Genomic DNA, 57,671 nt, shown 5'->3' on the forward strand with positions numbered 1-57,671 from the left:
ATAAGTCTGCAGATGAAATTCATCATATTGAAAAGGAATTCTACAAACACCTTTGTGATATGTTTTTAGAAATGGTTAAGACCATGAACCTTAGTAAAGAGGCTGTCGCTAAAAAATACCATCTTGTAAATCCTGAAGTTTTACTGGAAATTGAAAAAGAACGTAGCATTATTATTTTATGCGCACATTATGCCAATTGGGAATGGAATGTAAGTATCAATAACTACGTAAACTCTAAAGGATATGCAGTTTACCAAAAAATAAACAACTCTTATTTTGACAATTTCATTAGAAAAACTAGAGCTAGATGGAATACTACATTAATAACCCAGGGACAGACCGCTAAAACGGTCATTCATAATTTTAGAAATAATGTTCGTGCTACCTACGGTATGGTAAGCGACCAGTCGCCACAAGCGCATAGAGCGCATTATTGGACAGATTTCATGGGTATTACTGTTCCTATTTTTAATGGTGGTGAAGCGTTAGCACGTAAAACGGGATTAGCAACGGTATTTTTAAAAGTTAGCAAAGCTAAGCGCGGACACTATAAAGCAGAATTTACCCCTATCGCTATAAACAGTAAAGAGACCGAAGAACATGAAATCACCGACAAATTCTTAAGGCTGACCGAAGAGCAAATTCGAGAAAAACCTGAATACTATCTATGGACCCACAAACGTTGGAAACATAGAGGTAAAAAACCTGCAGCATTTGCTGATGTAAGTTGAAATTATAGAAAATAAAAAACCGGAAACAGTTAAACTACTTCCGGTTTTTTTATCGACAAATATGATTTTTATATACCTGCTATAGATTTTATCTCACCAATAATTCTATCTGCTAAGCCGTCAGCCTCGGTCTGACTTTTAGCTTCTGTGTAAATTCTTATGATTGGCTCTGTATTAGATTTTCTTAAATGAACCCAGTTTTCTGCAAAATCAATCTTTACACCATCAATAGTAGACAGCTCTTCATTTGCATACTTTTCAGCCATAGATTTTAAAATTCCATCAACATCTAAACCAGGGGTCAATTCAATTTTCTTTTTGCTCATAAAGTAACTTGGGTAGCTAGCTCTTAATTCAGCCACAGTACCCCCTTTTTCAGCCATTAACATTAAAAACAAAGCAGTACCTACTAATGAATCTCTACCATAGTGACTTTCTGGATATATGATACCTCCATTACCTTCACCGCCAATAATAGCATTATTAGCTTTCATTTTAGTAACCACGTTTACTTCACCTACTGCTGCAGCCTCGTAAGCACCACCATGCTTTTGGGTAATATCGCGCAATGCACGAGAAGATGATAGGTTAGAAACCGTATTACCTTTTGTTTTACCTAAAACATAATCAGCACAAGCGACCAATGTATATTCTTCACCGAACATTTCGCCATCGTTACTAATGAATGCCAAACGATCTACATCTGGATCTACTACGATACCAAAATCGGCTTTTTCTTTAACCACTAAATCACAGATATCTTTTAAGTGCTCTTTTAATGGCTCTGGGTTATGTGGAAAATGACCAGTTGGTTTGCAATAAAGCTCAACTACTTCTACCCCAAATTCCTTTAAAAGCTTTGGTATAGCAATACCACCTGTAGAATTCACTCCGTCTACAACTACTTTGAATTTCGCTTTTTTTACTACTTCGGCATCTACCAAAGAAAGGTTTAAAACTTCATCTATATGTATATCTATATAACTATCATTCCTATTTATAACTCCCAAATCATCAACTTCAGAAAAATCGAAATCTTCCTTTTCTGCTATTTCAAGAATTTTAGCTCCTTGGGCAGCATCTAAAAATTCGCCTTTTTCATTCAACAACTTTAAGGCATTCCATTGTTTTGGATTATGACTTGCTGTTAATATAATTCCTCCATCGGCATTCTCCATTGGTACCGCTATCTCTACGGTTGGTGTTGTAGACAGGTCTAAATCGATAACATCTATACCCAAACCTACCAGAGTAGACACTACAAGATTCTGTATCATCTCGCCAGATAAACGGGCATCGCGACCAATAACAACTTTTAATTTATCCTTTTTAGAATAGTCTTTTAACCAGATTCCGTAAGAAGCAGCAAACTTTACTGCATCAATAGGTGTAAGATTGTCTCCTGGTCTACCTCCAATTGTTCCTCGTATTCCTGAAATAGATTTTATTAGTGTCATATAATCTTAATAAGTTTTTTGCAAATATAAACGTATCATACTTATCACTATTGCCCTTCTTTGTAAATTCGAACAACTAAGCATAATTTAGGCGAATGAATTTTTTAGCCCATATTTACCTGTCTTTTAATGATAAAGATATTACCATAGGCAACTTTATAGCCGATAGCATTCGTGCCAATAAATTTGACCACCTTCCTGTTAAAGTACAAAAAGGCATAAAACTTCACCGTCATATAGACACCTATACCGATAGCCATGCGATACCAAAAATTAGCAGTAAAAGACTTCATGCTAACTACAGTCATTATAGCCGAGTTATCGTTGATATCTACTATGACCACTTTTTAGCTAAAAATTGGTCAAAGTATTCTGATGTACCGTTGGATGTTTTTGTGGATAATTTCTATGACCTTTTAGAAGAAAATTACGAGATATTACCTATCGGTGTCAAAAAAATGATGCCCTATATGATTACCGATAATTGGATATTCAACTATTCTAAAATGGACGGAATCGCTCGTGTACTGAATGGTATGAACCGTAGAACAAACAATAAATCTAAAATGAATTTTGCCATTCTAGACCTTGAAGAACACTATGATGCCTTTGAGGCTGAATTTACCGAGTTCTTTGAAGAACTAATAACATTCTCAAAACAAAAATTCAAATCTCTTACCAAATAAACATGTTATGCTAAAGCCATTTTTAATATATGTTTTCTGTCCGCTATATATTCTTTGCGCAAGTATGTGCTGCGGAGATGATGACGAACCTTATTACGAAGAATATGACATAAAAACGTCTGATGCTATTTTTATACAAGATGATAAAAAGGTGTTTGCAGTTGGTGACACTTTATGGATAAATGTTCAAATCTCGAATATATTAAAAGATGTGGATGGTAAAGAATTAAATATCTACGAGCTTACAGCTGAAAATACTGCTCTAATAAACTTAACGCTGTTTTTAGAAACAGAATTCGACCAACCAGCAACTATTAATATTTCTGAACGCGAAATTATAAATGTAACAGGTACTCTTAGCCCCGATGAATATGACACAAGACTAGTTTCATCTGAAGCTACATTAATTGATGACTTCTATACTGCGAAGCATGGTATATTATTAAGTCAAGCAGGTCAATTCAAAATCAGATCATTATTTAATGATAATTTGGTTTATTTTTTTTCATCAGAAAATAATGATGGCTTGATTAATTTTATAAACCTTGAAACTAGTTTCAAGTCATCAACAAACCCAAATGAATATACTTTTGAAGTATTAGAATAATGACAAAATAGATTTTACTTTTAAAAAACCAATTGGACTTTGAAATGCCCAAAAAGAAATTTAATAATCTGTATAATCAATTAATTACATCATAAAAAACCTTAACAATCATCCAATAAATTAAAATTTAAACACTTTAAGATCATTATTTTAAAATAATCTACTTAAACTTATAATTTAATAACGTATGAATCAAATTAAAATAACACTTTTGCTGGTTGCCTTGATATCTTTTGGAAGCTGCAAAGAGAATCCTGCAGTACCAACGGGTACGGTTACAGAAAAAGCAATGGTAGTTTCGGCACGTGAAGAAGCTTCTAAAATAGGTAGCGATATTATGCAAAAAGGCGGTAATGCTTTTGATGCAATGGTGGCTACTGAAATGGCTTTAGTTGTCGCTTATCCCTTTGCAGGTAATTTAGGCGGTGGCGGATTCATGGTATACCGAAAAGCAAATGGAGAAGTAGGTTCCCTAGATTACCGAGAGAAAGCGCCATTGTCTGCGCATAAAGACATGTACCTAGATTCATTGGGTAATGTTATACCAGGTAAAAGCACATTAGGGGCTACCGCAGTTGGTGTTCCAGGTACTGTTGCTGGTATTATTGAGGTTCACAAAAAATTCGGTTCCCTACCCCTTGAAGAAATTATGGCTCCCGTTATTGCTTTAGCCGAACGAGGTGTCATTGTAACTGGCAATCAAGAAAAAAGACTGGCTAGCCAACGCGATAAGTTTATAGAGGTTAATGGCGATAGTACCAAATTCGCTACTGTTTATAAAATGAACGACACCATTAAATATCCTGCTTTGGCTAATACCTTTAGAAGCATTGCAAAGAATGGTAGAGACGGATTTTATAAAGGTGAAATAGCTCAAAAACTTGCCGCTTTCATTCAAGGGAAAGGTGGCTACGTTACAGAAGAAGATTTAGAAAAATACCAAGCAGTATGGAGAGACCCCATCACTTTTAACTACAAAGACCTGCATATAATTTCTATGAGTCCGCCGAGTAGTGGTGGCGTAACCATCAATCAAATTTTCAAGATGATGGAAAAATACGATGTTGCCAAACTAGGTCACAATTCCCCTAAAATGGTGCAATTATTTACCGAAGCATCTAGAAGAGCCTATGCAGACAGAAACTACTTTTTAGGCGATCCCGATTTTGTTGAAATACCTTATGATAAATTACTAAGTGACGAATACCTTGCCGAAAGAATGGCAAACTTCTCTTTTGATAAAGCTACCAAGTCTTCTGAAGTAGAACATGGCAATATTGAGATTGTTGAAAGCATGGAAACTACCCACTACTCTATTGTTGATCAAGAAGGTAATGCTATTTCGGTAACAACTACATTAAATGGCGCATATGGTTCTAAGTTGTATTCAGATGAGCTAGGTTTCTTTTTAAACAACGAAATGGACGACTTTAGCTCTAAGGCTGGTGTTCCCAATATGTTCGGACTTGTAGGTGCCGAGGCAAATAGCATTGCCGCTGAAAAAAGAATGTTGAGCAGTATGACCCCAACTATTGTTGAGCGTAATGGCAAACTATGGATGGTTGTTGGTACACCGGGAGGATCTACAATTATTACGGCCGTGGCACAAACTATTTTAAACGGATATGAATTTAAAATGAGCATGCAAGATGCTGTCAATGCTCCTCGTTTTCATCACCAATGGTTACCTGACATGGTGATTTTTGAACCGGACGGATTTTCTACTGAATTAAAAGAGGAAATGAAATCTAAAGGATATATAATTAATGAAGAAAGAACTCCAATTATTGGTAAAGTTGATGCTATTCGTATATTGGACAATGGCAAACTTGAAGGTGGTGCCGACAAACGTGGAGATGATGCCGCAGTAGGTTTTTAGTCTTCTTTGAACCATATTTTAATTGTAGTCAATAATTTATTAATGAAATATTTAAACATATTATGCTAAAGAAATTATTTAAGTTAATTGGTATCTTAATATTAATAGCTACAATAGGCTATGGTGTCTTATATTACTTATATAATGAACCCGTACCTACAGGGGAATCTGGACCAGAGGCAGATGCTTTAGCATATAGAATGTTTGACGCGCTTAATTATAAGAACTACAATAACACAAAGATTTTAGAATGGTCTTTTAGAGATGACCACCATTATAAATGGAACAGGGAAAAAGAAATAGTTACCGTTTCTTGGGACGATATTATTGTTCAATTAGATTTGATTACTCCTTCTTCTAGTACGGCAACCATCAATAATGAATCTGCCTCTTATGAAAAGACACAAGACCTCATTGAAAAAGCGCAAAGCTATTTTAATAATGATTCTTTTTGGTTAGTAGCACCGTTTAAAGCGTTTGATCGTGGTACCGAACGCTATTTAGTTCATTTGGAAGATGGTTCTGAAGCGCTGCTTGTTACGTACACACAAGGTGGCGATACTCCTGGTGATTCATATCTATGGATAATAGAACCTAGCGGAAAACCTAAGAGTTTTAAACTTTGGACAAAAATCATCCCAATTGGTGGTGTTGAAGCGACATGGCAAGATTGGATTGAAACAGAAAGCGGCGTTTTCTTACCTACGCAACATAAACTTGGTCCTCTCTCTATTTCTATGGGAGAAGTTATTGGGCGCTAACAGCTATTTTCTTTACTGAAAACATAATATAACATTGTCGACAGAGTTATTTGAAGACAACAGAAAATCAATTTCATGCAAGATTATAAATTCCCTTTAGATTTCACTTTCCATATTGGTACACTATCCAATGATTTTTCAGCCGTAGATGCCAATGGTAAAATGGTTGCCTATGTAAAACAAAAGCTTTTTAAATTCAAAGAGGCTGTTGGGGTTTATGAAAATGACAGTAAAACTAATTTGCTTTATAATATAAAAGCAGATAGATGGATCGACTTCTCGGCATGTTATTCTTTCTCTGACCCATCTGGTAAAGAATTTGGTAAAATTGGTCGTAAAGGGTGGGCTTCTTTATGGAAAGCACATTACGAAGTTTTTGACGAGAACAAACAACTAAAGTATACGATTAGAGAAGAGAATGCTTGGGTAAAAGTTATGGATGGTTTAGTGGGTCAAATACCTATTATCAACCTATTTACAGGATTATTTTTAAACCCAGCTTATTTGGTAATCAACGGTAACAATGAGACTGTAGTTCGATTGTCAAAAGAAAAATCATTAGTTGGTCGTCGCTTTAAGGTTAGTGAAGTAAAAAAACTGAACGGTAATGATGATGACATTATCATTTTAAGCTTGATGATGATGGTATTGCTTGAACGTCGAAAAGGCTAAAATTCTGCTAACCCATATTCATTTAAAACAATATCCCATTCTTCGGTTTCTATAATTTCAAGAATTCGCTGAGTAATGCGTTGCTCTAATTCTACATGTGTTTTTGGGAGTCCGAAGGCATAGAACTGTATATCAAACTTAACGGGTAACAGCTCTAGTTCACTCAATGTAGAATCTCTTTGAATGGCATATTTTAAAATGGGCTCATCATACATGAAGGCCTTAATATTTCCATGATCCAAATCTCGTAGTCCTGACGGTACGTTTTCATAGGTGTTGATATTTTTAAAAAAGTGTTCTGACAAGAAGTCTTCTGTTCCAGAATTATGGATTGTACCCACTGCCCTATCCTTAAACTCATTAAAACCATCTGGATTATTTGTCAACTGATTAACAGTTAAACTAGATGCTATACTTGCTGTTAATCCTGAAATAAACAGGAGTCCACCAAACATTAGAACCAAAGCGGTAACCTTACCTAATTTGGTCACCGGGGCTTTGTCTCCATAACCTACGGTGGTCAATGTTACTGCAGACCACCACATGCCATCCCACAACCCTCTGCTACCTGGTCTAAATACATTAGGATTCAATTTCCGTTCAAAGAGCCATCCTAAAACTCCAAAAAGAAATATGATAAATAATAAAATTAACAATCCACTTAAGAAGCCGAAATTAAAAAATCCGCCAACAAACAACTTAAACTTGTCAAACGAAGATACTTCGGCAATAGCTATTGTGGCATTTGATGCATAGAAAGAATGTGTAAACTCCATTTCTTTACTGCGCTGACTGGTAATGGTTAACGGATTAATACTTAAATCAATTCCGCCACTGCGAAGAGAATCTAACATTGGAGAAAATTCCATAGGTATCATCTCATATTCAATATTCAAATCACTAGCTACCCTTTTCCATAACCAGACATTAAGTCCCTCAACATGCTCTCCGCTTTTAACTATAAAAGGTGCTGCAGCAGTGTAACCAATACGTAATTTTTCATCATCGACTTGACTGCTTGCCGCGATTGAAATTAGTAATACGAAGACTAATAAAAGAACTCTCATAAAATGGTCGGGTTTACATTCTTTTAAATATAATCATTTTATAAAGTATCGACAGATTAAGCTATTCACCTAAAATGAAGTAATTTTAGGTTCTTAAAGCAACTTAGTCTATGAATATTAAACTAATCACTTTCAACGAAGTTACAGCAGACCTACAATCTCAACTTACTGAACTCTATAAGCAATTAAATGCTGAGTTAACACAATTAGATTTGGCAACCGCTCTTTCTGATTACAATACCACAGATGTTGTAATTTGTTTAGACGATGATAAATTAGTTGGTATCGCTATGATGGCAAAATACAAAGTGGTATCTGGACACAAAGGAATGATTGAAGATGTGGTCGTTTCTTCTGAATATAGAGGTCAAGGTATTGGCAGAAAGCTAATGGAAAAACTTTTAGAACAGGCAGAAAAATCTAAACTTGACGATGTACTATTATTCAGTGGTCACCACAGAACTGCAGCAATTTCACTTTATAAAAGCTTAGGTTTTAAATTAAAAGAGAGTGGTATGTATATTAAAAAATATTAAAGATATACTTTTAATTAACCTTCTTAACGTGTTGTAATTGATCTTTTAACTCTTTCATTGATTCTTGTAACTGACGTAAAAGACTATTATCGGTAGTTGCATCTACATTAAAAGTAATTTTACTACTCACCTCCCAAATTTCTTGTATCTGAAATGGTTTAATATCGTAAGGCGGATAAGTTTCATTTAAAGAGATTAGCGTAATATTATTAGAGTTCGGTCGCTTTTCTACCTTCTTGACCATTATGGAATCTTGAAGCACAACAACGTACATTTTATTTGCACTCACATAATCTATATGTTCAATAGCCCTTGCCAAAACCCATTCACCCGGATGTAAATTAGGCAACATACTATCACCTTCTACTTGAAATCCTCGATAGGTTGCATTTCTAAATTCTGGAATAGGTAGATCAAATGCAGGTAATTGTTGATACCAACTAGTATCTGAAATATTCTGAGGATAACCAGCTGCCGCTTTTGCATTCACTAACACCATGTTATCGCGATTTGCAGAATCAACAGTAACCACTTTAGGTATAACACTTGTTCTTGAAGTCTCTAAATATTGTTCTTCACTTTCTCCAAACAACCAAAGCGGATTAATTTTAAATTGCTTCAACAACTCTAAAACAACTTTACCAGAAAGCTTGGTTCTACCTCGCTCTATATCTGCTGTTGTATTAGAAACGCCAATTAGTGCAGCAAAGTCTGCTTGAGTATAACCCAGTTCTCTTCTTAAATCGGTAAATCGCTTTAATGTCAGTTCGTTTTCCATATTCTTTTCCGCTTCAATAAAGATTTTTATACCTCTTTATATTTCAAATATAGTGATTATGGATTATATCCAAAATATTATTTGGATTATTTCCATAATTAGGTATATTTCCATAATTTTGGACTAATTACCAATTACTATGGATTTTAATAGGATAAAAGAAAAATTAAATATACTGGCAGATGCAGCTAAATACGATGTGTCTTGCTCAAGTAGTGGTAGTAACCGCAAAAACAAGGATAATGGTTTAGGTGATACGGGTAATGGTATTTGCCATACCTACACAGAAGATGGTCGTTGTGTTTCTCTATTAAAAATTCTATTGACCAATCATTGCATTTTTGATTGCGCCTATTGTGTTACGCGTAAAAGCAATGATATTCAACGAGCTGCTTTTAAAATTCAAGAGGTAGTCGATTTGACCATCAATTTTTATAGAAGAAACTATATAGAAGGGTTGTTCTTAAGTTCTGGCATCTTTAAAAGTGCCGATCATACTATGGAACGTTTGATAGCCGTTGCCAAAAAACTTCGTGAAGAAGAAAACTTCAACGGGTACATTCACCTTAAATCTATACCTGGCGCAAGTGATGAATTAATGTATGAGGCCGGTTTATATGCTGATCGTTTATCGGTCAATATTGAAATCCCCACTATCTCCGGCCTTAAACTTTTAGCTCCTGATAAAAAACATGAAGATTTCATTAAACCGATGCTGAAGGTGAAGAATGAAATTATACGCTATAAAGAAGAAAGTAAAATCATTAAAAGCACTGCAAAATATGCTCCTGCAGGGCAAAGTACCCAAATGATTGTCGGTGCTACTGGCGAAAGCGACAAAGATATCATGTACTCTGCAACTCACTTTTACAAAAACTATAAGATGAAGCGTGTATACTATTCTGGTTACGTACCCATCTCCACAGACAGTAGATTACCTTCTTTGGGTTCTGAAGTACCAATGCTCAGAGAAAATAGATTATATCAGACAGATTGGTTACTTCGATTTTACGGCTTTAGTGTCAATGAAATTTTAGATGCCGATAATCCGAATTTAGATATGGATATTGATCCCAAATTGATGTGGGCACTTCGAAATCTAAATCATTTTCCTATAGATATTAATAAGGCAGAACCACGAATGTTAGCAAGAATTCCGGGTATAGGAATGGGCTCAGTTCATAAAATTATAAGCGGAAGAAAATACCGTCGTTTAAATTGGGAGCATCTAAAAAAAATGGGAATTGCACTCAATCGAGCAAAGTATTTTATCATCTGTAACTCCTCTGATTGGGAACAAAGAGATTTAGACGCAGCTACCATAAAAGGAATGATTCTTCAATCTCAAAATAGCAAATTCAAAAATCAGTACAACAATCAATTATCCTTATTTAACTAAACTAATAATTTAATCAAACCAAATGACTATGGAAAATATTAATAACACATTGAATTCAACAAATATTTCAATTTCAAATACTGTTATTGACCGTAGTCAAAGTCAAATATTAGCAATAGGATACCAAATGGTATTATTAAAAACTAAGATTAAAAAAAGGCTAAAAATTGTATCACGAATCTTTTTCTTTCACTTTTAAAACTTGTTATATGAATGCTTCAAAAACTTTAGTTTACGATGGTAGTTTTAATGGTTTTTTAACTGCTGTATTTATAGGCTTTGAACAAAAGCTTACGCATGCCGATATTCAGAAACAAGGGCAATTACAAAGCGGACTTTTTGCTGAAACGGAAACTATATTTACCAACATTGAAAAAGCACAACGTGTTTGGAACGGTGTACGTAATAAGAGTAACAGCGCTATCAAAAATATATATTTTGCTTTCTTAAGCGAACAGAATAATATGGAAGCGCTAATCTACCGCTATATTCAAAAACTAATGGGAAGTAAATATAACGGCGCAACCGATTTTAGTGATGATGGAGTTTTAAAAATAAATCAGCTTGCCCATAAGGTGGGAAGAGAAAAGCATCGTATGGAAGCATTTGTACGGTTTCAATTAACAAAAGATGATGTATATTTTGCGAACATAGAACCAGATTTTGATGTATTGCCGTTAATCTCTAAGCATTTTAGAAATAGATATGCCGACCAACAATGGATCATTTATGATGTAAAACGTAAATATGGACTATTCTATGATTTGAATACTGTTGAAATCATTTCATTAGATTTATCTGATATTCATACAAATAGCACGGAGAAAAGTGCTGCCTTCACAGATGCTGAACATGAATATCAAGACCTTTGGAATAACTACTTTAAAAGTACAACTATAAAATCTCGTATTAATAACAAACTACATGTTCAACATGTACCAAAGCGTTATTGGAAATACCTGTCTGAGAAAAAAGCTGTATAATACCTTACGGGTTAATACTATGAACTTGGTATTATATAATTTTCAATGAAGCGTACCAGCCTCTTTGAATTTATTACAGCAAATTGTAAGCTAAAACTTTATTCTCATGTTTTGCTTATCTCAATTTAAAAATGAGATTTAATACAACTTAAATCACAGGTGCCTTAAACCTATCTTTTATTATCTATTGGTATACATGATAATTTAATATCAGAGTCATTACTTGTTCTAGAATGATTCACTTTACCAATTGAACTCGCCTTAAATTCTGGAGTATGACCTTGGTCATTTTTCATGAAAATCACTAACCTTACTTTTACCTTTGAAATTAATACATGAAACTTAGCCCATATGCTATTTTACGGTGATGGATTCATGAATATAATTGACTGTTTTGTTCGTTTTTAATTTCAATACCATAACCCAAGATATTTTTAAATTGAAAAATAGTATACATGATGAATTATCAAATAAAGGCTTCTTCGACGTACAATAATGATGCTGAAATTCATATTAAGCAATCTGATATTGACTTTGGCACTACGGCTAAAACATCTGAGGTGTTACCTAATCCGGCGGAACTGTTTTTAGGTTCCTTTGCCGCTTGCATGCTTAAAAATGTGGAGCGATTTTCTGAGATGATGAAGTTTACTTATAACCGAACAACTTTAGAGGTTAAAGCAGAACGACTTGATAATCCTCCTAGAATGGATAATATAGTATACAACTTAACGATTTTTAGCGATGATATTAAATTAAACACATTGCTCTTAAAAAAAAATATTGAAAAATATGGCACTATTTATAATACCGTAAAACTATCATGTACAGTATCTGGCTCAATTAAAACCAATACTATTATTTAATTAATTTTCAACAATGCTTATTAACTTATAAATATATTATTAAAATTAAGTAGCAGTATAAAATTTCTACCTCACTAGCCTACCCGTTATATTACCTGCAATAATATTGTTGACCTCATTAACGGTAGCAAAGTTTACATCACCTTCATAAGTATGTTTCAAAGCACATGCAGCACTTGCAAACTCCATTGCTTTATAATCATCATATTGCTGCAATCCATAAATTAAACCAGCCGCAAAAGCATCACCTGTACCAATGCGGTCAACAACATGGGTAATATCAATATCTTCAGTTTCTCTAAATTCAATACCATTCCACATTCTAGCTCTAATTTTATGCCATGAAGAATTTAAAGAAGTTCTTATTTTATCGAATACTTTTTCGATGGATGGAAACTCTACTATTAGCTGTTTACTAGCTTTTATAAAATCTTCATTACTGTAGCTAAAATCTGTGCCTAACACCTCATTAATCTCATTTACACCGCCTATAAAAATCGTTGAATAATGCATCAGTTCAGTTAATGCCGCTTTTGGATCTTGACCATACTGCCAAAGTCCGCTTCGGTACGTTGGGTCTGCAGAAACAGCCATTCCCTTTTCTCTGGCAAGCTTCAATCCGCTTTTAAGTACGTCGAAAGCTCCTTGAGATAAAGCAGGTGTAATACCTGTCCAATGTATCCATTCGCCATCCGCCAGGGCATTTTCCCAATCAACTTTAGAAGGTTCAATTTCTGAAAATGCAGAGTGTGATCGATTATACGAAATCATACTTGGTCTAATAACTGCACCTACTTCAAGAAAATAAACACCTAAAGGTCTCTTCGACTTTATAACGGATGATGTATCAACCCCAAATTTTCGAATATAAGTCAATGCCGTATCACCAATAAAATCATCTGATACAGCACTAATATGCTTCACATTACCACCAAAATTTGAAATTGAGATTCCCACATTTAATTCTGTACCCCCAAAATAAAACTCGACAATATTAGACTGCACAAACTTTTTATTTCCTCTTGGTGAAATACGCATTAGCACTTCCCCAAATGTTATAATCTGACCCATTTTGATATTTTATTCTAAAATAGCTAATACAAAATAAAAAATCTTTTGTTATTTAAATTATATCAAAACAGTAAATATTTGATTTTTTTCTAGCCTGAAATAAACCAATGCAATAGCTATTGTTATAATTTATTTTAAGTACAACTTTCTTGTATAATTGTTTGGTTTTTATATGTATAACAGCGCCAACAAAGGCAAAAACAAAAACACCTAAATTTACTATATGTCGAATCTTATTCAGTTTTAAAGCTACAAATTATCTCAAGGCAAGCCCTTCAATTATTTATAGAGAATCAACTACATATGTTAAGATTTTTACGAGCGTTTAGGTCGAGAAAGCCTAATAGCATTAAGTTAAAGTGTTAAATAAGTGTTCACATACTATTGCATTGAAAAATAATCCGTCAACATAGATATCTTCGTATATTAATTAAGCATCGATTTTTAACTATGAAAATAACCTCAATTCTTGTTCTATTATTATCATGTAATACGTTCATATCTTTTAGCCAAAATAAAATAGCTGAAGAGAAATTTGTTACTATTGGTGGTATAGATCAATGGATTACCATAAAAGGTGATCATAAAAACAACCCTGTAGTACTCATGATTCATGGCGGACCTGGTAGTACAATGAGTCAATTTGAAGACCATATATACAGTAATTGGAAAAAAGAATTTACAATTGTACATTGGGATCAGCGCGGTGCTGGAAAAACATTTGGCAAAAATAGTCCCGGTGAAATCAACGAAGAATTTTACGTAAACAACCCCTTAACCCTTGCCGATATGACAAATGACGGTATTTTGGTTACGGAGTACCTTTTGCAGTATTTAAACAAAAGAAAAGTCATACTAATAGGTTCTTCTTGGGGCTCTATATTAGCTACACAAATGGTACAACAAAATCCAAATCTATACCACGCTTATATTGGTCATGCGCAATTTGTGAATTTTTCTAGTAACATCTCTAATGCATTCTCAGAGGTATTTAAATTAGCTGAATCTAATGACGACCAAATAGCTATTGAAAAACTAGAAACCTTAGGTGCCCCACCTTATAAACAAGCTAAAAACTACGGACAATTACTACGAATCGTAAAAAAATATGAAAAAATAAATGCTAGTCCAGCACCACTAGAATGGTCTAAAATAGCTGGTAGTTATGAAAATAATGAAGATAGCAGAGCTCGATACAATGGCGATGACTACTCGTTTTTAAACCTGGTAGGTGATGATAGTATGGGGATAAAATCTATGGTAAGTAATATAAATTTTGAAAAACACGGACTTAACTTTCGCCTACCTGTTTATATGATACAAGGTGAACATGATATATTGTGTTCTAAAGATTTAAGCAATCCATATTTTGAAAAAATTAGGGCTCCTAGAAAAGAATATTTTATCGTTTCAAAAGCAGCCCACGGTTTTAACGAAGCTATTATTGCAAAACAATATGATATTGTAAAAAATCTTAGAGTTCAAAATTGAAATTCAATCAAGAATTACTTCCCTCCTTTTTCACCAATAAAATGATCACTTTTTACTTTAAAAAGTACATTGAATGAGGTAAGACTGCCATAAATACGTGTAATATACTGCTGTAAGTCAACTTTCTCTTGATCATCTAAATTCTTGCTAGAATTTATCTTTTGTTCCATTACCCGAATACGATCACGGACCATAACAATTTTATGGAAAAATGTATTAATTGGAATTTCTTTAGTACTCATGCCCGCTTCACCAGGTGCTAAAATTAGGTTACCACCTTTCCATTTATCTGCAATGGCAACGCGTTGGGTGGCGTCACTCCATTTTTGAAGAATAGCCACTAATGAGCTTTCAACATCAAAAAAGCTAACTGCATCTACTTCATTTTCAATCGCGTCTATCACTTCATATTCAGATTCTATATCAATCGTTTCAAGTCCGCTATCCATAAATGTAACCCAGTACATGGTACTTGAAACATTTGTTATTACCCCTTTACCTAATTCTTTATGTCGAATTCTAGACCCTATTCCTAATAATTTCATTGTATGCTATCTTTTAATTCATGCTAATTTAAGATCAGTTTCCATCATCAGCAAACAGAAATCTATTTTTTGCGCTTTAGTTATTACCCTCTGTTTTTTGTCACCTAAACTTCTTCATGTACTTTTAAAGCCAACATTATAATTAGCGAAAATCCATCAACATGAAAAATTTAATGGCAATTGTTTTATTAAGCTTACTACTTACAGCTTGTGGAGAAAAAAAGAAAGAAATAGCAGAGCAAGTTCAACCACAAGCCAAACTAAAAGCTTTAATTATTGACGGACAGAACAATCACTACGTTTGGCCAAAAACAACCATGATGATGAAAGATTATTTAGAACAAACCAAATTATTTACGGTAGATATTCAAAGAATGGATTCTATGTGGTTGGGTATTAAATACAATAAGGATAGACCAGAAGCCTATCATTCATTTATAGAAACTTATCCATTAACAGATAAGACCTATCATACATCTGAGAGTGTGGTACAGACATCAGAATTTACATTTAATTTCAATGATTACGATGTTATTATATCGAACCTTGGCGCTGATTCTCCTTTATGGCCTGAGAAAACCAGAAATGATTTTGAAACTTATATGAACAGTGGTGGTGGTTTAGTAGTGGTACATGCAGCTAACAATGCTTGGGGTGAATGGGATGAGTTTAATAAAATGATAGGTTTGGGTGCTTGGGGAGGTCGAAATGAAAAATCTGGACCTTACGTATATTACAATGATGCAGGAGAATTAGTAAAAGACCCTGCGGAGGGGGTATGTGGTTCTCACGGACCTGAATATGAATTTGAATTAACTACAAGAGCACCTGAACACCCCATAATGAAAGGTATTCCCGAGAAATGGTTACACACACCAGATGAAATGTACGAGCGCATGAGAGGACCGTTTGAAAATGCTACAATCTTGACAACTGCTTTTGCCGATATAGAAAAAAACGCTCCACCATGGGACCCTACTATTACTGGTCTAGGTCAACATGTACCGCAACTAATGGCTATAAATTATGGAAAAGGTCGTGTATTTCATTCAACACTAGGTCATTTCGATTACTCGATGGAATGTGTAGGTTTTATCACTACACTACAACGAGGTGCAGAATGGGCGGCTTCAGGCAAAGTAACTCAAGAAGTGCCAAAAGATTTCCCGACAGCGGATGCCTCAATTTCAAGATCTTGGAAATAGAATAGTTATTTATTCAGAAACCGGACTACAATCTTCTTTTCTTCTAGAATCAACTAAGTAAATGATTTTCCAAGCATCTTTATCTTTAAATAACTGAAAAGAATTAACGCCGCAATGACTGAATTCACCATTGTACCAAAATTCATATGGCGCCCAAACGTGCGCCATACCGCCATCTATTTGTATTTTATAATCCAATATCTTTTCATAAAAAGGTATAGAATCTGGTGTAGTAATCATGAAGTTTACTAAATCATTAAAATTCGTATTTCGTACGATCATATTACCTAGTGCATTTAAACTTATCGTCTGCATTTTAACATCGGCATCTACAACTCCTTTGATTGCAAATTCATTTTTTCCATTAAAGGCGTAAAAAAAAGTCTCTACTGCGTACTTAACTTTCACTTCTTCATCTACTTGCCCATTAACTAAACTACACGCAAATAGTGTAATTAGCACATAGATATATTTCATATTTCAACTTCTTTAAAGTTCTAAACCTAAAAATAGATAAATTTTAATTGTTCACTTTTAAATGGATTATATAGTGAACGCTTAATCTCATTAAAACTCCTTACTTTTATGGCAATAAATCAAAAATAGACAATGTCAGTAGCTAAAAAAGAATATAAGAGAGTCACGGTAAAATCTTTAGTTGATATGAAAAAGAATGGAGAAAAAATTTCCATGCTTACCGCATACGACTATTCAATGGCTAAAATTGTTGATGCCGCAAAAGTTGATGTTATTTTAGTTGGTGATTCTGCAAGTAATGTTATGGCGGGTCATGAAACTACGTTACCCATTACATTAGATCAAATGATTTACCATGCATCTTCTGTAATTAGAGCTATAGACAGAGCATTAGTTGTTGTTGACTTACCTTTCGGAAGCTACCAAAGTGACCCCAAAGAGGCTTTGCGTTCTGCTATTAGAATTATGAAAGAAAGTGGCGCACATGCTGTAAAACTTGAAGGTGGTGCTGAAATTAAAGAATCGGTGAAAAGAATTCTTGCTGCAGGTATTCCTGTAATGGGGCATTTAGGTCTTACACCGCAGTCAATATATAAATTTGGAACATATACCGTTCGTGCTAAAGAAGATGAAGAAGCAGAACAATTAATGGAAGATGCCAAATTATTAGAGAAACTAGGGTGCTTCGGAGTAGTTTTAGAGAAAATACCTGCCGAACTCACCAAAAAAGTTTCAGAAAGTCTTACGATACCAACCATTGGTATTGGTGGTGGAAAATATGCTGATGGCCAAGTTTTAGTCGTTCATGATCTATTAGGCATGACGCATGAATTTAATCCTCGATTTTTACGTAGATACATGAACTTATATGAAGAAATGGGTAATGCGATATCTAACTATGTTAGTGATGTAAAAAGTCAAGATTTCCCTAATGACGAGGAGCAATACTAAATAATTCATACATGTCGAAACCTTCTAGATACTTTTCTAAAATTTGGATTATTATCATTGTTTTAATAACTGTTGGCTGTGATCAAGCATCTAAAGAATTAACTCGACAAAAAGTAGTACCACAATCTTTTATACCCGTAATAGAAAATCATTTAATCCTAACCAATGTAGAGAATACCGGGGCAATGCTCGGGTTTGGACAAGACTTCCATCCTATTGTTAAAAAAATAATATTTCAAGGTTTACCATTACTTGTATTGGTCCTTATGCTTTTTAGAATAATGACTAAACCAAATTTAAACACACTTTTACTAGTTGCATTTGCACTTGTAATCGGTGGTGGAATAGGTAATTTGATTGACCGAATTGCTTATGGCTCGGTTACCGATTTTTTTCAATTACGCTTAGGGTTTCTAAGAACAGGAATTTTTAATATTGCCGATGTAGCTGTAACCACGGGAGTTTTACTACTACTATTTTTGATATTCAGAGGAAAAAAATTAGCTATTTAGGTAATTGAATATTCAATTAATCCAATTAAATTTTGTCAAAAAAAGAACATTCTACTATAGGTAATCTTCAAGTTTTATTTGAAGATAACCACTTAATTGTAATCAATAAACGCCCTGGCGATATTGTTCAAGGAGATAAAACAGGTGATTTACCTTTAAGCGAGACCGTAAAAGGCTATATAAAGAAGAAGTACGATAAGCCCGGCAATGTCTATTTAGGGGTTGTACATCGATTAGATAGACCTACATCTGGTATTGTAGTTTTTGCTAAAACGTCTAAAGCGCTACCTAGATTAAATAAAATGTTTGCTGAAAAGGATGCTAAAAAAACCTATTGGGCAATAGTAAAAAACAGTCCTGAAGAGCCAGAAAAAAGATTAGTACATTATATGAAGCGCAATACCAAACAAAATAAATCGTACGCTCATAGCAATGAAGTTTCTGAAAGTAAAAAAGCTATTTTATCTTATAGAATAATAAAAAAACTAGACCGATATTATCTTTTAGAAGTTGACTTAGAAACAGGTCGTCACCATCAAATTAGGTCGCAACTAACTGCAATAGGAAGCCCTATCAAAGGGGATTTAAAATACGGGTTTGACAGAAGTAATGCTGACGGAAGTATACATTTACATGCACGAAAACTACGTTTAATGCATCCGGTAAAAAAAGAACCTTTAGAAATTATTGCCCCTCCACCAAATGACCCTATTTGGAATGCGTGTCTTTAATTTCACTACTTTTAAAGAAACACTATAATCATGTTAAAGAAAATTTACGCACTAAGCGTATTACTACTAATTACTTCTTGCGGCAGCTACAACTCTATTGACACCTTTTATAATGCCCATAAAAATGACAACCAAGTAACCGCTGTTCGAGTTCCGAAATTTATGCTGTCAATGATCAGTGAAATTTCACCTGAAATGAAAGCTATGGTGGGTAATGCCAAAGATCTAAGATATATGCAATTTCCTAGTGAAACAGCCAGCAGAACTCAATTCTTAAATCAACAAATGAACGGCATTACCGGTAATTCATTTATTGAAGTTTTTCGAAAGAACGATGATTTAAAACGTAATGTTGTTTCGGTAAGAGAGAAGAAAAATTTAGTCAAAGAAATTCTGATTTACAATAACAACAGTCAAACAGGTTCTTTTTTATATTTCAATGGTGATTTTGACCCTGCAAAAGTTAGAGAGATGGCTAAAAACGAACAGTTTACTAAATTCGGAGATAATATAATTAGTCAGTTTGGAGCTAGTACACCAGGAATCAATTCTCAAAATTAAAACGAATCTTTAAGTTGGTTTTTTAGAACGAATGCTTTCTATTACAACGGAACTTAAAATTAGTATTCCTCCTAAAATAGTAGTTCCCTTTGGTATTTCGGACAAAAAAATCGCTCCGATTATAATACCATAAACCGGCTGTATACTGCTTAATATACTTACTGTCGTAATATTAAAATGCTTGAAGGTCATTAAAAACATCGTGTGACCAATGGCTGTCGTTAAAACGGCAAGTGCAACAAGAACTTCCCATTGACTAATGATTGTATTTGCTGAAACAGTAAATAAAAATGGGAACAAAATAACCCCGACAATTGCCGTTTGGTAAGTCATTAGCATAGACCCATTATATTTCGCCACTTTCTTTTTTAATAAAATATTTCTTAAAGCATATGCAAGTGCCGAGAACACCCCAAAGCCAATGGCTATCGTATATTCGTTTTCAAAATCTAAAGACGGACTCAGAAAAAACATACCTGTAAGTACCAAGAAAGCGAGTAATAAATGTATTAGTTCAAACTTTGTTTTTAAAAGTAGTGGTTCTAAAAATGCCGTTATTACCGGGTAAGTAAATATCGAAAGCATGCCAATGGCTACATTAGACAACTTTAAAGCATAGAAATAACTGACCCAATGCACACCCATTAACATCCCACTGAGCAATATCACCGGAATGTCTTTTTTATCAACTTTTAAATTGAAACCCTTCCATTTACAATACAAAAACAACGCTACAAAAGCTAATAGCGCCCTTGAACCGATAGCAACTGGCACTGGAAGCTGAACATAACGCCCTAATGCCCCAGAAGTAGCTACAAAGAGCATAGCAAGGTTAATTTCTAATAAATGCTGAACGTGATTACTTTTCATCTACACAAATTACGCCTAGCGTATTTTAGCCAAAGCTTTTTCTCTCATAATCTGAGATACTGGTTTATTCTGCAAATGACTTTCTAACCATGATAGAATATCTAAATATAAAAATGCCCTTTTTTCATACGGATGGTCTTCATATTTTTTTAACTCGGTATATAATTTCTGAAACTCCGCTTTTAACTGACTCGGATAAATACCACCAAGACTTCTTAAGAACTTGATCATCTCTTTTTGCACTGCGTGCATGTCGTTCATTTTTAAGAGAAACTTATAGGTGCTTTTTAATTGAATTTCTAAATGATAATCCATACCAGCCTCATAATGAGCAACTAAACTTAAAACACGAGCAAAACACATTAGGTCTTCCCGCATTTTTAAATTCTTATTATCTATAATTTTTTTCAGATATTGAATACAGGTCTTATTGTCACCTATACCGAAATACAAGCATGCAATTTTATAATAAAGCACCATTACATGATGAACGTCTATTCTATCTCTATGCTTATTAATACCATATTCTATAATTTTCACTAAATACAGCCCTTTTTCGAAAGTACCTTCTAGAAAATGTAGGTTGAGCTTATTGGCATTTAAGTACATAAAAACCAGTGAGGTGATATTATCGTTATCTGGAAAATCTTTTTCCTTAATGGTATTCTCTAAACGTTCTAAAACTTCTTTAAACTGAGAGCTATATTGCACATAAAACAGAGATTCTAATAGATAATGATTCCCCTTTAAAAAGAAAACAGGGTTCAAATAAATCATGTCTTTATGATCATAAAATAAATCTACCCATTTGCTCGAATATTTATAACATGATAAAAAATCTTGAGTAAGAAAACTATACCACAGATAGGCTTTATACAACCATAACTTTTCTCGAAAACCTAAATCTTCAATATTATATAAAGGCAAGTGATTGTTAAAATAAGTTTTTACTTTTTGGTAATCTTCATCACTACGTACATAACCGACCTTCAACATCATTCCGTACAGCTGTAAAGAAAGATTTGAAAGTTTACTGGTCATTACATTATGCCCCGATAATTCTTTTGCCTGTATGGCAAGTTCATCTGCCCTATCTGGTATACTTCTGGTAATATATTGGGTTTCAATAATTTTCTCAAGCTCAACTATTTCGTACGCAATATTCTTTTCTTCGTTTTCAATAGCAACACTCTTAACCTTATCAAGAATTTTTAGACTTTGTTTATAAAGTCCTTTTTGATATAAGATGGTGGCAAAATCTAATTGCTCTCTAATTTGAACCCTAATATTTTGATTGACAGGGTTCAATCTTAAACTGACTAAAATTTGCTTATATAAGTGCGCTTTAAGGTTTGAGAGCTGTGCTTTTTTTACAATGCCACTTTCTAAAATAATTTTCTCATCATAATTCTTAATTTTATCCAATAGGTTGAACAGTGCCAAGAACTTGGCATCGGTATTCACTCCTAATCTGCCAACATAAAGCTTAAATTGGCGCTTCTCAGATTTAGATAGTGATTTAACCAAAACGAATAAAGCATCTTTATGCGCATTTGTCATCGTAAAAATAAGAGTTTAAAGTATTGTAATTCAATGTTTTATATGCCTAAAAAACGGACTTAACGTTGTAAACATGTTAACAAAATTTGAGTATTTTGTGTTTTAGGTTATATATTCGTTTGACGAGTAAAACTACGTAAATATAATGAGTAAAGATATAGTACAAATATTTGACACTACTTTAAGAGATGGAGAACAAGTTCCTGGCTGTAAATTAGACCGTGAACAAAAATTAGTTATCGCCGAACGTCTAGATACCATGGGTGTTAACGTGATTGAAGCTGGTTTTCCTGTTTCAAGTCCGGGAGATTTTAAATCTGTAGAAGCCATTGCCAAGCTCGTTAAAAACGCTACTGTTTGTGGTTTAACTCGTGCGGTTAAAAAAGATATAGAAGTTGCAGCAGAAGCTCTAAAACATGCTAAAACACCAAGAATTCATACAGGTATAGGCACATCTGACTCACATATTAAATTTAAATTCAACTCTAATAGAGACGCTATTATAGAACGTGCAGTTGATGCGGTTAAATACGCAAAGACTTTTGTAGAAGATATTGAATTTTATGCGGAAGATGCAGGTCGTACAGATAATGAGTTCTTAGCTCGTGTTTGTGAAGCTGTCATTAAAGCCGGTGCCACAGTGTTGAATATACCAGATACTACCGGATATTGCTTACCTGATGAATACGGTGCCAAAATAAAGTATTTACGAGAAAATGTAAAAGGTATTGAAAAAGCCATTCTTTCATGTCACTGCCACAATGATTTAGGGTTAGCTACTGCAAATTCTATTGCAGGCGTTGTAAACGGAGCTAGGCAAATTGAATGTACTATTAACGGCATTGGTGAACGTGCAGGTAATACTTCTTTAGAGGAAGTAGTTATGATTTTACGCCAGCACCCAAATTTGAATTTAGACACGAGCATAAACAGTAAATTATTGTATGATACCAGTTTAATGGTATCTAGTAAAATGGGTATGTTGGTACAGCCTAACAAAGCTATTGTAGGCGCGAACGCATTTGCCCATAGTTCTGGTATACACCAAGATGGTGTTATTAAGAATAGAGAAACATACGAAATTATAGACCCAGCAGATGTTGGTGTTACCGAATCTTCTATAATTCTAACCGCTAGAAGTGGCAGAGCCGCACTGGCGTATAGAGCTAAAATTGTAGGATACGAATTAACCAAAGTACAATTAGACGAGGTATACGAAGAGTTTTTAAAGTATGCCGACACTAGAAAAGAAGTAAAAGATGATGATATTCATCAAATTATCGAAACTTCACATATAGATTTACAAAGTATTAGCTAAGTATGCATTTAGAAATTGCGATTTTAGGAGGAGACGGAATTGGACCTGAGGTCGTTGCACAATCAATAAAGTGCCTGCGTTCTGTTGAAGAAACATTCGGGCACAGTTTTACATTTAAAAAAGGACTAATTGGAGCTTCTGCAATTAAGAAAACAGGAAGTCCGCTACCTGAAGAAACATTAAAGCTTTGTAAAAATACCGATGCAACATTATTCGGTGCTTTAGGTCTACCTGAGTTTGATGATAATCCTAGAGCAAAAGTTTGGCCAGAACAAGGTCTTTTAAAATTGCGTAAAGAATTAGGTCTTTTCGCAAATATTAGGCCTGTAAAAGTATTTCCGTCTTTGGTAAAACAATCTCCATTGAACAAATCTCATGTTCAAAACACTGACTTAGTTATTTTTAGAGAATTGGCCGGCGGTATTTATTATGGCCAAAAAACGAACGATGAAGATAAGAACTCTGCTACAGATACCTGTACCTATACCGAATCTGAAATTAGCCGAATAACTCACTTGGCCTTTAAATCTGCTCGTTCTAGAAAAAAGAAAGTAACCTTAGTAGATAAAGCAAATGTTTTAGAGACTTCTCGTTTATGGAGACGCGTAGTTCGTTCTATAGCCGAAAGCTACCCAGATGTAGAATTAAATTGTCTATTTATAGATAATGCCGCGGTTCAGATGATTTTAAACCCTTCTCAGTTCGATGTTATTTTGACCGATAATATGTTTGGTGATATTCTTTCTGATCAAGGTAGCGTTATTGCCGGCTCGATAGGTCTTTTACCATCTGCCTCTGTTGGTCTTGAACATGCCATGTTCGAACCAATACATGGTTCTTACCCAGATGCTGCCGGTAAAAATATTGCAAATCCAGTCGCTTCAATTCTGAGCATGGCAATGTTATTACAACATTTTAAAATGAATGAAGAATCTGATGCTGTCGTGGCCGCCGTCTTAAAATCATTTTCTAAGAAAATAGTAACTCCAGATATCTTAGGAAGCTCTAAATACGGCACCAATTATGTTGGTGATTTTATTGCTGATAATATTATGGAATTAGATGGTAACTTTAGTATTAACGATGAAAACATCGGTTTAGGAAAATCGACCATTATCTAAATTACTCACTATCTAACTCAGAGATTAATTCGTTAAAATTCTTTTTGAATTCTAGGAATTTCTCACCTGTTGCAGGACCATTAAATCCCGTATGAATTTTTCGTACATTTCCTTTTTTATCTATGATTATGGTAGTAGGGTATGATAGTACATGGTTTAGCATTGGTAATTTTTCTTGCGCTTTTTGTTTATCATATGTACCATACTGAGCCAATAAAATAGGATACTCTACCCCTATTCTATCTTTTAATCTTTTAATACCTTCAAAGGCTTTAGCTTCGGTTTTTGCTGATTCAAAAGCAAGACCAATAACTTCTACGTTTGCGTTATCTTTTAAATAATCTACCAAAAATATAGTCTCATCTAAGCAATTTGGGCACCAGGTACCCATCAGCTGAACTATGATCACTTTATTTTGATAAGTGTCATCTGCAAGCGATATCATATTGCCATTTCCGTCAGGGAAAGTGAAAGCTAGCTTATCATACCCTTCATTCATAAATGTAAGCGAGTCTGGATCTGGTAATTCAAATGTGTCATTTCTAGTAGCTTTAAAAGGCTCTTTAAAATGATTGCCAGAATAAAAAATACCGTTCATACTCGAATCGGTAACTTTTGCATTAAATAGAAATGCATGGGCACCATCAAAAGCAGATAACTTAAGCGAATCGCCATCTAGTATACCTTCAAGAAATCTATAATCACCAGTGGTAGTTCTGAACGTTCCGGTTACCTTATGATCTTCCTGTAAAAAGATTCCCTTACCCACGTATTCTTCTGCTAAATCTGGACTAAAATAAGTCTCCCAGATTCCAGAAACATTTTTATCGTTACTTTTATTATTAGCCTTAAATCTTTCTTCTGTACCATATACTGCCGTAAATGGCACTATTCTATCTAAGCTTTCTTTTATAAAAAGACCTTCCATTTTATTCTCGGTAAACGTTCCTGTTAAATATCCCTCAAAAACAGGTGTTTGCAAACGGATAGAATCTCCTTTAATTTCTACTTCATCGACATCTATAACTTCTTCTGCATTAAATATTTGCATGGCGTAGCTACCGTCCATTTTCTTATCGACCTTTAGATTAAAAGGTAATGATTGCCCATCCATTACATCAAGCTCAACTAGCCAAATTCCTTCAGATAAATTTACCGATGGTTTTTCTTCTTTACACCCAACCAATATTAGTAAAATTGACAGTACTGCAATACCTAATTTCATGTTTAATCTATTTTAATCTGTAATAAACAATTAAAATAGCAGAATTAAAAATTAAAATAAACACTTCATAGCTTATTGAATGTATACGGGCATTGTTTTATCTTTGCGCCCTATAAAAGTTTTGAATGAAAATATCATATAACTGGCTTAAACAGTTCATACAAATAGATTGGGAATCACAGAAAACTGGCGAACTTTTAACCGATTTAGGTCTAGAGGTAGAAGGAGTAGAAAAATTTGAATCTGTTAAAGGCGGATTAAAAGGTATCGTTGTTGGGCACGTACTAAGTTGCGAAAAACATAGTAATGCCGATAAGCTAAATGTTACCATGGTAGATATTGGCTTAGATGCACCGGTGCAAATTGTATGTGGCGCAAAAAATGTTGCAGTTGGTCAAAAAGTACCTGTTGCAACTATTGGCACTACACTTTACACTGCTGAAGGAGAAGCCTGGACTATTAAAAAAGGTAAAATCAGAGGTGAAGAAAGCTACGGAATGATCTGCGCCGAAGATGAACTTGGCCTTGGCGATAGCCATGATGGCATTATGGTTTTAGATAAACATTTAAAACCGGGAACCCCATGTGCCGAAATTTTCAATATTGAAGAAGATGAAGTTTTTGAAATAGGTTTGACCCCTAACCGTGCAGATGCCATGAGTCATTTTGGTGTCGCTAGAGATTTAAAAGCGGGATTAAAGCAAAAAGAAATTAGTAAGGAGTTGATTACACCGTCAACAAGTCATTTTAACGTTAATGATCGATCTTTAAAAATTGATGTTGACGTTTTACAGCCCGATTTAGCACCTCGTTATTGTGGGGTTACGCTGAGTAATCTTATTGTACAGCCATCTCCAACTTGGCTTCAAAACAGACTTAAAGCAATCGGTCTTACGCCTAAAAATAATGTCGTAGATGCAACTAATTATGTACTACATGAACTTGGGCAGCCTTTACATGCATTCGACGCTTCTAAAATAAAAGGACATAAGATTCTGGTTAAAACTTTAGCAAAAGGAACCAAATTTGTAACATTAGATGGTGTAGAAAGAACATTACATGAAGATGATCTAATGATCTGTGATGCTGAAAAACCTTTATGTATCGCGGGTGTTTTTGGCGGTTTAGGATCTGGGGTTACCGAAGAAACAACTTCAATATTTTTAGAAAGTGCTTATTTTAATCCCGTATCTATACGTAAATCGGCAAAAAGGCATGCTTTGAATACAGATGCTTCTTTTAGATTTGAACGTGGTATTGATATTGAAAATGTGGAGTATAGTTTAAAACGTGCCGCATTATTAATTAAAGAGATTGCAGGTGGTGAAATAACTTCTGATGTTTATGACCTGTACCCTAAAAAGCAGCCTAACTTTGAGGTTTTCCTTGCTTTCGAGAAAATTAACAAGTTAATAGGTCAAGAAATACCGCAAGACACTATTAAATCTATTTTGGCATCACTTGATATTAAAGTGAAAAATGTAACCGAAACAGGCATGGGGCTTGAAGTGCCATCCTATCGCGTAGATGTGCAAAGACAAGTGGATGTAATTGAAGAAATATTGAGAGTTTACGGTTATAACAATATAGCATTTGGTCAAAAATTAAATGCCTCAGTTGCTACTACAGAATCAACTGCAGACCACACAATACAATCAATAATTGGTAACTCTCTTGCTGCAAAGGGATATTTTGAAATTTTGACCAATAGCTTAACAAATCCTGATTACACAGCACTATTAGGTGCAGAACAAGATGAATTTAAGTCTGTTGAGATTATTAATCCTTTAAGTGGCGATTTATCGGTATTACGAAGAGCATCAATATTTTCTGCACTAGAAGCCGCTAGTTATAATATTAACCGAAAAAGGGGCAATCTTAAATTGTTCGAATTTGGGAAAACATATTACGCTAAAGGCGACAAGAGAATTGAACCAAAGTATTTAAGCATACTGCTATCTGGAAATTCATTTCAAGATAGTTGGACGAATAAAGCATCTACGACTACCTTTTTTGAACTAAAATCTACCGTTAGAGCGGTATTAGTAAGACTTGGTATAAATGATTTAAAGAGTGAACCAACTACTTCTTCAATTTTTTCTGAGGGACTAACTTTTACCTATAATAAAAAAGAATTGGTTTCTTTCGGATTGATAAAAAAGTCGCTTCTTAAACATTTTGATATAAAACAAGATGTACTATATGCGGATTTCGACTGGGGAGCAGTTCTAAACCAAATTAAAACAACACCTGTTATTTTTAAAGAAATACCAAAGCACCCTGAAGTTAAAAGAGATTTTGCTTTATTACTAGACAACAAAGCGACCTACAGAGAACTTTACGAGCTTGCATTTGGCACTGAGCGAAAGTACCTTAAAGACATGACTCTTTTTGATGTGTATGAGGGTAAAAATCTACCTGAAGGCAAAAAATCTTACGCAGTAAGCTTTACGCTTCAAGATGATAAAAGTACCTTGACAGAGAAACAGATAGAGAAAATTATGTCGAAATTACAAAACACCTATGAGCAGAAATTAGGTGCGTCGCTTCGATAATTAAAGCATTTTCTCAGGAACAAAAACGGTGTCAATCTCATGAATGATGCCGTTACTTTGATTAGAATCTGCAGTAACAATAATTGCACTATTACCAGATTTATCAGTTAAAACTATATCAATACCTCTCATTGTTGCCGTAATTTTTTCTCCTTGAATGGTGGTAAATTTAGCAATACCATTACCTCGGCACATCGCCTTTAAAATTGTTGAAGCAGAAAGTTTATCAGCAATAATATGATAAGAAAGCATAGCCTTTAATAACTTCTTATTTTCAGGATTATATAATTTGTCAATAGTCGCTTTTGATAATTTTTCAAAAGCCAGATTAGATGGAGCAAAAACGGTAAATTCTCCACTATAATTTAGCACTTTGTCAAGATTTGTTACTCTTAAAGCATTTAATAATGTTGAATGATTTTCATTAGTAGCCGTGCTTTCAATAATGGACTTTTCTGGTTGTATATTTGTGATTAAACGTTCAAATTGTAATTCAATCACATTGTCCTGTGCAAAGGTGTTAAGCCCTATAAACAGGGCACACAGGGACACGAGGGATGTCCATTTTTTCATAATAGGTGGTTCTTAAGGGGCAATTGTTCTAGCAATCGATAAACGGTTCGATTTCGTCGTCAAGATACAATTAGAAGTCTTTTACACCTAGTAATATTTTCAAATTATACTTTTTTAACATTTTATTAACTTTTAATTAAGTTAAACAAGATTTTAGTCAATTTACTAATTGATTAACTTTGAGTGTATTGCTAAAAAAAAGAACATGTTAGTATCTAAAACGAATATAGAAGAGAAACTTTCGAAGGTTAGAAAAAAGCATATTTTATCTGAAGAAATGAGGATGAAAGAGGTTTATAAAATCTTTTCACAGGTTGATGATGAGTTAGATAGGATCAAACAAAATGTTACAACCAGTAAGGGTGAAATAAATAACCAATTTATAATTGATAAGCTTGATAGCGCAAATATTTATCATATAGAAGAAATAAAACAAATCTGTATTGATTACCGTTTACGTTTTTTAGATACAAAATTTTTTAAAGGACAAATACCATCTGAAGCTTTATCAAAAATTAAGGCGATTGAAAAAGTACATAATCTCGAGATTAAAGGATTTAAAATAATAGCGCCTTCTAAACTTTTTAAATTGGAAGACAAAGATGATCCTTTATTATTTGCACCTATTGGTAATGGATATCATTATTTAATTCACCAATGGGGAAATGACCTTCATCCTTTACGCAAGTTATTGATGTGGCCATTTAAAAGTATTGTCAATCTCGCTATTCTTGTTCTTTTTATGAGTTTCGCTTTAACATTAATGATACCTGACGGACTTTTCTCTAAATCAAATTCTAACGCCCAATTTTGGATATTGTTTTTCTTTATGTTTAAATGTATTGCCTCTGTGGTTATTTTCTATGGGTTTGCACTTGGTAAGAATTTCAACCCTGCTATTTGGAATAGTAAATATTTCAACAGCTAGTCGAATTTTACTTTGTAAATATGGTTTTAGGAACACCTTCTAAATCAATATTATCAATTAATTTAAAATCTGGAGCGGGGGTAATTCTTAGGATACCGCCTTTGTCTATTTGCCCTTTTTTCTGATATCCGATTAAAACATAATTGTTTTCTTCATCGTAGGCAATCGAAGTTGCTGCTGCAATATTGTACTTAACATTCAATTCGGTTTCAGTCAAGAAATTCTCAAATAAATAAACTACCGTACTATTTTTATCAAAATCATAAATTGCAGGCACCTCCACTACTTCTGCTGTTGGCACACTTTTTTGAAAATAAAACCTACCTAATCTATCTACAAAAAAATCAGTCGTAGTTATAAAGCCTGGCTCGGTATTTTCACCATATGTCGTATAAGACTTTTCTAAGGTAATAGGATCTATAGTTGTATGTAGTTCTGGATAACTAACAATTATTTTACCGGTATTATTCGTAAACAATCTAAAAGCATTGTATCCTAAATCTAATTCCAATATAACAGCTTCTTCAGCTAAATCAATAACTGATAAATGAAATTCATCCGTAACGTATTCATTCAAGGTCAAGACAAACAACCTATTTGAAGATGACACAATTGCAATAGGTTTTTTATCTAAAGAAATTTCAGTCTTATTTTCTACTTCAGCATTCAACGTATTTAATCGAACCATGAACTCTTTATCTTTTCCTAATAACTCTCTTTCATAAGCGACAGCCACAATTTCATCAGTATGTGCCATTGCAAGAATTTCTATTGAACAAGGATCAATATCGGTAAAAAGAGAAATTGATTTAGATATAGAATTTTTAGCAGTATACCATTGCAATGAAGCTTCACAATTACTAATTGAATAATAACTAATATTTGTAGAAGTGCGATATTTTAATGCGTTTGCCGGTATCGTATTAAATGAAGTCAATGTATTTTTAACAACTAACCCATCATCTGAAGAAGCAATAACTACGCCACTTAACTGATTATTTCGCTGTAAAAAAACAGTATAATCAGCATCTATAGTAATAGGAATTTCTTCTTCAACTTGTTCAGAAGATTTGTCGCATGCGAAGAAACTTAAGGCTAGCACAAAGCAAGCCACATATTTGTAGATTTTCATAAAACATCGATTTGGGTTAATCTATTTTATGCTTATTCTGCGTACATTTTATTACGCTGATCTTTCAATGCCTTATCAGACATATATTCATCAAACGTTGAATACCTGTCAATGTTGCCTTTAGGCGTCAATTCAATAATTCTATTGGCAACTGTCTGAGCAAATTCATGATCATGTGTGGTCAACATTACGGTACCTTTAAAATTCTTAAGAGAATTATTAAAAGCTGTAATACTTTCCAAGTCTAAGTGATTTGTTGGTTCGTCTAACATTAATACATTAGCACGCAATAACATCATTCTACTTAACATACAACGTACTTTTTCTCCTCCAGAGAGCACTGTACATTTTTTTAGTGCTTCTTCGCCACTAAATAACATCTTTCCTAAGAAACCTCGTATATATACTTCTTCGCGCTCTTCTTCTGTTTTTGCATATTGACGTAGCCAGTCTACCAAATTAATATTATCGGTAAAGAAGCCTGAGTTATCTGCTGGCAAATAAGATTGGTTAGTAGTTACTCCCCATTGAAAAGTACCTTTATCTGCTTTTTTATTTCCGTTTATAATTTCGTAAAAAGCTGTTGTAGCTCTTGAATCTCTGGAAATAATAGCAATTTTATCACCTTTAGCTAGGTTGATGTTTACATTATGGAATAACAGTTCTCCTTCATCGGTAGATGCAGAAAGTCCTTCCACTTGTAATATTTGATCACCAGCTTCGCGTTCCCTATCAAAAATAATAGCAGGATACCTACGACTTGACGGCTTAATATCATCAATTTTCAATTTTGAAAGCATTTTTTTACGAGAAGTTGCTTGTTTACTTTTTGCAACGTTTGCACTGAATCGAGCAATAAATTCTTGCAACTCTTTAGCTTTCTCTTCTGCCTTCTTGTTTTGTTGTGCACGTTGGCGGGCAGCTAATTGGCTACTCTCGTACCAAAATGTATAGTTACCAGAATATAAATTTAGTTTTCCAAAATCTATATCACCTATATCTGTACATACAGTATCTAAAAAGTGACGGTCATGACTTACAACTATTACTGTATTTTCATAATCAGCTAAGAAATTCTCTAACCAACTAATTGTTTCATAATCCAAATCGTTGGTAGGCTCATCCATAATCAATACATCAGGATTACCAAATAAAGCTTGTGCCAATAGCACACGTACTTTTAACTTAGAATCTAGTTCTGACATCAAGGTATAATGCATATCTGCATTAATTCCAAGATTTGATAATAGTGCAGCTGCATTACTATCGGCGTTCCACCCATTCATTTCTTCAAATTTCACCTGCAACTCCCCTATTCTATCCGCATTTTTATCATCGTAATCGGCATAAAGCGCGTCGATTTCTTTTTTGATTTCATAAAGCGGCTTGTTGCCCATAACCACTGCCTCTAAGACTGTAAAATCATCTGCAGAGTTGTGGTTTTGCTCTAATATTGACATTCTTTTACCCGGCTCTAAATGAACGTGACCAGAGGTTGGATCCATTTGCCCGGCTAGGATTTTTAAAAAAGTAGATTTACCGGCACCGTTGGCACCAATAATACCATAGCAATTACCTTGAGTAAAAGCAACGTTTACTTCATCAAACAAAATTCGTTTGCCAAATTGAACAGATAAATTAGAAACAGATAACATAGAAACAAAATTTTAAAAATCCGTGCAAAAATACTGAATTTCTAGCCTTACAGTACCTAGTTTACCATCAAATTCGACAAAAGATTCTTAAGTTAGCGGCTGACAACATTTAACTAGCCATTAACAGCAACTGGTAATTAGGTTTGTTATTTTTGACTAATACCAGACTCATATACTATATGATAAGAATTTTACTCTCTACGTGCGTAGCTTTATTAATGGGATGTTCCTCTACCAATAAAGATTCAGAAACGGTACTATTCGCTGGTGAAATAGTCAACCCTACAAGTAATCAAGTTATTTTAATGAAAGGTGGACTCAAAATTGATTCTGCTAAGCTTGATGATAAAAATCGGTTTAAATTTAAACTTGCATCTCTTGAAAATGGACTCTACCATTTTAATCTAGCCCCTGAATTCCAATACGTATACCTTGAAAAAGGCGATAGTTTAATGGTGAGGCTAAATACTATTTACTTTGATGAATCGCTGGTTTTTTCTGGAAGCAATGAAGAAACAAATAATTTTCTTTTAGATCTTTTCCTTACCGCTGAAGATGAAGATTCTGCCATGTATACAGACTACTACGAACTTGAGCCAGCAGACTTTTTAGAAAAAATAGAATCATTAAAGCAAGAAAAAGTTTCTAATCTTAATGAAATAAATTCAGAAAATCTTCTTTCTGAAGAGGCTGTAAAATTATTGACAGGTAGTATCGAATATACTTACAATAGGTATAAAGAGATTTACCCCTTTCAGCATAAGCGCAAAACAGCCGAACAAAATTTTCACGATTTACCAAAAGATTATTTTAGCTATCGAACTCAAATCAACTACGGCGACAATACACTTACTTATCTAAGACCCTATTATGATTTCATGAAAGCACATTTCGGAAATTTAGCGTACATGAGCTGTGTAAAAAATTGCAAAGATTCTGCTAATGATGATAGTAAACAGTTACATTATAAAAAGCACAAATTACATTTAATAGACAGTCTTGTTGTCGAAAAAGAGTTAAGAGATAATTTGTTTAGAAATGTGGCATTAGATTATTTGCTTAAGAAGAAAGATGCCCCTGAAAACACTGAAATATTCTTGAATGAATTTAAGAATGTATCTAAAAACAATATGCACATCGAAGAAATTGAAAACCTATATCAAGGTATTACAAATCTTCAACCGTCTAAGATAATTCCGAATTTAGAAGTTTTAAATTTTGAAAATCAAAGCAAAACTTTAACTGAAATATCAGCTAATAGAAAAGTCTTATTTTATTTCTGGTCCGGCACTAATAAAAAACAATATCTAGATATTTTTAATCGAATCGCTGTACTTAAAGAGAAAAAACCTGAATACGAATTAATTGGTATTAACATTAAAACGGACTTTGATCAGTGGAAGTCTATCATTGCAACACTTGGCGTAGATTCTACCCTACAATACCATAGCACCGATTTTAAAGAGTTAACAGAGAAACTGGTTTTATACCCCATGAACAAGGCTATTCTTACAGACAATACGGTAATTGTAGATGGTTTTTCAAACATCTACAAGAATTAAACCATACGTTTAACTGTATATTTCTTAATGAGAGCTGTGACCTTCTAATAGTTTCTCGAACCATCTGCCTGGTAGAATACCTTTAAGCGTTAATGAGAATTTTTGAATAAAAGAACCTACCCTATAATGTGGCTTAGGATTTTTGGTTTCAATAATTTTAGCAATTTTCTCACCTACTTCAGCCGGATTACCGCCGCTATCAACATCTGCATCTATAGATTCTAATGTGCTCTTATAAGCTTGTTTATAAGGCGAATCGTCATGAACAGGGGTATGATATCTACCAGAAGCAATATTGGTAGCAAAATCTCCTGGTGCCAATGTGGTTAACTTTATACCGAAGGCTTTGGTTTCCATTCTATAACTTTCAGTAACAATCTCTAATGCACCTTTTGAAGCAGAATAAATACCTCTATAGGGTAAACCCATATAACCTGCTATCGAAGTAATATTAATAATAAGCCCTTCTTTTTGCTCACGCATAGCAGGCAAAACATTGTTCATCACATTTAATGGTCCGTTGAAATTGGTAGCAAAGGCTCGTAAAACTTCTTCATGCGGAGTTTCTTCCATTGGCCCTGTTATACCAACGCCTGCGTTATTAATTAGTACATCAATTCTACTTTCAAGTGCTAATAATGATGCAATACAACTTCTAATGGTTTCTACATTTCTAACATCCATCTCTAACAGAGGGAAATCAGAAAATGCCGGATATTTTCTTTTATTACGTGTTGTACCGTAAACTTTATATCCTTTCTCCTTTAAATGTATACCTATTGCTTTTCCAATACCTGAAGATCCACCTGTAATTAGTACTACTTTTGTTTTCATTTTATAGAAAATAAGCGATGCTAAACGTTATATAGAATTGGTTTTGAATATGTTACCTTAAATTTAAAAATTTCATTTTAAGGCACAAAAAAAGGCAAGCTACCTACATCGCACCGCTACGACCGTATACCCTTGCTGCGTTCCCACCCTGGGGGATTCTACAGGAGCTGGTCGTGTAGGACTTGCCGGATGCAAATATACAATCTTTTAAAACTTTGACAATCCTTTTAGTTTCTAATTTTTATGAATTAAATTGCCTGTTTATATCGTGAAACCCATTTTACACTCCTTTATCACATAAATCTAAACACCAATTTCTTAATGAATTTCGTAAAAATTTTTTCTATCATTCTTATTACCAGCTTATTTACATCTTGTGGCAGTGGCAATCAAAAACCATCATCTCTATTCGAAATCAACTTAGAAAAAAATGCAAGTCAAGTTAATTTGAACCAAGAAATCGGTGTTAGTATAAAAAATAAAATGGAAAAACAGATAGAAAGTGTTGAATTTAGCATTGATGGCACCAAAATTCCGGTCAATAATGATAAAATCAAAATAAATTTACCCACATTAGGAAACAAAATTCTTACAGCAAAAATTACTTTTGATGGGAAAACAGTCGATATTAATAAAAACCTGAAAGTACTTTCTGATAAAGCTCCTGAAATTTACACATATACCATTCTTAATGAATACCCGCACGATACTAAGGCATATACTCAGGGCTTAGAATTTCATAATGATACCCTCTATGAGTCTACAGGAAAAAAGGGACAATCTTTCTTAAGAAAATTAGATTTTAAAACTGGAAGAGTTTTTGAACAAATAGATTTAGACGAAACTTATTTTGGAGAAGGCATCACTATATTAAACAATAAAATTTATCAGCTTACATGGCAAAGTGGGCTTGGTTTTATATATGATTTAAACTCATTTAAAAAATTAGACAATTTTCAATACGGAAAAAGTAGCGAAGGCTGGGGATTAACGAACGACGGCTCTAAAATTTTCAAAAGTGATGGCACCGAAAAAATATGGTTTTTAAATCCGGATACGATGACGGAGGAAGGCTATATTGAAACAGTAACCAATTCTTCCATATTTAATTCAGCTAACGAATTAGAATATGTTAATGGTAAAATTTATGCCAACGTTTATCAAAAACCTAGTGTCATGATTATTGACAGCAAAACAGGTGCTATAGAAGGTGTTATCAATTTTAGCGGATTGAGTGATATCATTACTAAGACTGAAAATTGGGATAAAACAAATTACGTGCTTAACGGTATTGCTTATCACCCTGAACGAAAGACATTTTTTGTTACCGGTAAGTTCTGGGACAAAATGTTTGAAGTGCAAATAGAGAAAAAATAGAAATATGGCATTTCAAAAAGAAATTGTTGTTTCCCATGAAGATTTAGACGATTTAAACCATGTTAACAATGTACGTTATGTACAATGGATACAAGATATTTCTAAAGAACACTGGCAAACAGTGGCAACTGCGAAAATGCAGCAAGATGTCATATGGGTAGTATTAACTCATCACATAGAATATAAACGGGCAGCGGTACTAGATGACCCAATTGTTATATCAACACACATAGAATCTAGCTCTGGTGCCAAATGCGTTAGAATTGTAGAGATGAAACACAGCACATCCAAAAAGTTATTGGTTAGATCAAGCACTGAATGGTGTCTTCTTGATAGTACATCTTACAGACCTACACGAATACCTGAAGAAATTAAAGAAATATTTCTTTAATTTAGTAAAAAACCTCGGGGTAAGCCTTTGAGGCATTCGTAGGAATATGACCTTTAATTTTCGAGGGAAGCCTCAGAGTATTTAAATCTCGATTATCGAGTAAAACTTTATTAACGTGCGCCTTAGATTCTTAACAGTACTCACTATTTTATTTATTATTCTTTGGAGCACCTCTTGTAGAAAAGATTTTGAATATGCCCCAAGTAACGGTCATCTTTCATTTTCTAAAGACACCGTTTACCTAGATACCGTTTTCTCAAATATTGGTAGCAGCACGTATACATTAAAAGTTTATAATGATACCAAAGATGATATCATCATACCTACTATTACCCTTAAAAAGGGTGATAAAAGTTTTTACAGATTGAATGTTGACGGTGTTGCGGGCAAAGAATTTGAAAATATTCCCCTTTACGCCAAAGACAGCCTTTTTATTTTAGTCGAAACAACCATAGAGATTAATGACAATACATTAAACGAACTCTTATACACCGATGCTATTCAATTTGATAGTGAACCCTACCAACAATTGGTAGAACTTGTTACCCTTGCAAAAGATGCTATTTTCCTTTTTCCTGATGTGGCTTCAGAAAATAGCAACCAACCTGTTGTACTCTATAATAATGAATCTGGAACCCCTATCGAAGTAAAAGGTTTTAAATTAAAGGAAGAGGAATTAAATTTTACAAATGCAAAATCTTATGTTATTTACGGTTATGCCATTGTTCCCCAAGAAAAAGAACTTGTTATAGATGCAGGTGCGAGGATTCACTTTCATCAAAACTCTGGGATTTTAGTACAAGACGGAGCTCAAATTTCCATTAACGGACAACTTAGCGAAAATGGAGATCTTTTGGAAGGTGAGGTAATTTTTGAAGGTGATAGACTTGAACCAGAGTTTGCTGAGATACCTGGCCAATGGGGCGCCATTTGGATCAGTGCAGGCAGCCAAAATAATACCATAAATCATTTAACTTTAAAAAATGCCGAGCTGGGTATTTTCGTTGAAGGCAAACCAAACACCACCGAGAAATCACTTACTATTTCTAACAGTCGAGTTTTTAATAGTTCTAGATATAACCTTTGGGCACGTAATGCTAGTATAGACGCTACAAACTTAATTTTAGGTGCATCTGGCAATTCATCTCTACTTATTGAAAATGGAGGCAGCTATTCATTTACACATGCAACGATAGCCAATTACTGGAATAAAGGATTTAGATTCAATGCTGCACTAGAAATTTACAATTCCAGAAAAAATGCTAGCGAAGACGGATTCGATTTAACCAAAGCCGAGTTTAAAAATTGTATTATTGATGGCAATAGCTCAACTGAGATTTTACTGCAATCGAATAATCAGAATTCATTTAATTTTAGTTTTCAAAATTCTTTTATCAAATTCAACGAAGCTACTATCAACGACAATTTGCTTTACAACTTTGATAATGAAATGCTTTTCTCAACTATTATTCTTGATGGTAATATTGATTATTATCTACCATTCGAAAATGATTTTAGAATTGGGCTAGAATCCGAAGTCATCAATAAAGGTGATGTCAATACAGCAAATTCAGTGCCTTTTGATATTTTAGGCGAACCACGATTACCTAACCCGGACTTAGGGGCTTTTCAAGCAAAAGAGAAAGAAATGTAATTGTATCAGCAAATTTTTTGACAGATTTTTCTCTCACAAGCCCCGTCAATGCTGATTTTATCAATATGTCCTCGGTTTTTATAAGGATATTCTAGGTCTTCTTTTTCTTACCTATGTTTAATTTCGTAGAATACACTATTTATTTTGAGTTATACATACACCATAATAGATTCTGATGCTGTATCTAATTTGCAATTGCATGCATTTTTAGATGAGTATGGTGATTTTGAATGTATTAATACCACTAGCAACCCTTCAGACGGTCTAAATGATATTCTAAAATTTTCGCCAGATATTGTTTTTATCAATCTTAATAAAGACTATTCATCTGTTTTTATGATGGTTACCGAGATTCACCAATACATGAATCAATTGCCAATATTAATAGGCATAGCATCAACTAAAAATTACGCTTACGATGCAATTAAAAATGGATTCTTTGATTATTGGCTACAACCATTTAATGAATTCGATATTCGAAAATCGCTATTAAAACTTCAAAAGCGTATGCCAAAAGAAAAGGCTCCTGCTACTTTATGCTTAAAATCATACAACGATTTTCAATATCTGAATACCAATGACATTCTTTACTTAAAAGCAGATAACAACACCACCGAATTTTTCATGAAAGATGGTACAATTATAAATGCCTTTAAAACGTTAAAGACTTTTGAAAACACGCTACCAGAAAACTTTATGCGTATTCATCAAAGTTATATTGTTAATACCAGTTACGTTTCTCGTATTAATTTTGGTAAATCTGTTTGTGCTTTAAAACAGGTAAACGAACAACTACCGTTTTCAAAAACATACAGAGAGAATATGAATAACCTTAAGAATATTCTTTCAAAAACCACCTTTTCTTCTTTAAATTAAAGAATTCTCTCACAATTGGTTCGTTTACTAACAGAATCAGGTCATCTACTTAAGACTTAAAATACGCTCTTCATTGCTCAACGAATGGTAGTACTTTGGCTGTATCATAAACCAAAAACCCCTAATAAACAGAAACATTATGAAAAAAGTTACAAGTATTTTAGCAGTTGCGATAATGACTATAGGCATGGCAACATCGATTATTCAAAACACAGCTAGTGAATTTGAGTTCATGAACGACATTTCAAAAGCTTTAACTTGTAATGATTGCGCAACTTTCCCTGATGATAGAAAACCGCCAAAAGGTATTGCATAAATAAGCTCTATAAAACAAAAATAGCCTTTAACAATCATGTTAAAGGCTATTTTTTTATACCTTGGTTTTTAATCCTTATAAAATCATTTTTTTTGAACAAGTCTTATTTTTACATAATAATACTCTTTCTACTTTGCCTCAGTTGTTCAAAAACAAAACCTGAAAAGGCAATTCAAGAAACACCCACAGCTATAGACAGTATCTCTGTCTGGGCATCTGAAAGCAATAAACCTGAAATAAAACAAGAAGATAAGTTAGCCTTACAATTAAAAGCATTTAATCTTGCTAAAAATACAGGCAATGACTCTCTAAAAGCGCTATACTTCTCAAACCTTTCTTACAACACCAATTTTATAACTGACAGTTTATTATTCCGGAAAATAAATAAACAAGCTATTTTGCTTAATCAGCGGATTAAAGATTCATCTGCTATTGGCAATGCCTATTGGGATTTGGCATTTTTTTTTGAAAGATATAACGTTAAGGATAGTGCCTTTTACAACTATTCAGAAGCACTAGATATTTTTAATTACAATGATGATAAATCTAGCATTGGTCAATTGCATTTGAATATAGCCACTATTCAAATGAAAATAAAAGATTACACTGTTAGCGAAGCAAATGCCGTAAAAGCTATAGAAAAATTTAAATTTATTAAGGACGACAAAAAACTGTCTAGAGGTTACAACCTTTTAGGCATTCTTTTGAACGATTTAGAAGAATATGACAAATCACTATCCTATTACAAAGAATCATTATTTTACCTAAAAAAGACTCCTAGTTCTAATATTGAAGAAGCCACTCTCATTAATAATATCGGAGTAACCTACAGGAACAACGAACAGTACCTAAAAGCGATTGAAAATTTTGAAGACGTTTTAAGAACCAATAACTTATTCGTAAAAAATCCCTCACTGTACGCCAAGGCGTTAAGCAATCTTGCCACTTCTAAATTATATAATAAAGATACCGTTGATGTTGAAAACCTTTTCATCAAAGCAATTGAAATTAAGCGGAAAGAAAATGACCTAGGTAGTTTATCATCAAGTTATTATAATTACGCAGAATACAAAGCATTCGCTAAAGACACTTTAAATGCTGTAATCAAAGCCAAAGAATCTGAAAGATTAGCCTATGCTGTAAATTCAAATGAGCAGCTTTTAAAAACATGGCAATATTTAGCCATTTTAGAAAAGGAAAATGCTACAGAATATTTTATAAAATTTACTGCACTTAACGATAGCCTTCAACGTGAAGACCGTAAACAGCAGAATAAATTTGCTAGAATACGTTTTGAAACCGATGAATTCATCGCAGAAAATTTAGAGCTTGAAAGCGAGAAAGAAGTACTCTCAAAACAAAAGCAGATGTGGATCGGTATTGCTACAGGTTTCTTCTTACTTGGACTTTCAATCTATATCATAATCAACCAACGCGCAAAAAATCAAAAACTTCGATTTGACCAGCAACAACAGGCGAACAATCAAGAGATATTTAACCTTATGTTAACCCAAAAACAAAAAGTAGATGAGGTAAAGCGTTTAGAACAAAAACGAATATCAGAAGAACTTCATGATGGTGTTCTTGGTAAAATGCTTGGGGCCCGTATGATATTAACCGGATTGAATAAACGCTCTACTGACGAAGCTATTCAAGAAAAATCAAAAGCTATTGGCTCTTTACAAGAAATTGAAAATGAAATTCGCTCAATTTCACATGAGCTAAGCCATAGTGCCTATCAAAAAATAAATAATTTTACAGATTCTGTTGAAACCCTTCTTGCCAACAACAAAAATGCAAATATTAAAACTATCTTTCATTTCAACGAAGACGAAAATTGGGATAGTTTGGCCGGTGATATTAAAATTAACGTATACCGAATAATTCAAGAAACTTTTCAAAACGCGATCAAGCATGCTAATTGCACCTATTTTGAAGTAACATTTTATAGAAATGATGCCATTTTTAATGTAATTATGAGTGATAATGGTATTGGTTATAATGTCAATAAAGGCAAAAAAGGAATCGGAATAAGAAATATAACTTCTAGAATAGATAAATTAAACGGAACTTTTCATATAGATTCCTCTGCTGGACAAGGAACTACCATATCTTTAAATATTCCTGTTAAAATTGAATCTAAAAAATAATGCTATAATAATACCACTTATAAAAACGTTTAGTAAATTACATTAGAATCGTAATTTATGAACACTGTACGAATTTTAGCGGTAGATGATCACGAAATGACCGCATTAGGATATAAATATATTCTTGAGGATGCTGATTTTACAGATTTCAATGTAAAAGTTGAAATTGCTACCAGTTTCGAAAAAGGTAAATCCAATATTGAAAACTCGAAACGAGCAATACCTTATGATGTCATTTTATTAGATATACAATTATTCTCTCCAGAATCGAAAGACCCAAGAACAGGAATTGACTTAGGAATTGTTGCGCGAGCTGAGGTACCTAATTCAAAAGTTGTGTTCATGTCTTCTTATAGTGACAATTATAGAATCAATAATATTTTTAAGACTGTGAACCCAGATGGGTACATGGTTAAATCGGAAATTGATGAATTGTCACTTAAAACCATGGTAGAAACCATCGTGAAAAATTCTCCTTACTATACTGCTAGTGCACTATCTGCTATACGTCGTAGAATGTCTACGGATATCGTAATCGATGAACAAGATCAAAAAATTCTATATCACCTTTCTCAAGGTATACACACAAGAGACATTGCGCCATTGATTGGGTCTGCAAATACTACCGTAGAAGCTAGAAAAAGGCAACTTAAGGCACTCTTTGACGTCAAGAACGGAAATGATCTCGCCCTAATCAATGAAGCCAAAACACGAGGATTTCTTTAAACAGCTAAATTATATTGTACTGAATATCAATTGTTTAAAAATTTAATAGTGATTTTATAATAATATCCTCCGAAATTCTAAGGATTTCCTAAGTCAAATTGCGACGTGAGAAAGGTATCTTTATAATAAAGAATGCTATAAATTTCAAACGATATGCCATTTAACTACGAAAACTTTATCAATAATTCAAAGTTAGAATATACCAAAGAGATTGCTGGTTTAGATGAATTTCTAAGCGCTATCGGCTTTCATTATTTCTCTAATGTTAAGCTTAATAACAAGCATATTACGTTTAATTCTATAAGCTTAGTATTAGAAGTATCTTGCAATTTAGACCTTCTAGAACTACTTGCACATTTTAATACCGGTAGATGGGGCAACAACGGTAAAGAGGATTCTCCTTTACATAACGAGCTAGAAATTCTTGATTTAAAAAATAAACATACTATTGATATTGAAGAACTTACGTTATTTTTAAATGACACAAGTATTGTTATAAAAAGAATTTACGACAAAAGTATATCCACCCAATTAAATGACATTTTAAAGCAAATTGCCTTCAACTATGTTTTTTTAACAAGAGGTCTTTCTCAAAAACCATATGAGATTTTCGTACCTATATTTGAAGATGTATTTGAGAATATAGATGCCAATGAAGAGCAATCGAATATGACACCAAAATCTTATTCTGAATTTTGGGGTATCTATTTAGATAAAGACGATGAGGCTTCTATTTACGATGTAAATAAAAATACTTATGTAAATGGTGATTTAGAGTTTTTATCAGAATAAAAACTCTAAATCAATTTACTATTTAAATTATGCTTTAAAAATTGGTCTTGTATTCATCATTGCATTGACTTTACCTTTAACCTCATTAATGATGGTTTCGTTTTCAGGATTCATTATAACCTGATCAATAAAATCAACAACTATTTCCATATCACTTTCTACCAAACCTCTAGTAGTAATAGCCGCAGTACCAAAACGAATACCTGAAGTTACAAATGGTGATTTATCATCAAATGGCACCATATTCTTATTCGCAGTTATATCTGCTAAAACCAAAGCTTTCTCGGCATCTTTACCTGAAATATCTTTATTTCTAAGATCTATAAGCATCATGTGGTTATCAGTTCCGTCAGAAATGATATTGTAACCGCGTTTTACAAAAGATTTAGCCATTGCATCAGCGTTTTTCTTTACTTGCGATATGTATGTGGCATATGATTCTGTCAAAGCTTCACCAAAAGCGATTGCCTTACCAGCAATTACATGCTCTAACGGACCGCCTTGATTTCCTGGAAAAACTGCTAGATCTAATAAAGCCGACATTTTTCTTAGGTTACCATTTTTTAACTTTATACCAAATGGATTTTCAAAATCTTCACCCATCAATATTAATCCTCCTCTTGGGCCTCTTAATGTTTTATGTGTTGTTGTAGTTACAATATGACAATGAGGGATCGGATTGTTCAAAAGTCCTTTAGCAATCAATCCTGCAGGGTGAGAAATATCAGCCAATAAGATAGCATTTACACTATCTGCAATCTTACGAAAACGCTCAAAATCCATATCTCTTGAATATGCAGATGCACCAGCGATTATTAACTTAGGTTGCTCTTGCGTAGCTATTTCTTGAATTTTATCGTAATCTAATCTTCCAGTCTCTTTATCCACCCCATAAAAAACTGGATTATACAATCTACCCGAAAAATTAACAGGTGAACCGTGTGTTAAGTGACCACCATGAGATAAATCGAATCCTAAAATTTTATCCCCTGGCTGTAAACAAGCGTGATATACTGCTGCATTAGCTTGAGAACCTGAATGAGGTTGCACATTTGCGTAAGCCGCACCAAATAGCTCCTTTGCTCTATCAATAGCTAACTGCTCTACTTTATCAACTACTTCGCAACCGCCGTAATATCTTTTACCAGGGTAGCCTTCAGCATACTTATTTGTAAGTACTGAGCCTTGAGCTTCCATCACTTGTGGACTAGTAAAATTTTCAGAGGCAATTAATTCAATGCCATTGATTTGACGTTGTCTCTCTTCTTCAATTAAATTAAAAATAGTGGTGTCGCGTTGCATGATAATATTTCTTTTAAATAAGTTGCAAAAATACAAATAGCGTATCTATTGAAATGCAAAAAAGAGCAAAAACACATAACTTATTTATTAAAATAAGTTAATAACTATACTGCTAAATCTTATTAAATAAAGCAAGAATTATTGCATCTCACCGAAAATATACTATTCCTTATCCTATTACGTTTAATAATAACCCTTTTATGGCACGGCTGTTGAATAGCTATTATAAATCATAAAAATAATAGACATGAAAAAATTTCTACTATTTAGTTTTATCGGGCTACTACTTTCTTGTAGTGGTGTTAAAAAAACGCAGGAGGCTCTGAACTCTGGCAATTATGAAACTGCTATTAATAAAGCAGTTATGAATATTGCAGAAAATAAGACCAAAAAAAGCAATCAGCAATATATAGTTCTTCTTGAAGAAGGGTATAAAAAAAATACCGAAAGAGAGCTGCAACATATTAAATTCCTTAAAAAGGATGGTAACGCTGCAAATTATGAAGAGATTTTCAATGCCTATGGTAGATTAAAATCTATTCAAGAGCGAATTCGCCCGTTACTGCCGTTACAAATTCAAGATGAAGGCAGAAGAGCGCAATTCAGCTTTAAGAATTATGATGATGATATCATCGCCGCAAAATCTAAATTATCTGAGTTTTTATATAACAAGGCGAATACACTTTTAACTGACGCTAATTATAAAGCTGATTTTAGAAACGCATACAATGATTTAAATTATTTACAGGAAATAAATCCGAATTATAAAGATGTTATTTCTAAAATAGATGAAGCTTATCAAAAAGGCTTAGATTATGTTATTGTTGATATGACAAACAATACAAATCAGATAATACCGAAAAGATTAGAAGATGAGCTTTTAAACCTGAATACATACGGATTAAACTCTAACTGGACGGAATACCATACGAATAGAATACAAAATCAAGTGTATGATTATCAAATGGAAGTTTCTTTTCAAGATATAAACATCTCGCCCGAACAAATTAGGGAGAAACAAATTAGCAAGGAAAGACAAATTAAAGATGGTTATACTTTTGTAGAAGACCGCAATGGTAATGTAGTTTCTGACAGTTTAGGCAATAGCATTAAAGTTGATAAATTTAAAACCGTACGTTGTAACTTCTACCAGTTTACACAATTTAAAAGTGCACAGGTAACTGGCGTTGTAAATTTTATAGATTTAAAGAAACAACAAAAAATAAATCAATACCCATTAACTAGTCAATTCGTATTCGAACATATTTATGCAAATTACGATGGTGACAAAAGAGCTCTTGATAATGATTTAGTCTCTCTATTACAATTGGCAAGAGTACCTTTCCCGACCAACGAGCAAATGGTTTATGATGCAGGTGAAGATTTAAAAAATAATCTCAAAAGTATTCTGAACAATCAAAAGTTCAATTAATAAAAAAGCCCCGTAAATTGGGGCTTTTTTTATACGTATTGTTCTAATTTGATATCAGAAATAGCACTGTGCGAATCATGTATGACAACTACCCCATTCTTTATTATTAAAAGTTGAGGAGATTGATGCATTACTCCAAATTCAGAAGCAACGGCATTTGATACATCTCTATTCGCGAGCAAATCTAAAAAATACAAATCCATTTGTCCATTTTCTAGACCATAGCTGCTTTTAAACATATTTAGCACCATTCTACTTATTCCACAAGATGTAGAATGTTTAAATATTACCTGAGGTCGACTGCTTGACGCCTCTTTTATTTCCTTTAATTGAACTACTGAGTTTAGAGGTATCCAAGGAATGCCCGATGAAGAATTTTCTCCATCGCCCTTAGAACCTCCAAATAAACCACCAAATAATCCCATAAAATTCTTAATTTAATATTGTCATTTCAACACCCCTAAACTGACTAAATGTCATTCAATTTTACTGATTTACAGACATTTTGTCCTGTTCAGTTAATTGGTAAGATTGTTGAACATTAGCTATCAAAAGTATTACAATTAACTAAAACTACAGAAAATGAATATAAATAATTTCACTATAAAATCGCAAGAGGCCATTCAACAAGCACAGCTGATTGCCCAAAACAAAGGACATCAGCAAATTGAGAACGAACACCTATTTAAAGCACTTACCGAAGTCGAAGAGAATGTCATGCCTTTTTTATTAAAAAAACTAGGTATCAATTTTTCACTAGTTCAACAAATTTTAGAAAAAGAACTCTTAAGTTTTCCAAAAGTTGAAGGTGGCGACATCCAATTCTCTAGAGAAGCCAGCAAGACTCTAAATGAAGCCAGTATTATCGCTAAAAAGATGGAAGATGAATATGTCTCTATCGAGCATTTATTTTTAGCCATCTTAAAATCTAAAAGTAAAATTTCACAGATTTTAAAAGATCAAGGGGCTACTGAGAAGCACTTAGTGGCCGCTGTCAATGAACTTCGTAATGGTGACAAAGTAACTTCGCAAAGCGCTGAAGACAACTATAATTCACTAAAGAAATATGCTAACAACCTTAATGAACTAGCAGATAGTGGCAAACTAGATCCGGTAATTGGTCGTGATGAAGAAATTCGTAGAATACTTCAAATTTTATCTCGACGTACCAAAAATAACCCTATTCTAGTAGGTGAGCCAGGTGTGGGTAAAACTGCCATTGTAGAAGGCTTGGCACATAGAATTATTCAGGGAGATATACCTGAAAACCTAAAGGATAAAGTTATTTATTCTTTAGATATGGGTGCCTTAATTGCCGGTGCAAAATATAAGGGTGAATTTGAAGAGCGATTGAAAGCAGTAATCAAAGAGGTAGTTAGCGCAGATGGCAATATTATCTTGTTTATTGATGAAATACACACGCTTATTGGTGCTGGTGGCGGACAAGGTGCTATGGATGCTGCCAACATTCTTAAGCCTGCCCTTGCAAGAGGTGAGCTAAGGTCTATTGGAGCAACTACTTTAGACGAGTATCAAAAGTATTTCGAAAAAGACAAAGCTCTTGAAAGAAGATTTCAAAAAGTGGTGGTAGATCAGCCTGATACTGAAAGTGCTATTTCCATACTTAGAGGTATTAAAGAAAAATATGAGGCTCACCACAAAGTTCGTATTAAAGATGAGGCAGTTATATCGGCTGTTGAATTATCGCAACGATATATAACCAATAGGTTTTTACCAGATAAGGCTATTGACCTTATGGATGAAGCTGCTTCTAAACTTAGAATGGAGATTAATTCTAAACCTGAAGAATTAGATGTGCTAGATCGTAAAATTATGCAGATCGAAATTGAAATTGAAGCAATCAAACGTGAAGATGATAAGCAGAAGCTTCAGATTTTAAATCTAGATTTAGCGAACATAAAAGAAGAGCGAAACGAAATTTTTGCACAATGGGAAAGTGAAAAATCAGTTGTTGATAATATTCAACAGACCAAACTTGATATAGAAAATTTTAAAGCTGAGGCTGAACGCGCAGAACGTAATGGTGATTACGGTCAAGTTGCCGAAATTAGATACGGTAAAATTAAGGAAGCACAAGAGAACCTGACTAAATTGCAAGATGATTTAGCAGAACAACAACATTCTGGGACTTTGATTAAAGAGGAAGTAACTAGTGATGATATAGCAGAGGTTGTTGCAAAGTGGACTGGAATTCCCGTTACTAAGATGCTACAAAGCGAACGCGAGAAATTGCTAAAACTTGAACAAGTATTACATAAACGTGTGGTTGGTCAAGAAGAAGCTATTGAAGCGGTTTCTGATGCAATAAGAAGAAGCAGAGCCGGACTCCAAGATTCTAAAAAGCCTATTGGTTCGTTTCTTTTCTTAGGAACTACAGGTGTTGGTAAAACGGAGTTAGCTAAAACACTGGCATCGTATTTATTTGACGATGAAAATGCTATGACAAGAATAGACATGAGCGAATATCAAGAAAGACATTCGGTCAGTAGACTTGTAGGAGCACCTCCAGGATATGTGGGCTATGATGAAGGCGGACAATTAACCGAAGCGGTTCGTAGAAGACCTTATTCTGTTGTGCTGTTAGATGAGATTGAAAAAGCACACCCAGATACGTTCAACATTTTACTACAAGTGTTAGATGAAGGTAGGCTGACAGATAATAAAGGTCGTGTAGCAGATTTTAAAAACACCATTATTATTATGACTAGCAACATGGGTAGCGACATCATTCAAGATACTTTTGAAAATGCCGTAGATGTAGTTAGTGCAGCAGAGACCGCCAGAGTTGAAGTTCTAGGTCTTTTAAAGAAGACGGTTCGACCTGAGTTTATAAATAGAATCGATGACATTGTAATGTTTACACCTTTGACAAAAGATAACATCAAAGAAATTGTAAGACTACAACTGGAAAGTTTAAAGAAAATGTTAGACAAACAACAAATTACCTTAGACGCTACCGAAGAGGCTATCGCTTATTTAGCCGAAAAAGGTTATGATCCTCAGTTTGGTGCAAGACCTGTGAAAAGAACCATTCAAAAAGAGGTTTTAAACAATATGTCCAAGGCACTACTTAGTGGTGAAATTAAATCTGATAGTGTCGTATTGCTTGATGCCTTTGACAATAGTTTGGTTTTTAGAAATCAAGAGGAAATTACAGTTTAAAATTTTAAAATTGATAAAAAAGCGTCCATATTAAATATATGGACGCTTTTTTTTATCAACAATATATACCATACAGTATAGATTTTTTATATTCGCATAAAACAGTCTTATATGTCTACCAAAGCCGAAAGAACTACCGCTTATATTATTGAGACTGTCGCTCCTGTGTTTAATAAACACGGTTACATAGGTACCAGTATGAGCGACCTAACCGATGCCACCAATTTGACGAAAGGTGCGCTTTATGGTAATTTTGAAAATAAAGAAGCCTTAGCCCTTGCTGCATTCGAATTTAACAGATCTGTATTGCTCACAGCTATTGATGAGCACTTATCTATTGAAGGTAAAGCAATTGCAAAAATCGAAAATCTTATTGAATTTTATAAGAAATACGATGTTTTTACCATGAATATGGGTGGTTGCCCAATATTGAATGTTGGTATAGATGCACAACATAATAATAAATTACTTGCTGCAGCAGCCAAAGAGACTATTAAAGAAATAGAAGGTAAAATTGCTTTGGTTTTTGAAAATGGTATTAATAATGCCGAATTTAAATTACCGGTATCTCCTCTTCAATTTTCAAAACAATTATTCACGATTATTCAAGGGTCTATTGCAATGGCAACAATTACAAAAGATCGTAAATACCTTTTAAACACAGTTACTTACCTAGATGTTCTGATCAAAAGAGAACTTAAATAAAATACTACTTTTTTTTAATTAAAATACTAGAATATTGAAAGATAACGGGTTAGTCTACTACTCTCCCGTTACCCTAAATATCCAGATTTTATCGGTGTACTTGCCGCCTAATTTTGAGTCCCTAGCTTCTCTAGCATCTTTAATAAAGTTGTATTTAGCCAGATAAACATAATTATATTTATTCTTTTGCCTAAAAAACGATTTGGCATTGATTCCTTTTTTCTGCATATCTGCCAAGAAAGCGTCCAGGTACTTTTTAGTTCCGAATACATTGGCAATTAAGTAATAACCCGGATCTAGAGAACCTTCTTTCGTTACTTCCTCATACTTCTCACCTGCTCTAACTTTTACAACTTCATTTTTCATTGCCAAGGCTTCACTTTGTGCAATAGAATCTTGTCTTTGTTGTTGAGCCAACGCTACTGCAGCTGCTTCTTTTTTCATAACCGCAGCTATAGAATCTTGTTGCCTTTGCTGTTTTAAGGCATTTGCAGAAGCGAGTACTTGAGCCGCCCTTGCACTTTCTATAGAATCTCTTTTTCTTCTGATGTCTCTCTTTGATTCTTTTAATACCAAATCAGATTTTCGTGAAGCAAGCTGAATTGAATCTTTAATTCTGTTACTTTCAATAAGCGCTAAGCGCTCTTGTTTTTTAGATTCACGCTTTAAAGCCAACTTTTCTGCTTTGGTTAATTCATTAGAAACCATAGCTTTTTCTTCTTGCTCAACAAGAGCATCTTCTTTTTGCTTTTCCTCTTCAGCTAATAGTTGCTCTTCAAGCTTTTCCTCTGGTGTTTGTAACGGTCCTAATTTATAAGAAGTAACTAATTCAAACGAAGGGTCTTGTCCTTCTAAGTCTGAACTTGCCCCTATTTCAACCAATGCACCAAAGGAGAATCGCTTAAAGAAACGACCACCAACTCCTCCTGAAAAACCGTAAAAACTATTGTAACCTGCCTGTGCCCAGTATTTAGTTGTCGATAGCAATGTTGTTAATCCTACTTGATTATCCAAACCTGGTATAGTCTTGTAATATAACATAGGTCTTAAAACCGAACTATCATCTGTACTTAAGATACTAACAGGAAAATCATAGCTTACCAATGCCTGAAACATTCTGTCATCAGGACTAGAGTTACGCTCATTAGAAGTGAAATTATAATCGAATAAGTTTTCAGATACTAGACCAATATTAAATCTATCTATACTTAAATTAACTCCTGGTGCCATTTGTAGAATAAAATCATTCTCAGGAGAAGTCTGTAACGGGTTAGGCACAAAAAAGCGATCATCTGCTAACTTCTGCTGAAATGCAAATACATTTAAACCAACACCTAAAACAACACCTTCACTTAATTCTATGGTATGTGCATAATTAAGAGCTGCTCCTGTATTCAAGAAAATTCCTGTATTATGCTGAAAGAAACCAACACCAGCTGCAGAAACATCATTAAGTCTTGTTGTATAATTTAAAAATAACGAAGTTGGATCACCATCATAAGATTGCCATTGCCATCTAGCCCATAAAGCTACTGAAGAAGGGTTATTGCGATCTAAACTATAAGCAGGGTTTATCAAGCTCCCGTTATACTCCGTAAGGTTTTGTTGCCTAAAATCAGTAGGTAAAACGACTTCTTGAGCCTTAAGACCTAGAACTACAAATCCGATAAGAAGTGCCCCACAAAATTTTTTCATATGCAAAAAAACAAAAAATAGACTATTTATAGTACTATTTTGAAGTAATTTTAGTTATTAATTTAATACACCAAACATAATTTCATGAAAGCATTCAAAATTGTTCTTTTTATTTTGTTAGCAATCAATCTTGCTTGCAAAGATGAACCAGTAATTGATAGATCTCAAGAACAAACTTCAATTTCGACATTTTACCTTATTAGACATGCCGAAAAGGACAGGAATAATCCTGATGATGCTGACCCAGAGTTAAATCAAAAAGGATTAGGTAGAGCTATGCATTGGGCAGAAATTCTAGCAGATACAGAGTTAGACGCAATTTATTCTACAGATTATAATAGAACCTCTATGACTGCCGCTCCTACCTCAGTCAAGCAAAATATCGATGTTCAATATTATGATCTAAGCACTATAGACGTTGCCCAATTTAAAGCTGAAAATTTAGATAAAAGTGTATTAGTCGTTGGTCATAGTAACACTACACCAGAATTCGTGAACAAATTAATAGATGAAGAAAAATATTTTTCTATTGACGATAGTGAAAATGGAATTTTATTTATCGTTAAAATAATTAACGGAATACCTTCAGTTGAAAAACTTATTTTCAATTGCAACTGCCCTAATTAATAATTTCTCACATTAATATCATTAGCAATAAGTTTTAAAAGGCTAAGACATTCATTGAAATGTTCTTACTTTTGCCCCTGATGCAGAATACAGTCAACATAAAGAATAAAAGAGCCCGTTTTGAATACGAGCTTTTAGATAAATACACGGCAGGTATTGTTCTAGCGGGTACCGAGATTAAGGCTATTCGAGAAGGTAGAGCTTCCATCTCTGAAAGTTTTTGTGAATTTAACGATAGAGATGAGCTGTTTGTTATCAACATGCAGATTGATGAATATTCTCATGCATCACATTTTAACCACAAACCAAAAGCGGAGCGTAAATTACTTTTGCAAAGAAGAGAGCTTAAAAAACTCAGTAAAGAAGTAAACACGTCAGGATTAACCATTGTACCGCTTCGTGTATTTGTAAACGAAAGAGGATTCGCAAAAATGCAAATTGCATTAGCCAAGGGTAAAAAGCTCTATGACAAAAGAGAGTCTATTAAAGATCGTGATAATAAGCGAGACCTTGATCGTATTAAAAAGAATTTCAATAATTAGTTTTTATTTTCCAGTAAGGGCACAAATCTAAAAGAACCGTACTCTGTTTTTGAGAACTCTTTATCAGTAGTTCTAACAAACAAGGTCATTATTTGTTCTTCAAAACCAATTGGTATCACTAACCTACCCCCTACTTTTAACTGCGACAATAAAGCTCTAGGCACTTCTGGCGCACCGGCAGTTACGATTATACGATCAAAAGGTGCTTCTTTAGGCAAGCCTTTATAACCATCGCCAAAAATCACTTGTTTTGGTCTATAACCCATTTTCTTAAAAAATAGACTGGTCTTTTTGAAAAGCTCTAACTGCCTTTCAATGGTATACACCTTTACTTTTAATTTTAATAGAACTGCTGTCTGGTAACCACTACCTGTACCGATTTCTAATACCTTTTGACCCTCTTCAATCTGTAATAGTTCTGTTTGAAAAGCAACGGTGTACGGGTGGGAAATAGTCTGGTTTGCAGCTATAGGAAATGCTTTGTTTTGATAGGCATGCCCTTCAAAACTACTGTCCATAAATAAATGCCTAGGTATTTCCTTAACGGCATCTAGCACTTTTTTATCAGCTATTCCTTTGTCTATCAATACTTGCGCTAAGTGGTTGCGCATGCCCCTGTGTTTTAAGGTATCTTTCAATGGTAGTCGGTTTGTCCTTCAAAGTTAACAAAGTTCTTCAAACGACGGAAGAAGCAACGAAAACTAATCTTCATTTTTTATAAAATTGAAATAACCCATAGGATAAAAGTACCTAACTATGCGTATTTTTGGGAAAAACGAAACAAATGCTAAAAGTTGGTGTTTTAGGAGCTGGGCATCTAGGAAAAATCCACCTCAGACTTCTAAACGAATCTAAAAAATATGAACTGATAGGGTTTCACGATGCCGATAGTTCAAACGGAGAAAAAGTTAGTTCAGAGTTCGGATATACCTATTTCAAAAACCTCGAAGATTTAATCGATGTTGTAGACGTTGTAGATATCGTAACCCCCACTCTTTCGCACTACGAATGCGCTAAGAAATCTGTAGAAAAAGGGAAGCATATATTCATTGAAAAACCTATAACCCACACTATTGAAGAGGCTAATTCTTTACTTTCATTAGAAAAAGAGTATGGAGTAAAAGGACAAGTAGGACATGTAGAACGCTTTAATCCTGCTTTTACTTCTGTAAAACACGCTATCAAAAATCCTATGTTCATTGAAGCACATCGGTTGGCTGAATTTAACCCTAGAGGTACTGATGTACCTGTAGTTTTAGATTTAATGATTCATGATATCGATGCTATTTTAAGTGTTGTAAATTCTGAAGTTATACAGGTTAACGCTAGCGGAGTTTCAGTAATTAGTCAATCGCCCGATATTGCAAATGCCAGATTAGAGTTTGCAAATGGATGTGTAGCCAATTTAACCGCAAGTAGAATATCTTTAAAGAATATGAGAAAATCTCGCTTCTTTCAAAAGGATGCCTATATATCAGTAGATTTTCTAGAGAAGAAGGTTGAAGTTGTAAAAATGAAGGATGCACCCGATTTACCAGGAGATTTTGATATGATTTTACAGAATGCAGAAGGTATTAAAAAACAGATTTATTTTGAAAATCCTACGGTTGAGGCTAATAATGCCATATTAGACGAACTTGAATCTTTTGCTGATGCTATAATAGATAATACTACACCAGTTGTCAGTTTAAAACAAGGAACACAAGCTCTAAAAGTTGCTTTACAAATTATTGCAGCATTTAATCCAAAGAAAATATGAATACAATAGCAGTTATAGGCGCAGGCACTATGGGTAACGGAATAGCCCACGTATTTGCTCAAAACGGATTTCAGGTACACCTTATAGATGTTTCTAAAGACGCTATAGATAACGGTCTTTCTACCATCGCCAAGAATTTGGACAGAATGGTAGCTAAAGAAAAAATAACTAAATCTGATAAAGAAAATACTCTGGCGAACATCAAATCTTTTACAGAATTGAAATTAGGGGTTGCCAATGCAGATCTTGTTATAGAAGCCGCTACAGAGAATGTAACTATAAAACTAAAAATCTTTAAAGAACTAGATGCTCTTTGCAATGCCAATACTATCCTAGCCTCAAATACGTCTTCAATATCGATTACTCAAATTGCGGCATCGACTAATAGACCGGAAAAGGTAATTGGCATGCATTTTATGAATCCTGTTCCGATTATGACGTTGGTTGAGATTATTAGAGGATACAGCACCTCTAACGAAACAACCCATGCCATCATGGATCTTTCTAAGAAATTAGGCAAGACCCCAACCGAAGTTAATGACTATCCTGGTTTTGTGGCCAATAGAATTTTAATGCCAATGATCAACGAGGCAATTGAGACCTTACATCATGGCGTTGCTGGTGTTGAGGAAATAGATACCGTGATGAAATTAGGTATGGCTCACCCAATGGGACCATTGCAGTTGGCAGATTTTATTGGGTTAGACGTTTGTCTTTCTATTCTTAATGTAATGCATGACGGATTCAAAAATCCGAAATATGCGCCTTCGCCATTATTGGTAAATATGGTTATGGCGGGTAAAAAAGGAGTAAAATCTGGAGAGGGCTTTTATGATTATTCCACGAGTAGAAAAGCTGAAATCATATCAAGTCAATTTTCAAAATAGTAGTACTTAAGAATTCAAAGTAATATGTCTATAAAAGAAAATCTATTAGTTATTAAAAAGAACATTCCCGATACTGTAACTCTGGTTGCCGTATCGAAAACGAAACCCATGACATACATTCAAGAAGCGTATGATGAGGGACAACGGGTTTTTGGGGAAAACAGAGTTCAAGAAATGACCGAAAAATGGGAGAATATGGCAAAAGATATTGAATGGCATATGATCGGCCATTTACAACGTAACAAAGTCAAATATATGGCTGAATACGTGTCTTTGGTTCATGGTGTTGACAGTCCTAGATTATTGTCAGAAATAAATAAGCAAGCAGAAAAACACAACAGAGTTATTTCATGTTTATTACAGGTTCATATTGCTGAAGAAGATACTAAATTCGGTTTTAATGAAGAGGAGCTACTTGATTTAGTAGCTAACGAAGAATTTAAAGCATTCAAAAATGTAAAAATTGTAGGGCTAATGGGCATGGCCACTTTTACCGATGATATGGATCAGGTTCGTAGAGAATTTGCCAACTTAAAATTACTCTTTAACAAACTCAAAAATAATTATACTGATTTTGCTACACTATCAATGGGTATGAGTGGTGATTATCAAATTGCAATTGAAGAAGGTAGTACCATGGTACGTATAGGAAGTAGTATCTTTGGCTCCAGAAATTGATACCTAAAAACACCACTACCCCATAAATCAGATTATATTACATGTACGCAATTTTAGATATTGAAACTACAGGAGGGAAATTTAATGAAGAGGGAATCACTGAAATTGCCATTCACAAGTTTGATGGTCAAAAAGTAGTCGATAAATTTATTAGCCTAGTAAATCCTGAAAAAGAAATACAACCTTTTGTAGTTAAGTTGACGGGTATTAATAGTAAAATGCTCAGAACGGCGCCAAAATTCTACGAGGTAGCCAAAAGAATTATTGAAATTACAGAAGACACTATTATTGTTGCTCATAATGCACAATTCGACTATAGAATTTTAAGAACTGAATTTAGACGTTTAGGTTATAATTTTGAACGCAAAACTTTATGCACAGTAGACTTGTCGAAACTTTTACTACCAGACGCAGAATCGTATAGCCTAGGTAAATTGGTAAGGTCTTTAGGCATACCGGTGAGCGATAGACATAGAGCAAACGGTGATGCTCTAGCTACTATAAAACTGTTTAAACTTTTACTGGCCAAAGATTCGGAGAAAGTAATTATTAAAGAAACTATACGTAAAGAGACCCAAGGCGAACTCTCTGAAAAACAACTAGATATTGTTAGAGATTTACCTAATAAAATTGGTGTATTCTACATGCATGATAAGGATGGAAATATTATTCACCTTAGTAAAACAAGCGATATTAAAAAGAGGGTCAATCAGCTCTTCACCAAAACAAGTGATAAATCTCGTAAAATTGCAAAAGACACTAAAAAAGTAACTTTTGAACTTACAGGAAATGAACTTATTGCGATTTTAAAAGAACATGAAGAGCTTTTAAAAATTAGACCTAAGTACAGCATAATACCTAAAAAAAGAATGTACAGTCATGCAATTTGCATGACCACAAACGAAAACGGATATTACGCTTTAGAAATAAAACCATATCGAGAATGCAAACAACCACTAGCTCTTTTTAACGGAGTATTTAGTGCAAAAAATTACTTGTATAAAATTACGAAGGATTTCGAATTATGCGACAAAGTGAATGGCATTAGTGAAGCTCGTAAAAATTGTTCTGGATATGACGATGACACCTGCAAAGGTGCTTGTATTCATAAAGAAAATATTGAAGTATATAATGCACGTGTAATTTCTGCTACTACTAAAAACAGTATCAGCGGTAACAAGGTTTTAATAATAGATAAAGGAAGAGAAATTGGAGAACAGAGTGCTATTTTAATAAAAAATGGTTCACTAGTTGGCTTCGGGTTCTATGATCTTAACTAT

At 33.8% G+C, this 57,671-nt stretch carries 55 protein-coding genes and 1 other RNA gene (2 of these 56 running past the window's edge); 38 read left to right on the forward strand and 18 right to left on the reverse strand.

What is annotated here, in order from left to right; genetic code table 11:
• A protein-coding gene (locus CLV90_RS12130; RefSeq protein WP_133687732.1) for a lysophospholipid acyltransferase family protein crosses the window boundary here: on the forward strand, positions 1–731 show its 3' portion. It extends 166 nt beyond the left edge of the window; the window shows 731 of its 897 coding nt (coding positions 167–897); its start codon lies off the left edge, out of view; its stop codon occupies positions 729–731.
• Positions 732–799: 68 nt separating this feature from the next.
• Here CLV90_RS12130 and glmM read toward each other — a convergent pair whose 3' ends face one another.
• On the reverse strand, positions 800–2,188 hold the full coding sequence (gene glmM, locus CLV90_RS12135; RefSeq protein ID WP_133687733.1) for a phosphoglucosamine mutase: 1,389 nt from the start codon (positions 2,186–2,188) through the stop codon (positions 800–802).
• A gap of 95 nt (positions 2,189–2,283) precedes the next feature.
• Between glmM and CLV90_RS12140 the strand changes: the two genes are divergently transcribed.
• The 5 genes from CLV90_RS12140 (at position 2,284) to CLV90_RS12160 (ending at position 6,793) form a co-directional block, all read left to right on the forward strand.
• Positions 2,284–2,874 carry an acyl carrier protein phosphodiesterase gene (locus tag CLV90_RS12140; RefSeq protein WP_133687734.1) on the forward strand — a complete coding sequence of 197 codons (591 nt, stop codon included), beginning with the start codon at positions 2,284–2,286 and terminating at the stop codon, positions 2,872–2,874.
• 7 nt (positions 2,875–2,881) lie between these two features.
• Positions 2,882–3,481: a hypothetical protein gene (locus CLV90_RS12145; protein ID WP_133687735.1), complete on the forward strand. Its 600-nt coding sequence runs from the start codon at positions 2,882–2,884 to the stop codon at positions 3,479–3,481.
• A 187-nt stretch (positions 3,482–3,668) separates the two neighbouring features.
• Positions 3,669–5,360 (forward strand): gamma-glutamyltransferase, encoded by a 1,692-nt coding sequence (ggt, locus tag CLV90_RS12150; protein WP_133687736.1) that lies wholly within the window; start codon positions 3,669–3,671, stop codon positions 5,358–5,360.
• 62 nt (positions 5,361–5,422) lie between these two features.
• Positions 5,423–6,121 (forward strand): hypothetical protein, encoded by a 699-nt coding sequence (locus tag CLV90_RS12155; RefSeq protein WP_133687737.1) that lies wholly within the window; start codon positions 5,423–5,425, stop codon positions 6,119–6,121.
• A 75-nt stretch (positions 6,122–6,196) separates the two neighbouring features.
• Positions 6,197–6,793, forward strand: a complete 597-nt coding sequence (locus CLV90_RS12160; protein ID WP_133687738.1) for an LURP-one-related/scramblase family protein — start codon at positions 6,197–6,199, stop codon at positions 6,791–6,793.
• Here the strand turns inward: CLV90_RS12160 and CLV90_RS12165 are convergent.
• The gene (locus tag CLV90_RS12165) at positions 6,790–7,860 is read right to left on the reverse strand and encodes a transporter substrate-binding domain-containing protein (RefSeq protein WP_133687739.1); all 1,071 of its coding nucleotides are present in this window, start codon (positions 7,858–7,860) and stop codon (positions 6,790–6,792) included. The two genes, CLV90_RS12160 and CLV90_RS12165, sit on opposite strands and share 4 nt — an antisense overlap.
• A 110-nt stretch (positions 7,861–7,970) precedes the next feature.
• Between CLV90_RS12165 and CLV90_RS12170 the strand changes: the two genes are divergently transcribed.
• Positions 7,971–8,396: a GNAT family N-acetyltransferase gene (locus tag CLV90_RS12170; RefSeq protein ID WP_133687740.1), complete on the forward strand. Its 426-nt coding sequence runs from the start codon at positions 7,971–7,973 to the stop codon at positions 8,394–8,396.
• Between the two features lie 10 nt (positions 8,397–8,406).
• Here the strand turns inward: CLV90_RS12170 and CLV90_RS12175 are convergent, their stop codons facing one another.
• Positions 8,407–9,174: an XRE family transcriptional regulator gene (locus CLV90_RS12175; RefSeq protein WP_133687741.1), complete on the reverse strand. Its 768-nt coding sequence runs from the start codon at positions 9,172–9,174 to the stop codon at positions 8,407–8,409.
• Between the two features lie 139 nt (positions 9,175–9,313).
• Here CLV90_RS12175 and CLV90_RS12180 point away from each other — a divergent pair, with 139 nt between their 5' ends.
• From CLV90_RS12180 to CLV90_RS12190, 3 genes are all read left to right on the forward strand, one after another.
• Positions 9,314–10,573: a putative DNA modification/repair radical SAM protein gene (locus tag CLV90_RS12180; protein ID WP_133687742.1), complete on the forward strand. Its 1,260-nt coding sequence runs from the start codon at positions 9,314–9,316 to the stop codon at positions 10,571–10,573.
• A 209-nt stretch (positions 10,574–10,782) separates the two neighbouring features.
• Positions 10,783–11,556 carry a TIGR03915 family putative DNA repair protein gene (locus CLV90_RS12185; RefSeq protein ID WP_133687743.1) on the forward strand — a complete coding sequence of 258 codons (774 nt, stop codon included), beginning with the start codon at positions 10,783–10,785 and terminating at the stop codon, positions 11,554–11,556.
• 455 nt (positions 11,557–12,011) lie between these two features.
• A complete protein-coding gene (locus CLV90_RS12190) occupies positions 12,012–12,422 on the forward strand; it encodes an OsmC family protein (protein ID WP_243835408.1) in 411 nt (136 codons plus the stop codon).
• A gap of 66 nt (positions 12,423–12,488) precedes the next feature.
• Here the strand turns inward: CLV90_RS12190 and CLV90_RS12195 are convergent, their stop codons facing one another.
• The gene (locus CLV90_RS12195; RefSeq protein WP_133687744.1) at positions 12,489–13,493 is read right to left on the reverse strand and encodes a sugar kinase; all 1,005 of its coding nucleotides are present in this window, start codon (positions 13,491–13,493) and stop codon (positions 12,489–12,491) included.
• Positions 13,494–13,943: 450 nt separating this feature from the next.
• Here CLV90_RS12195 and CLV90_RS12200 point away from each other — a divergent pair, with 450 nt between their 5' ends.
• Positions 13,944–14,984 (forward strand): alpha/beta hydrolase, encoded by a 1,041-nt coding sequence (locus CLV90_RS12200; RefSeq protein WP_133687745.1) that lies wholly within the window; start codon positions 13,944–13,946, stop codon positions 14,982–14,984.
• 14 nt (positions 14,985–14,998) lie between these two features.
• Here CLV90_RS12200 and CLV90_RS12205 read toward each other — a convergent pair whose 3' ends face one another.
• Positions 14,999–15,529 (reverse strand): hypothetical protein, encoded by a 531-nt coding sequence (locus CLV90_RS12205; RefSeq protein WP_133687746.1) that lies wholly within the window; start codon positions 15,527–15,529, stop codon positions 14,999–15,001.
• Positions 15,530–15,690: 161 nt separating this feature from the next.
• Between CLV90_RS12205 and CLV90_RS12210 the strand changes: the two genes are divergently transcribed.
• Positions 15,691–16,734: a ThuA domain-containing protein gene (locus CLV90_RS12210; RefSeq protein WP_133687747.1), complete on the forward strand. Its 1,044-nt coding sequence runs from the start codon at positions 15,691–15,693 to the stop codon at positions 16,732–16,734.
• A gap of 9 nt (positions 16,735–16,743) precedes the next feature.
• Here the strand turns inward: CLV90_RS12210 and CLV90_RS12215 are convergent, their stop codons facing one another.
• Positions 16,744–17,211 (reverse strand): nuclear transport factor 2 family protein, encoded by a 468-nt coding sequence (locus CLV90_RS12215; protein WP_133687748.1) that lies wholly within the window; start codon positions 17,209–17,211, stop codon positions 16,744–16,746.
• 132 nt (positions 17,212–17,343) lie between these two features.
• On the opposite strand from CLV90_RS12215, the gene panB reads away from it, so the two are divergent.
• The 4 genes from panB to CLV90_RS12235 are packed head-to-tail and all read left to right on the forward strand — an operon-like array spanning position 17,344 to position 19,966.
• The gene (panB, locus tag CLV90_RS12220) at positions 17,344–18,162 is read left to right on the forward strand and encodes a 3-methyl-2-oxobutanoate hydroxymethyltransferase (protein ID WP_133687749.1); all 819 of its coding nucleotides are present in this window, start codon (positions 17,344–17,346) and stop codon (positions 18,160–18,162) included.
• Between the two features lie 11 nt (positions 18,163–18,173).
• On the forward strand, positions 18,174–18,674 hold the full coding sequence (gene lspA, locus CLV90_RS12225; RefSeq protein WP_133687750.1) for a signal peptidase II: 501 nt from the start codon (positions 18,174–18,176) through the stop codon (positions 18,672–18,674).
• Positions 18,675–18,706: 32 nt separating this feature from the next.
• Positions 18,707–19,405, forward strand: coding sequence for an RluA family pseudouridine synthase (locus CLV90_RS12230; RefSeq protein WP_133687751.1), 699 nt, complete (start codon positions 18,707–18,709; stop codon positions 19,403–19,405).
• 30 nt (positions 19,406–19,435) lie between these two features.
• Complete coding sequence (locus CLV90_RS12235) at positions 19,436–19,966, forward strand: DUF4252 domain-containing protein (RefSeq protein ID WP_133687752.1); 531 nt, start codon at positions 19,436–19,438, stop codon at positions 19,964–19,966.
• A 9-nt stretch (positions 19,967–19,975) separates the two neighbouring features.
• Here CLV90_RS12235 and CLV90_RS12240 read toward each other — a convergent pair whose 3' ends face one another.
• Together CLV90_RS12240 and CLV90_RS12245 are read right to left on the reverse strand one after the other, a co-directional pair.
• Positions 19,976–20,836: a DMT family transporter gene (locus CLV90_RS12240; protein ID WP_243835409.1), complete on the reverse strand. Its 861-nt coding sequence runs from the start codon at positions 20,834–20,836 to the stop codon at positions 19,976–19,978.
• A 15-nt stretch (positions 20,837–20,851) separates the two neighbouring features.
• Positions 20,852–22,396 (reverse strand): hypothetical protein, encoded by a 1,545-nt coding sequence (locus CLV90_RS12245; RefSeq protein ID WP_133687753.1) that lies wholly within the window; start codon positions 22,394–22,396, stop codon positions 20,852–20,854.
• 145 nt (positions 22,397–22,541) lie between these two features.
• Here CLV90_RS12245 and CLV90_RS12250 point away from each other — a divergent pair, with 145 nt between their 5' ends.
• Together CLV90_RS12250 and leuB are read left to right on the forward strand one after the other, a co-directional pair.
• Positions 22,542–23,714 carry a 2-isopropylmalate synthase gene (locus tag CLV90_RS12250; protein ID WP_133687754.1) on the forward strand — a complete coding sequence of 391 codons (1,173 nt, stop codon included), beginning with the start codon at positions 22,542–22,544 and terminating at the stop codon, positions 23,712–23,714.
• A 2-nt stretch (positions 23,715–23,716) separates the two neighbouring features.
• Entirely contained in the window at positions 23,717–24,835 is a 1,119-nt protein-coding gene (gene leuB / locus CLV90_RS12255) for a 3-isopropylmalate dehydrogenase (protein ID WP_133687755.1), read from the forward strand.
• 1 nt (position 24,836) lies between these two features.
• On the opposite strand, the gene CLV90_RS12260 is transcribed toward leuB, so the two are convergent.
• On the reverse strand, positions 24,837–26,060 hold the full coding sequence (locus CLV90_RS12260) for a TlpA family protein disulfide reductase (RefSeq protein ID WP_133687756.1): 1,224 nt from the start codon (positions 26,058–26,060) through the stop codon (positions 24,837–24,839).
• Positions 26,061–26,185: 125 nt separating this feature from the next.
• Here CLV90_RS12260 and pheT point away from each other — a divergent pair, with 125 nt between their 5' ends.
• Positions 26,186–28,615: a phenylalanine--tRNA ligase subunit beta gene (gene pheT, locus CLV90_RS12265; protein WP_133687757.1), complete on the forward strand. Its 2,430-nt coding sequence runs from the start codon at positions 26,186–26,188 to the stop codon at positions 28,613–28,615.
• On the opposite strand, the gene CLV90_RS12270 is transcribed toward pheT, so the two are convergent.
• Positions 28,616–29,188, reverse strand: a complete 573-nt coding sequence (locus tag CLV90_RS12270) for a fasciclin domain-containing protein (RefSeq protein WP_133687758.1) — start codon at positions 29,186–29,188, stop codon at positions 28,616–28,618.
• Between the two features lie 205 nt (positions 29,189–29,393).
• Here CLV90_RS12270 and CLV90_RS12275 point away from each other — a divergent pair, with 205 nt between their 5' ends.
• Positions 29,394–30,116 (forward strand): hypothetical protein, encoded by a 723-nt coding sequence (locus tag CLV90_RS12275; RefSeq protein ID WP_133687759.1) that lies wholly within the window; start codon positions 29,394–29,396, stop codon positions 30,114–30,116.
• Between the two features lie 7 nt (positions 30,117–30,123).
• Here CLV90_RS12275 and CLV90_RS12280 read toward each other — a convergent pair whose 3' ends face one another.
• Both CLV90_RS12280 and CLV90_RS12285 read right to left on the reverse strand, forming a co-directional pair.
• On the reverse strand, positions 30,124–31,248 hold the full coding sequence (locus CLV90_RS12280; protein ID WP_133687760.1) for a hypothetical protein: 1,125 nt from the start codon (positions 31,246–31,248) through the stop codon (positions 30,124–30,126).
• A 32-nt stretch (positions 31,249–31,280) separates the two neighbouring features.
• Positions 31,281–32,903 (reverse strand): ABC-F family ATP-binding cassette domain-containing protein, encoded by a 1,623-nt coding sequence (locus CLV90_RS12285; RefSeq protein ID WP_133687761.1) that lies wholly within the window; start codon positions 32,901–32,903, stop codon positions 31,281–31,283.
• A 179-nt stretch (positions 32,904–33,082) separates the two neighbouring features.
• Between CLV90_RS12285 and CLV90_RS12290 the strand changes: the two genes are divergently transcribed.
• Positions 33,083–34,465 (forward strand): transaldolase, encoded by a 1,383-nt coding sequence (locus CLV90_RS12290; RefSeq protein WP_133687762.1) that lies wholly within the window; start codon positions 33,083–33,085, stop codon positions 34,463–34,465.
• A 24-nt stretch (positions 34,466–34,489) separates the two neighbouring features.
• Here the strand turns inward: CLV90_RS12290 and CLV90_RS12295 are convergent, their stop codons facing one another.
• Positions 34,490–35,299: an SDR family oxidoreductase gene (locus tag CLV90_RS12295; RefSeq protein ID WP_133687763.1), complete on the reverse strand. Its 810-nt coding sequence runs from the start codon at positions 35,297–35,299 to the stop codon at positions 34,490–34,492.
• Positions 35,300–35,388: 89 nt separating this feature from the next.
• An RNA gene (gene ffs / locus CLV90_RS12300) (signal recognition particle sRNA small type) lies at positions 35,389–35,487 on the reverse strand.
• 133 nt (positions 35,488–35,620) lie between these two features.
• Between ffs and CLV90_RS12305 the strand changes: the two genes are divergently transcribed.
• From CLV90_RS12305 to CLV90_RS12335, 8 genes are all read left to right on the forward strand, one after another.
• The gene (locus CLV90_RS12305) at positions 35,621–36,676 is read left to right on the forward strand and encodes a glutaminyl-peptide cyclotransferase (RefSeq protein ID WP_133687764.1); all 1,056 of its coding nucleotides are present in this window, start codon (positions 35,621–35,623) and stop codon (positions 36,674–36,676) included.
• Between the two features lie 4 nt (positions 36,677–36,680).
• A complete protein-coding gene (locus CLV90_RS12310) occupies positions 36,681–37,067 on the forward strand; it encodes an acyl-CoA thioesterase (RefSeq protein ID WP_133687765.1) in 387 nt (128 codons plus the stop codon).
• Positions 37,068–37,182: 115 nt separating this feature from the next.
• Positions 37,183–38,721, forward strand: coding sequence for a hypothetical protein (locus tag CLV90_RS12315; protein ID WP_243835410.1), 1,539 nt, complete (start codon positions 37,183–37,185; stop codon positions 38,719–38,721).
• A 144-nt stretch (positions 38,722–38,865) separates the two neighbouring features.
• The gene (locus CLV90_RS12320; protein WP_133687767.1) at positions 38,866–39,597 is read left to right on the forward strand and encodes a LytR/AlgR family response regulator transcription factor; all 732 of its coding nucleotides are present in this window, start codon (positions 38,866–38,868) and stop codon (positions 39,595–39,597) included.
• A 139-nt stretch (positions 39,598–39,736) separates the two neighbouring features.
• Positions 39,737–39,913, forward strand: a complete 177-nt coding sequence (locus CLV90_RS19285; RefSeq protein WP_166638575.1) for a hypothetical protein — start codon at positions 39,737–39,739, stop codon at positions 39,911–39,913.
• A gap of 92 nt (positions 39,914–40,005) precedes the next feature.
• Positions 40,006–42,063: a tetratricopeptide repeat-containing sensor histidine kinase gene (locus CLV90_RS12325; RefSeq protein WP_133687768.1), complete on the forward strand. Its 2,058-nt coding sequence runs from the start codon at positions 40,006–40,008 to the stop codon at positions 42,061–42,063.
• 57 nt (positions 42,064–42,120) lie between these two features.
• Positions 42,121–42,789, forward strand: coding sequence for a response regulator (locus CLV90_RS12330; protein ID WP_133687769.1), 669 nt, complete (start codon positions 42,121–42,123; stop codon positions 42,787–42,789).
• Between the two features lie 153 nt (positions 42,790–42,942).
• Positions 42,943–43,581: a hypothetical protein gene (locus tag CLV90_RS12335; protein ID WP_133687770.1), complete on the forward strand. Its 639-nt coding sequence runs from the start codon at positions 42,943–42,945 to the stop codon at positions 43,579–43,581.
• 27 nt (positions 43,582–43,608) lie between these two features.
• Here the strand turns inward: CLV90_RS12335 and glyA are convergent, their stop codons facing one another.
• Positions 43,609–44,883: a serine hydroxymethyltransferase gene (glyA, locus tag CLV90_RS12340; RefSeq protein WP_133687771.1), complete on the reverse strand. Its 1,275-nt coding sequence runs from the start codon at positions 44,881–44,883 to the stop codon at positions 43,609–43,611.
• A gap of 247 nt (positions 44,884–45,130) precedes the next feature.
• Here glyA and CLV90_RS12345 point away from each other — a divergent pair, with 247 nt between their 5' ends.
• Positions 45,131–46,315, forward strand: coding sequence for a hypothetical protein (locus CLV90_RS12345; RefSeq protein ID WP_133687772.1), 1,185 nt, complete (start codon positions 45,131–45,133; stop codon positions 46,313–46,315).
• 29 nt (positions 46,316–46,344) lie between these two features.
• Here the strand turns inward: CLV90_RS12345 and ytxJ are convergent, their stop codons facing one another.
• Entirely contained in the window at positions 46,345–46,740 is a 396-nt protein-coding gene (gene ytxJ, locus CLV90_RS12350) for a bacillithiol system redox-active protein YtxJ (RefSeq protein ID WP_133687773.1), read from the reverse strand.
• Between the two features lie 157 nt (positions 46,741–46,897).
• Here ytxJ and clpB point away from each other — a divergent pair, with 157 nt between their 5' ends.
• Positions 46,898–49,498 carry an ATP-dependent chaperone ClpB gene (clpB, locus tag CLV90_RS12355; RefSeq protein WP_133687774.1) on the forward strand — a complete coding sequence of 867 codons (2,601 nt, stop codon included), beginning with the start codon at positions 46,898–46,900 and terminating at the stop codon, positions 49,496–49,498.
• A gap of 111 nt (positions 49,499–49,609) precedes the next feature.
• On the forward strand, positions 49,610–50,203 hold the full coding sequence (locus tag CLV90_RS12360) for a TetR/AcrR family transcriptional regulator (RefSeq protein ID WP_133687775.1): 594 nt from the start codon (positions 49,610–49,612) through the stop codon (positions 50,201–50,203).
• A 57-nt stretch (positions 50,204–50,260) separates the two neighbouring features.
• Here CLV90_RS12360 and CLV90_RS12365 read toward each other — a convergent pair whose 3' ends face one another.
• A complete protein-coding gene (locus CLV90_RS12365) occupies positions 50,261–51,898 on the reverse strand; it encodes a PorP/SprF family type IX secretion system membrane protein (RefSeq protein ID WP_133687776.1) in 1,638 nt (545 codons plus the stop codon).
• 84 nt (positions 51,899–51,982) lie between these two features.
• Here CLV90_RS12365 and CLV90_RS12370 point away from each other — a divergent pair, with 84 nt between their 5' ends.
• Both CLV90_RS12370 and smpB read left to right on the forward strand, forming a co-directional pair.
• Complete coding sequence (locus tag CLV90_RS12370) at positions 51,983–52,525, forward strand: SixA phosphatase family protein (RefSeq protein WP_133687777.1); 543 nt, start codon at positions 51,983–51,985, stop codon at positions 52,523–52,525.
• Between the two features lie 80 nt (positions 52,526–52,605).
• Positions 52,606–53,067 carry an SsrA-binding protein SmpB gene (gene smpB / locus CLV90_RS12375; RefSeq protein WP_133687778.1) on the forward strand — a complete coding sequence of 154 codons (462 nt, stop codon included), beginning with the start codon at positions 52,606–52,608 and terminating at the stop codon, positions 53,065–53,067.
• On the opposite strand, the gene CLV90_RS12380 is transcribed toward smpB, so the two are convergent.
• Entirely contained in the window at positions 53,064–53,705 is a 642-nt protein-coding gene (locus CLV90_RS12380) for a protein-L-isoaspartate(D-aspartate) O-methyltransferase (RefSeq protein ID WP_133687779.1), read from the reverse strand. The genes smpB and CLV90_RS12380 overlap by 4 nt on opposite strands.
• Positions 53,706–53,851: 146 nt before the next feature.
• On the opposite strand from CLV90_RS12380, the gene CLV90_RS12385 reads away from it, so the two are divergent.
• The 4 genes in view from CLV90_RS12385 to CLV90_RS12400 are tightly spaced (at most 41 nt apart) and all read left to right on the forward strand, a layout consistent with a single transcriptional unit that may run on beyond the window.
• Entirely contained in the window at positions 53,852–54,826 is a 975-nt protein-coding gene (locus tag CLV90_RS12385) for a Gfo/Idh/MocA family protein (protein WP_133687992.1), read from the forward strand.
• Entirely contained in the window at positions 54,823–55,713 is an 891-nt protein-coding gene (locus tag CLV90_RS12390) for a 3-hydroxyacyl-CoA dehydrogenase family protein (protein WP_133687780.1), read from the forward strand. The genes CLV90_RS12385 and CLV90_RS12390 overlap by 4 nt, the downstream gene beginning before the upstream one ends.
• Before the next feature lie 24 nt (positions 55,714–55,737).
• Positions 55,738–56,391: a YggS family pyridoxal phosphate-dependent enzyme gene (locus tag CLV90_RS12395; RefSeq protein ID WP_133687781.1), complete on the forward strand. Its 654-nt coding sequence runs from the start codon at positions 55,738–55,740 to the stop codon at positions 56,389–56,391.
• A gap of 41 nt (positions 56,392–56,432) precedes the next feature.
• A protein-coding gene (locus CLV90_RS12400; protein WP_133687782.1) for an exonuclease domain-containing protein crosses the window boundary here: on the forward strand, positions 56,433–57,671 show its 5' portion. The gene runs 129 nt beyond the window's last position; 1,239 of the gene's 1,368 nt are visible here — the first part of the coding sequence; its start codon is at positions 56,433–56,435; its stop codon lies beyond the right edge, outside the window.

This window comes from Maribacter spongiicola (genome assembly GCF_004364165.1).
Lineage (GTDB): Bacteria > Bacteroidota > Bacteroidia > Flavobacteriales > Flavobacteriaceae > Maribacter > Maribacter spongiicola.

Excerpts from the sequence above, each read along its gene's own strand:
- glmM (WP_133687733.1), bottom strand. The coding sequence starts at position 2,188 with ATGACACTAATAAAATCTATTTCAGGAATACGAGGAACAATTGGAGGT.
- CLV90_RS12140 (WP_133687734.1), top strand. The coding sequence starts at position 2,284 with ATGAATTTTTTAGCCCATATTTACCTGTCTTTTAATGATAAAGATATT.
- CLV90_RS12145 (WP_133687735.1), top strand. The coding sequence starts at position 2,882 with ATGCTAAAGCCATTTTTAATATATGTTTTCTGTCCGCTATATATTCTT.
- ggt (WP_133687736.1), top strand. The coding sequence starts at position 3,669 with ATGAATCAAATTAAAATAACACTTTTGCTGGTTGCCTTGATATCTTTT.
- CLV90_RS12155 (WP_133687737.1), top strand. The coding sequence starts at position 5,423 with ATGCTAAAGAAATTATTTAAGTTAATTGGTATCTTAATATTAATAGCT.
- CLV90_RS12160 (WP_133687738.1), top strand. The coding sequence starts at position 6,197 with ATGCAAGATTATAAATTCCCTTTAGATTTCACTTTCCATATTGGTACA.
- CLV90_RS12165 (WP_133687739.1), bottom strand. The coding sequence starts at position 7,860 with ATGAGAGTTCTTTTATTAGTCTTCGTATTACTAATTTCAATCGCGGCA.
- CLV90_RS12170 (WP_133687740.1), top strand. The coding sequence starts at position 7,971 with ATGAATATTAAACTAATCACTTTCAACGAAGTTACAGCAGACCTACAA.
- CLV90_RS12175 (WP_133687741.1), bottom strand. The coding sequence starts at position 9,174 with ATGGAAAACGAACTGACATTAAAGCGATTTACCGATTTAAGAAGAGAA.
- CLV90_RS12180 (WP_133687742.1), top strand. The coding sequence starts at position 9,314 with ATGGATTTTAATAGGATAAAAGAAAAATTAAATATACTGGCAGATGCA.
- CLV90_RS12185 (WP_133687743.1), top strand. The coding sequence starts at position 10,783 with ATGAATGCTTCAAAAACTTTAGTTTACGATGGTAGTTTTAATGGTTTT.
- CLV90_RS12190 (WP_243835408.1), top strand. The coding sequence starts at position 12,012 with ATGATGAATTATCAAATAAAGGCTTCTTCGACGTACAATAATGATGCT.
- CLV90_RS12195 (WP_133687744.1), bottom strand. The coding sequence starts at position 13,493 with ATGGGTCAGATTATAACATTTGGGGAAGTGCTAATGCGTATTTCACCA.
- CLV90_RS12200 (WP_133687745.1), top strand. The coding sequence starts at position 13,944 with ATGAAAATAACCTCAATTCTTGTTCTATTATTATCATGTAATACGTTC.
- CLV90_RS12205 (WP_133687746.1), bottom strand. The coding sequence starts at position 15,529 with ATGAAATTATTAGGAATAGGGTCTAGAATTCGACATAAAGAATTAGGT.
- CLV90_RS12210 (WP_133687747.1), top strand. The coding sequence starts at position 15,691 with ATGAAAAATTTAATGGCAATTGTTTTATTAAGCTTACTACTTACAGCT.
- CLV90_RS12215 (WP_133687748.1), bottom strand. The coding sequence starts at position 17,211 with ATGAAATATATCTATGTGCTAATTACACTATTTGCGTGTAGTTTAGTT.
- panB (WP_133687749.1), top strand. The coding sequence starts at position 17,344 with ATGTCAGTAGCTAAAAAAGAATATAAGAGAGTCACGGTAAAATCTTTA.
- lspA (WP_133687750.1), top strand. The coding sequence starts at position 18,174 with ATGTCGAAACCTTCTAGATACTTTTCTAAAATTTGGATTATTATCATT.
- CLV90_RS12235 (WP_133687752.1), top strand. The coding sequence starts at position 19,436 with ATGTTAAAGAAAATTTACGCACTAAGCGTATTACTACTAATTACTTCT.
- CLV90_RS12240 (WP_243835409.1), bottom strand. The coding sequence starts at position 20,836 with ATGAAAAGTAATCACGTTCAGCATTTATTAGAAATTAACCTTGCTATG.
- CLV90_RS12245 (WP_133687753.1), bottom strand. The coding sequence starts at position 22,396 with ATGACAAATGCGCATAAAGATGCTTTATTCGTTTTGGTTAAATCACTA.
- CLV90_RS12250 (WP_133687754.1), top strand. The coding sequence starts at position 22,542 with ATGAGTAAAGATATAGTACAAATATTTGACACTACTTTAAGAGATGGA.
- leuB (WP_133687755.1), top strand. The coding sequence starts at position 23,717 with ATGCATTTAGAAATTGCGATTTTAGGAGGAGACGGAATTGGACCTGAG.
- CLV90_RS12260 (WP_133687756.1), bottom strand. The coding sequence starts at position 26,060 with ATGAAATTAGGTATTGCAGTACTGTCAATTTTACTAATATTGGTTGGG.
- pheT (WP_133687757.1), top strand. The coding sequence starts at position 26,186 with ATGAAAATATCATATAACTGGCTTAAACAGTTCATACAAATAGATTGG.
- CLV90_RS12270 (WP_133687758.1), bottom strand. The coding sequence starts at position 29,188 with ATGAAAAAATGGACATCCCTCGTGTCCCTGTGTGCCCTGTTTATAGGG.
- CLV90_RS12275 (WP_133687759.1), top strand. The coding sequence starts at position 29,394 with ATGTTAGTATCTAAAACGAATATAGAAGAGAAACTTTCGAAGGTTAGA.
- CLV90_RS12280 (WP_133687760.1), bottom strand. The coding sequence starts at position 31,248 with ATGAAAATCTACAAATATGTGGCTTGCTTTGTGCTAGCCTTAAGTTTC.
- CLV90_RS12285 (WP_133687761.1), bottom strand. The coding sequence starts at position 32,903 with ATGTTATCTGTTTCTAATTTATCTGTTCAATTTGGCAAACGAATTTTG.
- CLV90_RS12290 (WP_133687762.1), top strand. The coding sequence starts at position 33,083 with ATGATAAGAATTTTACTCTCTACGTGCGTAGCTTTATTAATGGGATGT.
- CLV90_RS12295 (WP_133687763.1), bottom strand. The coding sequence starts at position 35,299 with ATGAAAACAAAAGTAGTACTAATTACAGGTGGATCTTCAGGTATTGGA.
- CLV90_RS12305 (WP_133687764.1), top strand. The coding sequence starts at position 35,621 with ATGAATTTCGTAAAAATTTTTTCTATCATTCTTATTACCAGCTTATTT.
- CLV90_RS12310 (WP_133687765.1), top strand. The coding sequence starts at position 36,681 with ATGGCATTTCAAAAAGAAATTGTTGTTTCCCATGAAGATTTAGACGAT.
- CLV90_RS19285 (WP_166638575.1), top strand. The coding sequence starts at position 39,737 with ATGAAAAAAGTTACAAGTATTTTAGCAGTTGCGATAATGACTATAGGC.
- CLV90_RS12330 (WP_133687769.1), top strand. The coding sequence starts at position 42,121 with ATGAACACTGTACGAATTTTAGCGGTAGATGATCACGAAATGACCGCA.
- CLV90_RS12335 (WP_133687770.1), top strand. The coding sequence starts at position 42,943 with ATGCCATTTAACTACGAAAACTTTATCAATAATTCAAAGTTAGAATAT.
- glyA (WP_133687771.1), bottom strand. The coding sequence starts at position 44,883 with ATGCAACGCGACACCACTATTTTTAATTTAATTGAAGAAGAGAGACAA.
- CLV90_RS12345 (WP_133687772.1), top strand. The coding sequence starts at position 45,131 with ATGAAAAAATTTCTACTATTTAGTTTTATCGGGCTACTACTTTCTTGT.
- ytxJ (WP_133687773.1), bottom strand. The coding sequence starts at position 46,740 with ATGGGATTATTTGGTGGTTTATTTGGAGGTTCTAAGGGCGATGGAGAA.
- clpB (WP_133687774.1), top strand. The coding sequence starts at position 46,898 with ATGAATATAAATAATTTCACTATAAAATCGCAAGAGGCCATTCAACAA.
- CLV90_RS12360 (WP_133687775.1), top strand. The coding sequence starts at position 49,610 with ATGTCTACCAAAGCCGAAAGAACTACCGCTTATATTATTGAGACTGTC.
- CLV90_RS12365 (WP_133687776.1), bottom strand. The coding sequence starts at position 51,898 with ATGAAAAAATTTTGTGGGGCACTTCTTATCGGATTTGTAGTTCTAGGT.
- CLV90_RS12370 (WP_133687777.1), top strand. The coding sequence starts at position 51,983 with ATGAAAGCATTCAAAATTGTTCTTTTTATTTTGTTAGCAATCAATCTT.
- smpB (WP_133687778.1), top strand. The coding sequence starts at position 52,606 with ATGCAGAATACAGTCAACATAAAGAATAAAAGAGCCCGTTTTGAATAC.
- CLV90_RS12385 (WP_133687992.1), top strand. The coding sequence starts at position 53,852 with ATGCTAAAAGTTGGTGTTTTAGGAGCTGGGCATCTAGGAAAAATCCAC.
- CLV90_RS12390 (WP_133687780.1), top strand. The coding sequence starts at position 54,823 with ATGAATACAATAGCAGTTATAGGCGCAGGCACTATGGGTAACGGAATA.
- CLV90_RS12395 (WP_133687781.1), top strand. The coding sequence starts at position 55,738 with ATGTCTATAAAAGAAAATCTATTAGTTATTAAAAAGAACATTCCCGAT.